Raw genomic sequence first — 57671 nt, forward strand, 5'->3', positions numbered from 1 at the left:
GGAATCGGAGTTCTTATAATGTTTGCTCTCAAAAGTTTGAATTTTTCGGATTTAAAATCGGTTAATTTACACCTTCTTTTATTTTTAATAACCGTTTTCAATATAGGCAAGGTATTAACTCAAGCGGGAGTTACGTCCGTAATTTTTACGAGCCTGCAAACCCTTATACCCGATGTTAACTCTTCCTTATATTTACTTATAATTGCAGCGGTTACAATGATAATGCATATCTGCATAGGCTCTTCCGTAGCTACTATGTCAGTGGTTTTACCCATAATACTTCCCCTTACCGTAAGTCTTGGATATAATCCCGCAATAATTACTCTTATAAGCTACATCGTAGTCAATATTCATTTTTTACTGCCGTTTCATCATGTTATAGCTATGATAGGAACCGCAAAAGAATATTATTCCGATAAACATATGCTGCGATTCGGAATTGTTATGACGATTATAACCTTAGTTTTATTATGGGCCGTTTATATTCCGTGGTGGAAATTTTTAAGGGTGCTGAGCCTATGACAAAGTTTTCCCGATAATCTTAAATAAAGCCGATATCAGCCGTTTTTCCATTATGTTGACATAAAAGGATTATTATATTATCTTTAAAAATAAGGAGTAGTATATGAGATATGAAAATTTATCGCGGCATGCCTCGCTTTTTTCAGAGTATACCGAATTGCGAGTTCAGGAAAACACGGCTGCAAGCGCAACATCCGTAAACGGCGATATTGTAAACAATGTGCAAACCAAAACCTCGGGAGTTTCGGCGAGGGCTTTTAAAGACGGCGTTTGGGGCTTTGCTTCTTCGCCCGTACGGACGGAACAGTCAATAGCTTCTTCCGTAAAAAGAGCAACGGAAAATGTAAAATTTCTTGCAAAAAAGCGGGAACAAACCAAAAAGAGCTGCCCGCTTTTACCGGCCGTGGACAGCACGGTAAACACGAACCTTCAAAAGATGCTTCTCAAAAAGAGATAATAGATTTTATTAAAGATTTGGAAAACTATACCAAAAAAAAATATCCCGAACTGCAATCGAGAACATTCCGTCTTTCCACAAACGGTACCGAACGCTCTCTTGTAACCTCGGATAAGGCGGACGCTTACAGTTTTGTCCCAAGGGCAAACCTTATAATACAGCTGAAACTTATTGCAAACGGAGAACCTGTAGATTTATATGATGTCTTCGGAGGGCTCGGCCAATTTAAAGACTTATTTAATAAACCTTCGGAATATTACGCAAAAATAGATACGGTTGTAGAAGATTTAAAGAAAAAGGCCGAAGGCATTTACGCAAAGCCGGGCATTCACGATGTGGTTTTGGGCCCGGACCTTGCAGGAATTTTAGCACACGAAGCTATAGGGCACACAACGGAAGCGGACTTTGTAATGTCGGGTTCCATTGCAGCCGACTTTATGAATAAACCCGTTGCAACTCCTCTCGTTACTCTTGTAGATTTCGCTTACGAATACAACGGAAAACTCTGCCCTGTCCCTATATGGATTGATGATGAAGGCGTTGCGGCAAAGGACGCCGTAATCATAAAAGACGGTATTTTAAATTCTTATATGCACAATAAACAGTCGGCAGCTATTTTTAAAGTAAACCCGACAGGCAATGCCCGTGCAAATGAATTCTCGGATGAACCCTTAGTACGTATGCGCAATACCGCAATTCTTCCCGGAAAAGATAAACTTGCCGATATGATTTCAAGTATAGAAAACGGCTATTACTTTATCCGCTCCTCAAACGGTCAGGCGGACTCTACAAGCGAATTTATGTTCGGAGTTGTTTTAGGCTACGAAATTAAAAACGGAAAATTAGGAAAGGCTTTACGCGACTGCACAATTGCAGGCGTTGCCTTCGATATGCTTAAAACCGTAACTATGATCAGCGACGATATGAGCTGGAGTAACTCCGGCTGGTGCGGAAAAAAACAGCTTATCAACGTAGGTATGGGAGGCCCGGCAATTAAATGCAAAATAGGAGTAGGAGGACGCGAATAATGAGCAAGTTTGACGGAATGAAAAATGTCGAGTTTATTTTGGAACAATTAAAAAAAGAAGGCGCCGACAAGGCTGCCTGTTCCGTAAATAAAAGCATAAAAAGCGAAATGAACATAGACTCGGGGAATTTAAGTCTTTATAGAACTACGGAAAACGTTTCCGTTGTAATAAAATCCCTTATCGATACAAGAAAAGGTGTTATAACCGGAAACGATTTAAGCGATTCGGCAATTAAAGAAAATGCCTGTAAGGCCGTCGAGCTTTCCCGCTCTTCGGAAAAAGATGACGGTAACGATATTTCACCTATGCAGCCTGCGGAAGAACTTTCCGTCGGAGACATTGAACCCGATAATGAAAAAATGTATGAGCGCTTAAAAGAATTTTTGGATTATACGAAATCCGAATACCCTACTCTTCAATTAAACCAATGCATTTTGGACTTTACAAGAGATGAAAAAAATTATGCCAATTCCAACGGTGTACGCTTTAAAGAAACTCAAGGCGTTTACTCTTTCGGTGCAATGTTTTTCGCAAAAGATTCAAAAGGCACAAGCAGTTTTAATTACAGCGGAGCCTCTCATCTTAATTTAAATACACCATTAAAAGACTGGGGCAATATAGATGAAATAATGAAACAAAACTGCGAACAAACGGACACAAAAACATTTGAAGGAGCCTTTACGGGGGACATTATAATTACTCCCGCAAGCGTTATGGATTTTATAAATACCGCAGTTTCTCTTTTTATGAGCGATATGCCCCTTATTACAGGCACTTCAATTTGGAAAGATAAATTGGGAGAAAAAGTTATTTCTTCTTTATTTACGCTCCGCTCAAATCCCAGAAAACCGGGCATTGAACTTGAAAACCTTTACACAAACGACGGGTTTAAGACACAAAACACAACACTAATCGAAAAGGGAATTTTAAAAAATTTCGCTTTGAGTTTATACGGAGCAAAAAAAACCGGTAAAGCCAGATGCGTTTCAGGCGGAGAAAGTTTAATCATAGAATGCGGAAATGAATCGAAAGACTCTATGATTAAAAACGTAAAACGCGGTATACTTTTAGGACGTTTTTCTGGAGGCTCGCCCGCATCAAACGGAGACTTTTCAGGTATTGCAAAAAACTCGTATTTAATCGAAAACGGCAAAATAACAATGCCCTTATCCGAAACGATGATTGCAGGAAACCTTGTAAAAATGCTTTCGGAAATAATTACAGTGTCAAAAGAAAGAATAGATTACGGAAATACGATTCTTCCGTGGATTCACTCTACGGGAATAACCATTTCCGGAAATTAAATTTTTATTGGAGTAACTATGCAAGTAAAACGGGAAGCGGTTTCCGGGACGCTTCAATCCAACGATTGTTTTGTCCGCGTGGAACCTGCACAGGAACTGGAGCTTAATTTAAAAAGCTCCGTAATGAGCGAATTCGGTGCCCAAATTAAAAGCGCCGTACAAGAAGTTTTGGATAAGTTTGAAATTAAAGCTTGCAAACTTTTCTTAGAAGACAAGGGAGCCTTGGATTGCACAATTAAGGCCCGTGTGGAAACGGCTTTGAGGCGCTCGGATGAAAAATAGAAGAAGTATGCTTTTTATGCCGGGTAACAACCCCGGAATGCTCGTTTCGGCGGACATACTCGGAGCCGATTCCGTTATTTACGATTTGGAAGACGCCGTAGCTCTGGATGAAAAAGATTCGGCAAGAATACTTGTACGGAACGCCCTTTCTTTTTTGGAGTTTACCCATTCGGAAATTACAGTACGCATAAATCCCATCGATTCCCCCTATTGGGAAAAAGACTTGGAAGCCGTAATTCCCGTTTTGCCCGACGGCATAGTTATCCCTAAGGCTTCGGTAGATGCGGTTCATTCTATCGAACAAAAAATAAACGAAATAAAAAAAACTCATAAAATAACAAAGGACTTCCGCCTCCTTATGCTTGTAGAATCCGCACGCGGAATAATGGACATAAATTCCATTGCAAAGGCCTCGCCCTTAATTGAAGCCCTTCTTTTAGGCGGAGAAGATTATTCCGTGGATATGGGAATTCCGAGGACACGCCTTTCCAAAGAGCTTGAATATGCAAGGTTTTCACTTACAACTGCGGCACACGCTTATGCTCTTGATTCCCTTGATACGCCCTTTACCGATGTAGATGACTTTGAGGGCTTAAGGCTTGATACCGCCTTCAGTAAAAGCATAGGTTTTTCGGGAAGACTTGTAATTAACCCGCGTCAAGTTGAAGAAATACATAAAGTCTTTTCTCCCTCAAATACTGAAATTGAAAGAGCTCTTGCAATTTTACAGGCGGCGGAAGAAGCTGCAAAAAAAGGCTTAGGAGTATTCAGCTTTAAGGGAAAAATGGTAGATTTACCCGTAATAAAAAGAGCGGAAGCCCTAGTTAATTCCGCCCGCTCTTGGGGCTTAATAAAATAAAACGGAGACAATATGAAAAACATACTTGGAAGAGAAGGGCTTGATAATCCCTTTAAGGGAGCCTTTGCAAATAAAAAGAACAATAAATATAATATCACGAAAAACGTAACACCGGTTTTCGGAAAAACCTTAGCCGAAGTCTTGGACGAAATCAATCCTCATGACGGAATGACCGTAAGTTTTCATCACCATTTAAGAAACGGGGACTATGTTCTCGATATGGTAATGCGGGAATTTCAAAAACGCGGAATAAAAGACATAACCGTAATGGCATCTTCCATTTTTCCCTGCCATGAAATTCTTGTCGATTTAATGAAAGACGGAACCGTTACCGGGCTTATTACTTCTTATATGTCAGGCCCTGTTGCAAAAGCCGTAAGCAGGGGCGAATGTAAAAACCCCGTAATTATGACAACACACGGCGGAAGACCGAGAATGATTTTGGAAAAAGAAGTCTGTATAGATGCAGCTTTTTTAGCGGCGCCAGCAGTAGACGATGAAGGAAACATTTCAGGCTCGGAAGGAAAATCTTTTTGCGGCTCTTTAGGCTATGCCGTTGCCGACGCTCAATGCGCAAAACATACTGTAGCCATTACAGATTACCGCACAAAAAAAGTAAAAAACGCCGACATTAAAGGCTGTTTTGTAAATACCGTTGTAGAAGTCGAGCGTATAGGAGACCCTACAGGCATTGTAAGCGGAACTACTCAAATTACAAAAGACCCGATAGGATTAAAAATTGCCCGCAACTGTAGAACTTTAATAGAACATTCGGGGCTCTTTAAAAACGGATTCAGTATGCAAACGGGGGCAGGCGGTATTTCACTTGCAGTTGCAAACGAAATGTACGGTGCAATGAAAGAAAAAAATATAAAAGGCAGCTTTGCTTCAGGCGGAATCACCGGCTATTTTGTTAAAATGCTTGAAGAAGGTTTATTTGAAAACCTTTACGATGTTCAGTGTTTCGATTTGGCCGCCGTAGATTCAACCGAAAAAAATGCAGGATCCCATCATAAAATTTCGGCGGATATGTATGCAAACCCCAATAATCCCGAACACGTAGCGGGTAAACTGGACGTTGTTATTTTAGGGGCAAGTGAAATTGATTTGGATTTTAACGTAAATGTAACTACGGGCTCCGACGGAATTATCTTAGGCGGCTCCGGCGGACACGCCGACACCGCAGCGGGGGCAAAACTTTCGATTATAGTTTCAAAATTGTTTAATGCAAGAGTTTCGTGCTTAGTCGAAAAAGTGCGCACGGTAACAACCCCCGGCGAAACGATAGATGCCTTTGTTACAGAACGGGGAATTGCAATTAACCCTAAACATTCCGACCTTATTAAAAAATTAAAAGAAGAAACCGATTTGGAAATTAAAACAATGGAAGAACTGAAAGAAATTGTAGAGAAATTTACAGGCAAACCTAAGGTCCTTCCTCGGTCGGAAGAAATTATCGGAATAAGCACTTACCGCGACGGAACGGTTTTAGATGTAATAAATAAGGTTTAAAAAACGAAAAATCGCGATTTATAAAAATAAATTTTGTTTTAAGGAAAAATAATGGCATATATTTTGGGTACAGCAGGGCACGTGGATCATGGAAAAACCGCATTGGTAAAAAAACTTACCGGTATTGACACCAGCCATTTACCTGAAGAAAAAAAACGAGGAATGACAATAGAATTGGGTTTTGCTTCTTTACAGGACCCGGTACACGGTACTGTAGGCATAGTAGATGTTCCGGGGCACGAGCGGTTTATACGGAATATGGTAGCGGGTACTTGGGGTTTGGACGCCGCTCTTTTAATAGTTGCGGCGGACGACGGGTGGATGCAAATGTCTTCCGACCACTTGAGGGTATTAAAAGCAATGCAAGTAAATTCGGTTCTGCTTGTAATAACAAAATCCGATTTGGTTGAACGGGAAATGCTTGAACTTTTAATTGAAGATGCCGCCGTACATTGCGAACGAATTATCGGAAAAAGACTGCCGTCCGTTGCCGTTTCTTCCCTTACGGGAAGCGGCATGGAAACCTTAAAATCCGAAATAACGAAACTTTTATCATCGTCGAAAAAACGGAGTTATGATACGCCTTTTTTATATGTCGATAGGGTCTTTGTTTTAAAAGGCATAGGCACTACAATTACAGGAACCTTACGCGGCAAAAAATTAAAAGTAGGAGACAGCCTAACCGTTTATCCTTCTTCGGAAGAATGCAGAATTAAATCTATACAAAATCATCATAATGATGTAGAAGAAATAGAACAAGGCTCCCGTACGGCATTAAATTTAAAAATAGGAGAAAAAACCGAAATAGAGCGCGGAATGCTCCTTGCGGATAAAAATACCGTTTCAATTTTAAACGGAAAAGAATTACTTATCCGAGTTGATGAAGTATTTTTTAAAAACGGAGTAAAAAACCATTCGGAGCTTGAAATAGCATTGGGAAGCGCTCATGCAATAGGTACCGTACATTTTAACCGATTCGACAAAACACTTGCCCGGCTTTCTCTTGAAAAACCTCTGGCATGCTCGTGGAATCAAACGGCCGTTTTGATAAGACACGGAGGAAGCGAAATATTGGCTTCATGCAGAGTACTTGCGGCCTTTGAAAGCTATAAACGCATACAGTTTAAAGAAGCCTTTGAAGTTTATAACGGAAAAGAACTTCCTTCGGTTTTCAGTTATAAATTTAACGCCGAAGGTTTTTTGGAAAATACCTCCGTTAAAAGCGAAGAGCTGTGTACCGATAAAAACGAAATTACGGAATATTCCGGAATCCGATTTTTAAAGAAAAAACTTATCGGCTGGGAAGAGTTGATTTTAAAAACCGCAAACGGGAGTCAGGCGGGCTTTACAATTGATGAAGCGGCTCTTCCTCTTCCGCCTAAGGTAAAAACCGCCGTTTTTAAAAAACTTTGCAGTGAAAACAAACTTGAAAACGACGGTTATATTTTTAAACTGAAAGGACGCACGGAAGAAGATATTTCCAAAAATGCGAAACTTCTTTTAGAACTTGCATTTAAAGCGGGTTTTAACGGCATAGAAACCGATAAGATAAATATTCCGCAAGCAAGAAAAGAAGCAAGAGATTTAATTAAACTCGGTAAGCTCATTTGTCTTGAAAATTTTTTACATTATCATAAAGATTTTTATGAAAAGGCGGTAAAAAATATTTTCGATAAATTTAAAACAGGAGGCAAATTTACAATTGCGGAGGCAAGGGACGCTACAGGGCTTTCACGCAAATACATACTTCCTATTTTAAATTTACTTGAAAAAGAAGGCAAATTAAAACGCGACGGAAACGACAGGATTGTTTTATAATAATGCCCGATTTTATCTCCTTTATCTACTTAAAATAACCCGTAAAAATTTGCAGGTTCCTTTCGGAACCCGCAAATTTTTATTTACGAACCTTTTTCTCGTCCTTACTTTGACAGGCTATACACTTTAAAGCATAAGGCAAAGCCTTAAGCCGCGCTTCCGGAATCATGGCATTACAGCGTATGCACTTTCCGTATTTTCCCGCATGTATCCTATCCAATGCGGAATCTATTTTTTGAAGTTTTTTTACATTCGACTCGCCTATAAACTCAAGCATAGCTCTGTCCGTACTGTACGAAGCTAAATCCGCAAAGTCCTTAGGAATCGTGTTTTCCAGCGTATCTTCATACTCCTCATTATTCTTTTTTATTGAATCAAGAATTTCATCTCTTTCATTCATCAAATATTCTTTCATTTCTTCAATAAAACTCTTTTTCATCTATCTCTCCTAGTTGACAATTTTCTAAATAGACTTTAGAATTATACGTCTGAATTTGAAAAAAAGCAAGCGTTTTAAAAAACTTTTTGTTTTTTTTTCATTTTTTTTTGGAGGTTATGTGGCTAAAGAAGAAGCAATTGAAGTTGAAGGTACGGTAAAAGAATCTTTACCGAATACAATGTTTAGAGTAGAGTTAAAAAACGGGCATATTATATTAGCCCACTTATCGGGAAAAATGCGCAAGCACTACATTAAAATCGTCCCCGGCGATACGGTAAAAGTAGCCCTATCGCCTTACGATCTGACCCGCGGAAGAATAGTCTTTAGAGAACGCTAGTTAACCGCCTTATTTAAAAGACAGACTTTATATCGCGGATTCCTTTTACAATAAGCGAAAACGATAAAATAAGACCGAATATACCGAAAAACACCGCAGTTCGAATCAATAAAATTCCGAATATTATTGAAGCGGCACCGTGAATAAAAGTGCGTAAACCGCTGCGGTTATTTTCGTTTTGCCCTTTTTGCCTCTTTCCGGTTTGTTGTTCAGTCCATGCTTTAAACCAATCAAACTCAAAAGAATCTTCATAATCGGATTGTCCGTATCGGTCAAACGGATTTTCTCCGAAAGGGTTACCGTTTTTTCTTGAATTACCGAAAGGATTTCCCGTTCCGTTTGAAGCGTAATTTCCGCGGCCGTAAACCGAAGAAAACCTTCCCGAATCGTAGCTTCTCCTTTTTTCCGTATCGGATAAAACCGCATAAGCTTCATTTATCTTTTTAAAACGCTCTTCAGCCGTCCTATCTCCGGGATTTTTATCAGGGTGATATTTCATTGCAAGAATACGGAAAGCCTTTTTTATTTCTTCCCCGTCGGCATTTTCAGGCACATTTAAAATATCGTAATATGTTTCCACTATCCTATTACCGTCCCGTTAAAAGGTTTATCATTAAGAATATTTTCAAGGTTTTCTATATCTTTCCCCGAAGCGCAAATAACTTTTATTCCCGCTTTTTGTGCGCGTAAACTTGCTACAGGGTCAAAAGGGCTGTTTTTTCCGGGTACCCATTCGGTTCCGACAATTTTTATAAAATCGGCCCACGAAATGGAGTCTATCGGGCTTGCTTCAGGATTGGTTTTAGGGTCGTCCGTATACACCTTTGCAATATTCGAAAGATTAACTACGGTTTTTCCCGAAAACCTTTCCGCCAAAAGAACGGCATCATTATCGGTGGAAAAACCCGGCTTCCAGCCGGCTGCAATAAGCACTTGCCCTGCAAACACCTCCACCGCCGTGGGGTCATAAACTACAGGATTGGGACAAAGGTCGGAAAAAACGGCTTTAACCAATTGGGCATTTAAACGGGTTGCGCTTATGCCTATCCAATCTGCTTCATCGTTTGACACATTTCCGCCGCTTAAAGCTGCAATCTCGTTATAAGCATTTTGGTAAACTCGTGCAGGGCCTCCCCCGCCTATTACCATTATCAATTTCCTTGATGAATCCTTTGCAAGCCAATTTCTTATAGACTTTGCAAATTTATTTAAAAAGTCGGTGTCCGGCTTATCGGGAGCGACAATAGAGCCTCCTACGGATAAAACTGTTACCATAAACTTCCTCCGTAAAATAATATAAGATATTTTTAAGTTAAATTCAAGAATAAAACGAATCGGGATAATTTTTGATACAGGGATTATCCGATAAATTTCTTCTTTACTTTCCTTCAATTACTACAATTGCGGCCGCCGTATTTTTTTCATGACTTAAAGAAAGATGAATTTTTTCGGCACCGCTTTTTTCAAAGATTGTAAGAGCCGAACCGAAAAGAGTCAGCTCAGGTTTACCGCTGTCCGTATTTATAACCGAAATATCTTTTAATTTCATACCTTTTAAACCGGTACCCATAGCCTTCCCGAAAGCTTCCTTTGCCGCAAACCTTGCGGCAAGCGAAAGAGCTTGCCCCTCACCTCTTTTAAAAGAAGTTTCCAGCTCACTTGAGTTAAAAAACCTTTCCGGAAGCCCTTTTACGGTAAGCCAGCTTTTTATGCGGTCAACATTTACAATATCTATTCCTACACCCAAAATCATTATGGTTTAATTGTTTGAACCGGAAGATTCCCGCTCTCTTACTTCAATCTGAATATTTTTAGGATTCGCATCTACCAATTCAAGCTTGCCCGGGATTACGGCCTGTACCGGCAAACTGTAAATACCCGGTTTTACAATATTCCCGCAAGACACTCTTAAAGTATTTATAGACGGTTTCCATGCCGATACTGCCGTTTTTGCACCTTTTATAGTTACGTTTCCTAAAGGAACCTGTGCGGCAATTTCAAATTTATCCGCCAAGCCGTCAAAATAAAGATTTATATCCATAAAAGTTTTTATTTCCAGCATTTCCCTGATTTTAACCGAATACGAAATTCTGCTGTTTCCCGCAATTAAAATTATAGGGTCAGGATTTAAAAGGTCCGTCGTACCGGAAAATCCCGTTCTTTTGTTTTCAATTTGAATAGAGTTGGTAAAAATATCTTCCATTTTTGAAACTATGGATTCAGGCCCCGTAACTTCAATACTCGGAGGGTCTATTACCGTTTCATATACCTCATAATTTTGTTCGGGGAAGCCCTTAAAAGTCAGTTTAACATTTAACCTTTTAGAAACGCTTTTTTCCAAATTAAGCTTAATTTCCGACGGTTCAACGGTTATTTCCAAGGGGCTTATATCCAAAGCAAGCCCCTGTCTGCGCGTCCGAATCGGTATTTCATGTTCGCCTTCCGAAGGAATTGAAGAAAAGTCCAAATATGCTACAATATCATCTTCACGGATAGTGGAAATACCGGCAGCCTCTCCCCAAATAGATACTTTCACCATACGCGGTATAGCGGCGGAAGGAACCAAATCTCCCGAATTTTCTATTATTAGAGGAACCGAAAAATATCTTTTCTCCAACAAACTGTTTTTATAGAACTGAACCAAAACAAGAGCGAAAACAAAGCTTAATACCTTTGCAGGCCAATTTTCCAAAAGCTTTTCAATATTCTTAGATATTTTCATTTTGCAACATCTCCGCAGAATCCGAATTATCCTCTCTCGTCAAATCCGTTTTTATTTCCAAAAGCTGTTCCAACTGTCTTATAATTTCTTCCGAAGTTAAATTGTAATACAAGCGGGAATCGTAAGCAAGACTTAATGCTCCGCTTTCTTCCGAAACTACCAAAACAACAGCGTCCGTTTCCTCGGAAACTCCTATTGCAGCCCTATGCCTTGTTCCGAAACTCTTACGTATATCCTGTTGTTCCGAAAGAGGCAAGAAACAGCCTGCAGAAACAACTTTTCCGTTTTGTACTATAGAAGCTCCGTCGTGCATAGGCGTATCATGACCGAAAATCGTAACAAGTAAACTTGAAGAAAGCTCTGCATTTAATCTCGTACCCGTTTCGATTATATCTTTAAGATTATTCCGCCTCATAAAAACCACAAGCATTCCCCTCCTTTTATCGGAAAGAATTTCGGCTGCAGTAAGAACGGAATCAATATGTCTGTGACTGGAATGTTTTCCGGCTCTGAGCCAATCAGTTTGCCCTATTTTTAAAAATATTTTACGTAACTCAGGCTGAAAAACTATAGCGACACCGATTACGATACTGGGCGCAATAGCATTTAAAAGCCAAAGTAAAGTACTCAAGTTAAAGATAAAAGCCGCCGCATAAACCACTAAAATCGAAAGAGCGCCTTTTACCAGCTGTACGGCCTGAGTTTTAAGTAAAATTTGATAAGCCTTATAAATCAAAAATGCAAGCAATAAAATATCGAGTACGGGTTTTAAATAAGAAGAGTAAAAAGCGGCTATATTTCTTATTATTTCCATTTTCAGCTTCCTTTAAAAATTACGGTTTTTCAAGATGATTTTCATCTATAAAAACGGAATTGCGTATATTTTCATTTGTAAAATTTTTAGTCAATAATTTTTCGGCTCTTTGAACTATATGTTCCGCTGAAAGTCCTGCCGCTGCAAAAATCTCGGAGCGGGTACCGTGCGGAAAAAACATATCCGAAAACGCCATTATTTCCGTTTGAGGTCTTTGTAAAATACAATTCGTTAAAATCAAGCCGTTAAGATAAGCCGATATTCCTCCTATTTCGCAGCCGTCTTCCACGAAAAGTATATAAGGATATTTTTCGGCAAGACCTAAAAAATAAGGTTCATCTACCGGCTTTGCAAAGCGGAGATTGTAAATATCCGTAGGAATGCCCTTATGAGCAAGCATATTCGAAGCTTCTTTTACTTCCGAATATATGCCTCCGGTAAATACAATCAAAATATTATTTTTATCGGAATTTTTTATAAGAACCCCTCGTCCCGTCTCTATAGGAAGCGAAAATTCAATAATTTCGCGAGGACATGATGTTTTAGGATAGCGTATTGTACAAGGCTGGTCCTGTCTGAAAGCCCATTCAAGCATTAAATCCGTTTCTTTTTCCGAAGCGGGACATAAAATCGACATATTGGGTACAGGACGAAGTAAAGAAATATCAAAAAGCCCCTGATGAGTTTCCCCGTCTCCCGGGACTGCCCCCGCCCTGTCCAATGCAAAAACGACGGGCAAATTCTGCAATGCCGTATCGTGAATAATCTGGTCTATCGCCCTTTGAATAAAGGTACTGTAAATAGCCGCCGCAGGCCTAAGCCCCGCAGCTGCAAGCCCCGCCGCAAATGTAACGGCATGACCTTCCGCAATACCGACATCAAAAAACCTGTCTTTAAATTTACGGTGAAACCGAGAAAGCCCCGTGCCTTCTTCCATAGCGGCGGTTATAGCCGCAATTTTATCGTTTTTTTCCGCAAGACGCACAAGCGAATTACTGAAAGCTTGCGTAAAAGTAACGGCATCGCTTTTTTCGATTTTTCCGTCGGCAGTATTAAAGGGCCCTATTCCGTGAAAAGCCGAAGGATTAATTTCGGCAAAAGGATAACCGCGTCCCTTAACCGTTTCTACAAGCATAACTACCGGTGTTTTAAGCTTTTTTACATTTTTTAAAACTTTTTCAAGCTCTTTTATATTATGCCCGTTTAAGGGTCCTACATATTCAAAACCCAAATCCACAAAAATATTATTTTTATAAAAGATACCTTTCATACCGCGTTTTATGCGCCAAATAAAGGCATTTAATTTTGTACCGATAAAAGGAATTGAACCTACAGCCGTGTCGAAAAGATATTTAAAACGCTGATAGCCTGCGTGCATGGTAAAGCGGCTTAAGTACTCGGAAAAAGCTCCCGTACTCTTTCCTATCGACATTTTATTATCATTAAGAATTACGATTAAATCTTTTTTTAACTCGCCGGCATTGTTTAGGGCTTCAAAAGCCATTCCTCCCGTCAAAGCGCCGTCCCCTATAACGGCTATAACCTTACCGTTATCGCCTGAAAGACGCTTCCCTTCAAGAATTCCTAGGGCCGCCGAAATTGAAGTCGAAGCATGTCCGGTATTAAAAACATCGTGGGGGCTTTCTTCCCTCTTCGGGAAGCCTGAAAGTCCGTCTTTTTGACGTAAAGTGGAAAAGCGGGAATATCTTCCCGTTATAATCTTATGGGCATAAGACTGATGTCCTACGTCCCAAACAATTGCATCATGCGGGCTGGAAAAAATACGGTGAATGGCAAGAGTAAGCTCTATTATACCCAGATTACTGGCAAGATGACCGCCGTTACGCCCTACCACGTTTAAAATCTCTTTGCGAATTTCCGAAGCGAGAATTTTAACTTCTTTATCGGAAAGAGTCTTAATATCTTCAGGACCGTTAATTTCGGATAATAGTTTTTGCTTCACTGCACACTTCCCATACTTAAAAAAAGGGGCATCAACACTTGAGCCCCGTTTTCGTATAACTTATAAAAAGTTATTTCTTGTTCTTATGCCGATTTTTTCTGAGCTTCTTCTTTCGTTTATGTGTCGACATCTTTTGTCGTTTTCGCTTTTTTCCGCAAGGCATCTAAGCACTCCTTAATAAATAGTATAAAGTACATAATAGTACAAAGTTACCCCCTTTGTCAAGGGATAAATAAGGGTTTTAATAATAATTCATCAATTGTAACTTGCTTTTACGGTCGGTGTTTTAGAATTGTAATTTTAATATCACAGTGAGGCAGAATTTATGTTTCAATTAAAGAAAAAAATTCCTACGGCTACGGCTATTTTAAGTATTTTACTTTTATCGGTTATGTTTCTTTCAGCCAGATGTTCAAGCAACCCCGATAATGCCGCCACCGTATTCGCGGATTCAGGGGCAAACAGGCAATTAAGCGCGGGAACCGTTTCCGCCTTAGAATCTTTACAAAGAGCGAACAGGGAGCTTACGGCAATGGTACTTCCTTCCGTAGTAACAATAGATGTAATTGAAATGAGAAAAACAAAAAACACCATAGACGGTTTCCCGTGGTTTTTTTTCGGGCAGCCTCAGGGTGAAAGGCAAAATGACAGCGGTCAAAACGAGTATAAGGCTGAAGGTTTAGGCTCCGGAGTTATTGTAAGAAAAACAGGTAAAACCTACTATGCAATCACAAACCAGCATGTTATAGGAAATGCAACCGAAATTTCGGTAATACTCCATAACGGCGATAAGATAAACGGAAAATTAGTCGGTGCGGATAAAAGAAAAGATGCCGCTCTCGTTTCATTCGAATACGAAAAAGAACTGCCGGTCGCAAAACTCGGAGATTCAAATACCGTTCAGGTAGGAGACCTCAGCTATGCCATAGGAGCTCCTCTGGGCTATGTTTCCACCGTAACAAGCGGAATCATAAGCGCAGTAGGAAGGTCAGGCGGCCCTAACCAAAGCAATATTAACGATTTTATTCAAACGGATGCGGCAATCAATCAAGGAAACTCAGGCGGTCCCTTAGTTAATATTTACGGAGAAGTTATAGGCATAAACACTTGGATTGTTTCTTCAAGCGGAGGCTCTCAGGGACTTGCATTTTCTATCCCTATTAACAATTTAAAAAAAGCTATCGATGATTTTATTTCTTCAGGCGCCGTAAAATACGGCTGGCTAGGCGTACAGCTTTCCGAAATAAACGAAGACTTTAAAAAACAGCTCGGATTAAAGAATTTTGACGGAGCATTTACGGCTCAAGTATTTTTAGGCTCTCCCGCCGACAAAGGCGGAATTATGCCGGGGGATTTTATAAAAGAAATAAACTCCAAAAAAGTAAAAACTACGGAAGAGCTTATAAGAATTATAGGCGATTTACAAGCAGGTGAAACCGCCGAATTTAAACTTATACGCTCCGGGAAAGAAATTTCTTTAAAAATAAAAATAGAAGAAAGAGATGAAAAAACGGTAGCCGATTCGTCAAAATTATGGCCCGGGTTCATGCCCCTGCCGATTGACGAAAAAGCGGTAAAACGCTTGGAATTAAGCAAAAATCAAAGCGGAGTAATAGTTTCATCTATATATCAAAAAAGCCCTGCCGCGGTTCTTTCATTACAGCCGGGAGACATCATAACTAAGGTAAACGGAAAGGAAATTAAAACAATTGAAGAGTTTTATACGGAGCTCGGTAAAAACCGGGGTGATATTTGGTTTGACTTTATTAGAGAAAAACACAACCTTTCAACGGCTAAAATTAAAAAATAAAGAAGTGCTTAAGCATTTCTCATAAGATAATTTACCTCCTTCTTTTGGGCAAATACGATTTTCGTGTTTGCCCTCTTTTTTTAATTTTTATAAAACGGAAATACCGGCTTTTTTAAAAATTTCATATAAATCGCAAATGGGAAGCCCCATTATTCCGCTGTAAGAACCCTCTATCTTTTTAATAAACAAAGAAGCCGCTCCTTGAATTTTATAACCTCCGGCTGCGTCCCGCCATTCATTTGTTTTTAAATAAGATGTAATTTCTTCAGGTTCAAGTTTTTTAAAAAATACCTTGCTTATGTTTACCTTTTTATATTCTTTACCGCAAAGAGAATCGATACAATAAACGGCGGTAATTACGTTATGAAATTTTCCTGAGTATGAGGTAAGCATAGACTCCGCTTCAATAAGACTTTTAGGTTTTCCGAAAACCGTTTTACCGCAGCTGCCGTTATTTTTATAAATAAGGGTATCTGCAGCAATAATAAAAGCGTCCGTACCGTTATTTTTAAGTTTTAAATATACGGTTTCGGCCTTCCCTTTGGCAATCAAAACACATCGCTTTATAGGATTTTCTTCGATTATACTTGATTCGTCAAAATCCGAAACAGATACCGAAAACTCCAAATTAAGCGATTTTAAAATTTCTTTTCTTCTTGGGGAATTTGAGGCGAGAAATAATTTCATAAAAATAAAATTACAGTGAGAATCTTAATCGAATTCCCACTGTAAGAACAGCCGCTTATTTTTTGCTTGAATTTCCGTTCGCAATTATTGAACGTAAAACTTCCACCGCTTTATTACGCACCGGAGTAATGTAATTATAATTATTTGCAATTCTCATAATATTATCAATCATTCCCTGCTTATTTTTTACGGACGGAGCAAGTTTTTCATAAGTATTAAGAACTTCAAGAGCTAAAGAGCTTGTGGGATTTACAATATCGAATTTCCTATTGATAAAGTTAACCATTTCAACAACTTCATCGTTATTGTTAAATCCTAATTCTCCCAGCGATTTAACGGCTTCCATAATAACCGCAGGTTCATTATCGGTATACATAACTTTCATTAAAGTGTCTTTTGCCTGTTCGTTTTTAACCTTACCCAAAAGGCGGCAGGCTCTCATTCTTACATCGGGATAGTTATTGGCAATACGGCCGTTTTCTCTGACAAGAGTCGTTAACCCTACCGTGGCAAGAGAATCGAGGGCTTTTTGAAGCTCCGGAGACATTTTTCCGCCTTCAACGGCTTCTTCAATAACCTGAAGCGCTACCAATTTGGAGTCTCTTCCTTCGGAAGAAATCATTTCTCTTAAAATTACGCCTTCCATAGAATTGAGGTATGCTTCCTCAACGGTCATCATCGAATCGGAATTTTCAGAATCCGAATTTTCTTCCGCAAAAGTAAAAACGGAACTCAATAACAATATCATCAGTACAAAAAATAAAGACTTTCGTCGCATTCATGACCCCCTTAATTAAGTCAATTGTCTATATTTTCAATCATTTTTGCCGTAAAGTCAAGTAGTCAATACATTTTTTTTAACTTTTTAGGCAAAATTTATTATTACGGAACCAACAGCCACTTTCCGTTTATTTTTCCCAAGTTATAAAGTATCAGTTTGCCTTGAATAACCTGCACCTTTGAAGGTGAAAGATATTTAATATCGTCTACCCGCATTTGCTGGCGTGAAGGAACGAAGACATAAGAAAAATAATCGCTCAAGTCTTTTAATACAATTCCCTTCGCAATACCGGGTAAACTCTCCGATGTCCTTTTTAAAACATCGGCTCTTGAATACTCGGTTTTATAAGCGGAAGACAAATATAAGAGCCAGCGCGAATAGTCTTTTTGAGAAGTAACGGTATTGAGTTTTTTTACAACTTCTTCAATTTCCGACTTCGCAAGTTTTTTATCTTTTCTGGTTATGGCAACACCGTTAAATTCGGCTATAACATCTTCATCGGACGGGCTTTTAGGAGCGAGGTTTTCAGAAGCCGCAGGTTGTGCAGGCTCCGCCGGCTTCACCGCTTCTTCCGTTCCGGCCTTTTTCATATTTTCCTCCGAGGAGGGCTTAAGGCCGGCGTTATTATCGGTTTTAACCTGCTGCGATACGCAGGAAGTTAAAAGCATTATTGCAAAAATAATAAAAATATAAACAAGTTTTTTCATATTCGATATAATACAACTATTTTAATTATAAGTCAATGTATATTAATAGCAATAATAAAATTTAAAATTTATTCGATTTTTTTGGCTTTTAAATAAGTTTTATACAAACGAACCGATAAAAATAAAAAAAATCGCATTTTTTTTATTTTTCTTTATTTTTACTCTAAAGTTTTAATGCAGAACAACCGATAAAGGTATTTAGAGGAACTTCTTTCCTCTTTCAAAGCAAGGACGCTTTGTAAAAACCATTATTCCAGGGAGGAATATCTATGATTATCAATCACAACATGAGTGCTATGTTCGCACAGCGAACACAGGGTGCAACCACAGTCCACATCGGAAAGGACATCGAAAAACTTTCTTCCGGTTTAAGAATTAACCGTGCGGGAGACGATGCTTCCGGTCTTGCGGTTTCCGAAAAAATGAGAAGTCAGATTCGAGGTTTGAACCAAGCTTCAGCCAACGCATCTAACGGTATCAATTTTATTCAAGTAGCGGAAGCTTACTTACAGGAAACTACGGACATTATGCAGAGAATCAGGGAGTTGGCCGTTCAAGCTTCTAACGGTATTTATTCCGCAGAAGACAGAATGCAAATTCAAGTTGAAGTTTCTCAGCTGGTTGCTGAAGTTGACCGCATTGCAAGTTCCGCACAATTTAACGGAATGAATATGCTTACGGGCCGCTTTGCACGTGAGACCGGTGAAAACGTTGTTACCGCTTCCATGTGGTTCCACATCGGTGCAAACATGGACCAAAGAATGCGCGTTTACATCGGAACAATGTCGGCTGCAGCCGTAGGAATTCGCGAAATCGGTTCGGAAAAGATTATGACAATCGAAACTGCCGATTCCGCCAATATGAGCATCGGAACGATTGATGAAGGCTTAAAGAAAATCAATAAGCAAAGAGCGGACCTCGGAGCTTACCAGAACAGAATGGAACTTACGGTTGTAGGAATTAACATTGCAGCCGAAAATCTCCAAGCTGCAGAATCACGTATCCGTGATGCAGATATGGCAAAGCAAATGGTAGAATACACCAAAAATCAAATTCTATCCAACACAGGTATTGCAATGCTTGCTCAGGCAAACAACAACAGCCAGCAGGTAATGTCTTTACTCCGATAAGTTAAAATCCAAGGATTTTTAAAAAAATCGGTTGATTTTTTTTAAAATACTCTTGTAAATTTTTCTTTATAAGAGTATAATAGAAGCAGGTAAAGGGATTTAAATCCCCTTACCTGCCTGATCTTTGAAAAGCCCTTTTCGGGCAGCCCGTTTCGGGCGGCCTTTTTTGAAGCTCGGATTATGAGCATCATTTAAGGGCGACCCTTATGAAGCCCTGTACCGCAGTGTTATTGGCAGTTTTAACAAATTGTCAATAATACTGTGTTTATAGTTTATGTAAAAGGCGCGAAAATTTTACATAAGGCTATAATTTACGGGAATAACGGCAAAGGATGCCGGATTATAGACTTCAGGGAGGGTCAATTATGATTATTAATCACAATATGAGTGCAATGTTTGCACAAAGGCAGGGAGGGGTCAACGAACTTCACCTTGCAAAGAATATCGAAAAACTTTCCAGTGCGGAAAGAATTAACCGTGCAGGCGATGACGCTTCCGGTTTGGCGGTTTCCGAAAAAATGAGAAGCCAAATCAGGGGCTTAAACCAGGCAGGTCAAAATATCCAAAACGGCGTTTCGTTCATTCAAGCAACGGAAGGCTATCTTGGTGAAACTACCGATATTGTGCAAAGATTGAGAGAGTTGGCAATTCAAGCGGCAAACGGTATTTATTCCGCAGAAGACAGAATGCAGATTCAAGTTGAAGTTTCTCAGCTTGTCGATGAAGTAGACAGAATCGCAAGTCATGCTCAGTTCAACGGAATGAATATTCTGACGGGACGCTTCGCACTGGATTCCGCTACGGGACCTATGGCGCTTCATGTCGGTGCAAATATGGATCAAAGGGAAACCATCTATATAGGCACAATGACGGCTACGGCGCTCGGTATTATCGGGGCTCAGCAGGGCGGTGAAGATGCTATGATTTCGATGTCTTCAGTAGACGGAGCAAATATGGCGTTAGGCGCTCTTGATAACGCTTTAAAGCAAATCAATAAGCAAAGAGCGGACCTCGGTGCATATCAAAACAGGTTTGAAATGGCATATAACGGAATTGCAATCGCTTCCGAAAATATGCAAGCGGCCGAATCAAGAATCCGCGATGCCGATATGGCAAAAGAAATTGTTGATTACACAAAGAACCAGATTTTAATTCAGTCTGGAACTGCAATGCTTGCACAAGCCAATACACAGCCTCAGTCTGTTATCAGGCTTCTTCAATAGCATGGCAGATTTAAAGGGACAAGAAAAATAAGAGATAACCGGATGTCATCTCTTAATATTTAGCTTGGCCTAAATACTTAGGAAGCGGAAGTTGCGCCCTTCTTCTTCCTTTTTTTTAAGAGTTGATGCTTTTAGTTTTATAACGATATACTTTTTACATAAGTAAAGTACCGATAAAACCTTTTTAAAGGCTTTTTTAAAACCTTAAAAAAACGTTTTTTCGGATTTTACATGCCGCAAGTCAAGGATGACAAGTCAAAACGGCCGGCAGTTTAACCATGGAGGTTTTTATGAGTATAGAAGTAACCGGTATAGGGCATCAAACAGCATTGCAAAACCGCCAAAAAGAGCAATCGGTAAATATAGCTCTTAAAGAAGCGGTAAGTGCGATAAAAAAAGCTGAAGAAAAAACGGATGTCCAGATAACCGACCCCAAAACAGTCTCAAAAGCGGTGGAGGAAATACAAAAACTCTGCAATATGTGCGGACGTAAATTACAGTTCAGAGTAAACACCGATACGAATCGGATTGTAGTAAAGGTAATCGATACAAGTACCGACAAGGTAATAAGAGAGATACCGTCTGAAGAAATTCAAAGATTGCAGGCTCGAATCAGAGAAACCGTAGGGCTGTTATTTGACGAAACAATCTAAGCGGAGCTTGTATTTTGGACGGTGTTTTAAATTAAGGTGTTATAATGTCCGATATAAGCATACCCGGAGTAAACGGTAATTATGAAAAGCTTGTAGAAGCTTTAATGAAAAAAGAACGCATTCCCAGAGACCGTGAAGCGGAATCTCTTGAGCGTTTAAAACTGCAAGACGAGTCTTGGAGGCAGGTTAATAAATTTTCTCTTGAAGTGCGCGATATTGCCCGCACTCTTTATTCCTTTAATAATCCATTCGCAGAAAAAATAGTTGAATCTACAAATGAACGTTCCGTAACGGCGACGGCTTCCCGCTCCGCAAAAGAGCAAACGGCAAAATTAACGGTTATTCAAACCGCAGATGCGGATAAATTTTTATCTAACGAAATCGATAAAAACTTTGAAATAAAAAAAGGTAAATATACATTTAAAATCGGAGAAAAAAGCTTTTCGGTAAACTGGAAAGGCGGAAAATATAATGGTTTTATCGAGCTTTTAAATAACCGCGGAAAAGATTTTTTTCATATAACTGAAATAAAAATTACGCCCGATAAAAAAGCTCTTTTATTTGCTTCGGAACTTACGGGCGAAAAAAACAAACTGGAATTCCAAGATGATGCCCTGGAACTTGCCTTAAACTTGGGGCTTATTAAAAAAAACGATTCTTCGGCAATAAAAGCAAACATAAATAAGGCGGAAACCGAACCGGAATCTTCTCAAAAAATTTCTTTTTCCGAAACCGTACGCGCAAAAGACCAATACTCTATGGAGCTTAAAATTTCGGTAAAATCTTCTTCAAAAAACGGAGGCGCCGATGCGGCTCAAAAAGAAGGAGGAGCGGAAGGTAATCCCGTTTACGAACAGATAGGCTCCATATCTTACAAAGGCATTATAATACAAAACGAAACTTCAAAAGACGGAATGGATATGCAAACCGACTCTTCGACTTCTTTACCTCCCCCTTCGGAAAAAACCGATATGAATGTTTTAGCATTGGAATCTTCACGAGGGGTTCTTATTCCGCTGCCTCCCTTGGCGGACACTGAAGAAGTGCAAACACTAACCGTTCCGCTTGCCGAATACGGAGATGTAAAAGGTCTTTCTGTAAGCAATAACAATAGCGGAAAAAGCATAATAATAGAAGAAATAAGAATTTATAATCCCAGAGCCGCAGGTGAATATATACCGGTAAATGCGGTTTCATCGGCTCAAGACGCTATTATAAATTTTGAAGGTATTCAAATTAAACGGGATAAAAACGATATTGACGATTTAATTCCGGGTGTAACCCTACATGCTCATGAACCTTCCGAAAAACAGGAAAAAATTACCGTAAAACCGGATATAAAAACGGCAAAAGATTCAATTATAGAATTTGTTGCAAAATACAATAGACTTTTAGCCCAAATAAATATTTTAACGCAAAATCAACCGGAAGTTATAGAGGAGCTTACTTATCTTTCCGAAGCGGAAGTCGAAGACTCCCGAAAAAAACTTGGACTCATGTACGGAGACTCTACTCTTTCAACTTTAAAAGCCAACCTGAGACAAACCGTAAGTATGCCTCATAAAAGTTCCGATGAAACCGTTCTTTTTATGTTTTCTCAAATGGGAATTTCCACAAAGTCCGAGCAATCAGGCGGTGTTGACAGAGCAAGGCTGCGCGGTTATTTGGAAATCGATGAAAAAAAACTGGATGAAGCTTTAAATAACAATATGGAGGCCGTTAAGCTCTTTTTCGGTTTCGATTCGGACGGAGATATCCTTGTCGATTCGGGGCTTGCTCATTCGGTTTATGAGCAAATAAATCCTTATACGCAGAGGGGAGGAATTTTAGGCATAAAAACCGACAGTTTAAAAGTAAAAATGGATTCTTCCAAAAAAAGAATAGAAACTTACGACAAAAAACTGGAAGAAAAAGAAGCGTCATTACGCAGAAAATACGGAATTATGGAAGGAACCTTAAAAAATTTAAATAAACAATCGCAAACTATCGATAATTTTAATAAACAAAACCAAAATAAATAAAGGAATTTAATATGAAAGTAAAACTTAACGGTAATAATTTCGATTTTAAACTTGAAGATGAAAAACACATAGGTGAAATCTTAGGAAAAATAGAAGCCGCATGTAAAGCCGAAAAAACAACTATTACAAAGGTTCTTATAGGCGGAAACACGTTAAACTCAAAGGAATTGGACGCTCTGTTTCAAAAACCGATTTCCGAAGATATTTCATTAGAGCTTTTTACCACCAGCGGTGCCGAAGTACGGGCATTTATGAATGAACTCGGTAAAAAATTTATTAAAAACTCGGAAGAAATGGAAAATGTTTCCGTAAAAATGCAAACGGGAAAAGACGGAGAGGTTATCGCCCTCGTAGAAGAATTTACTTTAAATTTGCAGGATTTTTACGGTGCCGTAAGACTTTCCGATATTACGGGGATTTCGGAAGAACAGAAATTCGGGGATAAAAGTATTTCCGAATACCATACGGAGCTTTTAGCAAAGTTAAATACTATTTTAACTGCTATAGAAAATAAAGATTCTGTAGAGATTTCCGATATTGCAGAATATGAGCTTTCTCCTCTTGCCAAAGACCTCGGAAATGGGTTATTATCTATACAAGTGTAAAATTAACCGGAGTAAATAATGATAGTTTCCGAAATAAAAAATATACAAACAATAGACAGCCACATTTATTACCGTCAAATATTCACCGCAATTGCAGTGTACACAATTTTAGGCGGAGAGCGTGAAGGAAAAATCGAATTTACCATAGAATATAAACCTACGGGAGAAACTGAAATTCAAGTTAAAATGATAGATAAGCTTGACTATCCGGTGCTTCAGGTTATGATAGAATTAAAAAATGCTGTAAGGAATTTAATAAAAAATGAACAGCTGCCCAAACCGTAAAACTATAGAGTTCATTTTAAAATCCGAAGAGGAAACGGTCAAGCTCGGTAAAAGACTTGGGAAAGCCCTTAAAAAAGGCGATGTTATTGCTCTTGACGGAACTTTAGCCGCAGGAAAAACCTATTTTACAAAAGGTATAGCGCAAGGCTTGGATATAAAAGATGAAATAACAAGCCCCACTTTTACAATAGTTTCGGAATATTCGGGCCGTCTTCATTTATACCATATAGATGTTTACAGATTGGACGGAGCAGATGATTTTTTAGACCTCGGAGCGGAAGAAATGCTTTACGGAGAAGGTATTTGCGTAATTGAATGGAGCGAAAAAGTAAAAAGCGTTTTACCGAAAAACACGATTTATGTGAAAATCTTTATAAATGAAGATTCGTCACGCAAAATAATTATTGAAGGAGATATTGTTTTTTAATCCGATTTTACCGAAATTGTAAAACGGAAAAGTTAAGATTATGAATACGGTTTTTATCGATACAAGTTCATCAAGCGCAGCGGTTACGGCCTCGGGTAATGCGGGAAGCTTTACGTGTATTTTTACACCTGCAAATAAAAGACACTCCGCCGCCCTTATTTCTTTAATCGAATCGGCGGTAAGCGCCGCAGGCTTTTCCGTTGAAGAAACGGAGGCGGTTATATGCCCGCAGGGACCGGGAAGTTTTACAGGCCTGCGATTGGCATATTCGGCTGCAAAAGCGATTTGTCTAAAAACACATGCCGAATTTTACTGTATACCCGTTCTTGATGCCTTAAATTTCCGTTACCGAAAAACTTGCGAACAGGTTCTTTCAATAATAGATGCAAAAAGAGACAGGTTTTACGTAAAATTTTTTAAAAACTCCGCAAGACTTAAGGAAGACGGCACACAGGAAATTTTTGAGCCCGCCGACATATCCGCAAAAGAAGCGGTAAAATTTTTAAACCTGAACGAACGCGCCGTAATTTGCGGGTCGGGAACCGAACAATTTAAAGAAGATATTAAAGGCGTTAATATTAATATGGAAAACTTATTTTTCATAGAAGAAAAACTTGAAAATTTATCGCAAATTATGCTTGACTGCTTTACATTAAATAAAAATATCTTTAAAGTTAGTGATTATGACGGGCCTTTGTATATAAGAAAAAGCGATGCGGAGGAATAGGCTGCAAGAGGATAAAATATGAAATCACATAAATCCAAAAGAAAAAAACGAAAAAAATCCGAAAAACACGATGCCCCGAATGCGGAAAAACTTGACAATCTTAACGGAGTTAATGAAATAGGCGAAATTGAAGAACTTGATACGGTTGAACCTGTAACGGAACTTACTCAAGCGGATTTTATACAAACTTCCGAAAAAAATCCTATTGATAAGACCGATATTCAAACTTCTTTATCGGACGAAAATTTAACTCCCGTTTTTAAAAATGCGATGGACTTACTTGCCAGTCCGATAATTAATTGTATACTCTTAGATAAAAATTTTATTATAAAACACATAAACCCGATAGTGCATGATATGTTTTATAATTACTATACGTTAAAACACGAATCTTTTTTTAATGTATTCGGTAAAACATTGGAAAAAGACGATTTGGATACATTGCTGAAAAAACTGAAAGACCCCGACAGCGGATTTTCGTGGACTGGAGTTTTAATTCACAAAACCAAATATTATAAAACTATGTATACAAAAACCCATATATTTCCTCTATTTGAAACGGGTTTATTAAGCGGTTATTGGGTAATATTTGAAAATATAACGGATGTTTATTTTGAACATTATAAAAATATGCTTAACAGTCTTTTAAACGCTTCAAAACTGAAAGACAATGACACGGGGTTTCACAACGAAAGACTTAATCATTATTCTAAAATATTAGCCGAGGCTATGTTTAAAACAAATCTTTTCCAGCAGATAGATGCCGATTTTATTGATAATATTTCGTCTTTAGCACAAATTCATGACATAGGTAAAATAGGAACTCCGGATTATATTTTACAAAAAAACGGCTCTCTTACGCCCGTAGAATGGAAAATTATGAAAGAGCATACGATAAACGGTACCCTTATTTTAGCCGCCTACCCTATTCCCATGGCAAAAGAAATAGCATTAAGCCACCATGAACGATGGAACGGAACAGGCTATCCTTACGGACTTGCAGGCGATATGATTCCGCTTTCGGCACGGATTGTCGCCGTAGCGGATGTTTACGATGCGCTAAGAATGAAGCGGTCATATAAAGAAAGTATGCCGCATACCGAAACCGTTGCCAATATTTTAAACGGTTCCGGCTCGCATTTTGACCCCAATATAATCGAAATATTCAAAACCGTTGCGGACGATTTTAACGAAATTTGGGAAACAAATAAAGACGGAAGTCAAACATAAAGCCTTTCAGGCAAAAAACAACGAGCGTTTTTTACGCAAAAAGCATTTTAAACCCGCTATAGAAAATAAGCTGAAATTATGATATACTCTTAAAGTTAAAAATCGGCCGATAAAAAGTAAGATAAATCGGCTCAGTATGAGGTGAGTTTTTATGAATTACAATGAAATTTTAAAAAGAGCGGAAAAATATATTTCCGAAGAAACGGAACAAAAATTTATTGAAGAAGTTAAAGAGCTTATTCAAAACAAAAATGAAAAAGAATTAACCGACCGTTTTTACAGGGAACTCGAATTCGGAACTGCGGGATTAAGAGGTATTATAGGCGGCGGTACAAACAGAATGAACCCCTACGTTATAAAAAAGGCAACTCAGGGACTTGCCGAGTATCTTATACAGGCAAAACCCGACAAGGCAGCCTCAGGTTCTTTAAGTGCCGTAATAGCCTTTGATTCAAGAAGATATTCCGACGTATTTGCAAAAACCGCAGCTCTTATCTTTGCCGCAAACGGAATACGATGTTATCTATTTTCCGCCCTGCGCCCTACTCCGGAACTTTCTTATGCAATACGCGAATTAGGCTGCGACACGGGTGTAGTAGTAACCGCCTCTCACAACCCGCCTGAATATAACGGCTATAAGGTATACTGGTCGGACGGCGCTCAAATTACGCCGCCTCACGATTCCGGCATTATCGAAAAAGTAGGCTCCGTTTCTTCCGTAAAATTGATGAATGAAGAAGAAGCCCTAAAATCGGGAAAACTGAAAATCATCGATAAAGAAATAGACGATAAATATTGGGCAATGCTTAAAACTAAAATTACCCGTACCGCAATTATTAAGGAAATGTCGAAATCCGTAAAAATAGTATATACTCCCCTTCACGGAACCGGGGCTATGCATGTCGAAAAAGTTTTAGGCGAAATGGGATTTACGGTAATTACAGTTCCCGAGCAAAGAGACCCGGACGGAAATTTTCCCACAGTAAGCTATCCCAATCCTGAAGACCCGAAAGCCCTAAAAATGGCTATAGAACTTGCACAAAAAGAAAATGCCGATATTTTAATGGCAACCGACCCGGACGCAGACCGCTTTGCCTGTGCGGTTAAAGACGAAAACGGAAATATGCAGCTTATAAGCGGAAATCAAATGGGAGCCTTATTTACGGATTATATTTGCTTGACCTTAAAAGAGAACGACAAAATGCCTAAAAATCCTGCCGTTGTACGCTCCATAGTAACCTCGCCCTTAAGCGATTTAATCGCAGCTTCTTACGGAGTTAAGTCGTTTGAATGCCTTACAGGTTTTAAATGGATTTGCGGTATGGCGGAAAAAATGGTTAACTCAGGCTCTCATTCTTATATTTACGGCTATGAAGAAAGTTTCGGCTATAATTTCGGCACGGAAATAAGGGATAAGGACGGAATTGCGGCTTCGGCAATTTGCTCCGAGATGGCTCTTTATTGGAAAAGCAAGGGCAAAACTCTTCTTGACAGGTTAAATGAAATTTTTACGGATTTTTCGTTTTACGGAGAAAAAACCGTTAACCTACAGTACCCCGGAGCGGAAGGTCTTACCGTAATGCAAAATATGATGAAACAGGTAAGGGAAAAAAAATTAAACGAAATCGCTTCGGTTAAAGTAAAAAAAATCAGAGATGTACAGGAAAGCTGCGAATACAATCCCGTTAATCCCCTACAAACGGAAACAATAGATTTACCTAAAAGCAATGTACTTCAATATTATCTTGAAGACGAAAGTATAATTTGCGTACGCCCCAGCGGTACGGAACCGAAAATTAAAATTTATATCATTCACCCAGAAAAGGTAACATCTTCCGTAAGCGCGGCAAAAGCATGTTCCGATAAAAAGATTGAAGAATTCGAAAAATGTTTTAAAGGAATTTTAAACGCATAATGGGCTCTTACGATTGGATTAGCGCCGTATATGATAAGGCGGTTTTTACCGCCTTCGATACGGAAACTACGGGTATAAACCCTAAAGATGAACGTGTAGTTGAAATAGGCTGTGTAAAATTCGATACTCGCGGAATTATTGCACGGTATAATGTGTTAATAAACCCGGAAAAACCTATGCCGGAAGAAGCCGGAGCGGTAAACAAAATAACCGATGAAATGCTTGCTGATAAGCCTAAATTCCCGCAAATACTTCCCGATTTTTTGGATTTTATACGGAATACGGTACTTGTAGCCCATAATGCGGGCTTTGATATAAGTTTTATAAATGCCGAGCTTGAACGGTGCGGAAAAACAAAGTTGACGAACAAGGTTTTCGATACCCTAACCTTTGCCCGCGAAGTTTATCCCGGTCTTTCAAGTTATGCGCTTCAAAACTTGGCAATGCAGTTCGGCATTCAGGCAATAAGTGCTCACCGTGCCGAAGACGATGCAAGGGTTTGTATGGAATTTTTTAAAATTGCCGCAGCTCATTTTTTTGAAAAAAACAAGGGAATGCTTGATTATTATAAAAACGGAGTTGAGACGGCGGATTATTTAACTACAAAGGACCCAGAAGTGGATTGCGAAAAACTTGAACGGAATTTGTTTTAATAATAATCAAAAAAATTGTTACCGGATATTAAAAATAAAAACCGTAGACGGTGCTGTTCGGCTTTTAAAAAAATTACAATTCCGCCGTATCTTTTGCAATTTCCGCCTCATATTCTTCCAGTTTGCGGTGCAGGGTTCTTCTTCCTATTCCCAACATATCAGCCGTTTTCGTCTTATTTCCGTTTTGACCGGCAAGCGTTTGAAGAATAACCTGTTTTTCAGCTTCTTCCATATTTACGCCCATAGGAATAACTATGGAAGAACTTTCAGCCTTTTCACGCAATGCGGCAGGTAAATCTTCAAAGTGAATCATATTATCGGAACTCATAACTACCGCACTTTGAATGCAGTTTTGCAGCTGCCGTATATTGCCCGGCCAGTCATAATTATAAATAGCGGTTCTTGCCCGCTGCTCTATTCCGTCTATTTTTTTTTCATTTTCTTTTGCAAATTCTTTTATAAATGAGGCGGCTAAAAGCGGAATATCCTCTTTTCTTTCCCTCAAAGACGGTACATGAATATGAACTACATTTAATCTAAAGTATAAGTCTTCACGGAAATTACCGTTTTTTATTTCTTCCTCCAAATTGCGGTTCGTTGCGGCGATTATTCTTACATCTACATTTAAAGTTTCGCTTCCGCCCACACGTTCAAAAGTTTTTTCCTGAAGTACGCGTAAAAGTTTTACTTGAATCATTTGATTAATTTCACCTATTTCATCAAGCATAAGAGTTCCGCCGTTCGCCGTTTCAAACCTGCCGCGTGTACGCTGTACCGCTCCCGTAAAAGCGCCCTTTTCGTGTCCGAAAAGCTCCGATTCCAAAAGAGACTCGGCAAAAGAAGCGCAATGTACTTGCACGAAGGGTTTATCTTTTCTTCCCGACAAATTATGAATTGCTCTGGCGATAAGCTCCTTGCCTACTCCGGTTTCGCCCGTAATAAGCACGCTCGCCTTTGAAGGTGCCACTTTTTTTATATCCTGAAAAACTTTTTCCATTATAGAGCTTTTTCCTATAATATTTTCAAAGCTCTGTTTTTTTTCCATTGCATGTAATAAGGCTCTGTGCTGTAAAACCAGCTCCCTGTTTTGCAATGCCCGTTTTACCAAAAGAAATAGACGTTCCAAATCCAAGGGTTTTGTTAAAAAATCGTAAGCTCCTATACGCATAGCTTCCACGGCGGTTTCAACGGTTCCGTGCCCCGTAAGAACGATTACCGGAACACCGGGTGTTTTTGTAATAACTTGACGTAAAACCTCTTCACCGCTTATTTCAGGCATTTTTAAATCGGTAATTACAAGGTCGGCTTCTTCTTTAAGAGCCTTTTCCAAGCCAGTTTTTCCGTTATCTGCGGTTACTACCTCATAACCCTCATCTTCCAAGGCCATTGCAAGCCCTTCGCGTATGTTTTTTTCGTCATCAATAACTAAAATCGTAAATTTCATCGACTTGAAGTATAGCAAAAAAGGGAGGGAAAGTACAGGGGAAGTTTTTATTGCGAAAATATAAATTCGTAAAACCTTCCCCCGCCTCTTGCATTTTTAACCGATTTGGTGTAATATTCTACAGTCGGCTTTTTTGATCCGTTAGCTCAGTAGGATAGAGCGGCTGCCTCCTAAGCAGCAGGTCGGACGTTCGAATCGTCTACGGGTCATTTTTTTAATTCATGTAAGGCATCAAACGGATAGACTTCTTTAACATTCGTCAAAACCAAATTTTCCCTGCACGAACCGAAAACTATGGGAGTGTTTTCCGCCATAAATTCCGAAATAACTTGACGGCATGCTCCGCATGGGCTTACAGGATAATCGGCATCGGGCGTTGCAATAGCCAAAGCCTTAAACCCGGTTTTACCTTCCGAAACCGCCTTAAAAATTGCGGTACGTTCCGCACAATTCGTAAGACCGTAAGAACGGTTTTCTACATTTACACCGGTTATTATAGAACCGTCTTCCAACAACAAAGCTGCTCCCACATGAAATTTTGAGTAGGGAACATACGCATTACCCGAAGTTTTTAGGGCAATATCGAATAAATCAGTCAATTCACTTGAAATTTCCATAAAAAGAGTATATCATATTTTATATGTTATTTAAAGGTAAAAACAAATTTATTTTTATATTGTCGATATTTTTTATTATTATGTATACATTTATAGCCGTACGCAATACGGGACATGAGATTCATCTTATACCGATTTGGGCGGCCGAAATAAATGAAGAGCATACTTCCGCAGGAAATGCGGACGGCGGAATTGAAGAAAAAAACTTTGAAGGAAAAAAAACATTTTTATTCACTGCGGAAAAACGTTTCGGTTTTTTTTCGGAAGACGGAACGATTTTGCGCACTGAAAATTTTAATGAAAGAATGAGCGCTTCCTCGGTTTTTTGGACAAAATATTCCAATAAACCATTATCCGCAGATATCTACTCTCCGGAAGGGAAAAAACTTTTAACCGTAAACAGTCCGGGATATGTACATCTTGATAAAGACAGAATTTATTTATTTGAGCCGGGGGGAAATTCAGTTTGCAAATATGATATACATGGAAACAAAATATGGAAATATGCTCACACAGCCGTAATTACGGCGTTTAACTGTTCTTCGGAGGGAACGGTTATAGGATATTCCGACGGAAAATTCGTTTGCTTGGATAATTCCGGCAATACCGTTTTTTCGTTTTTTCCCGGAGGAAGTAAGTACCAGATTATTTTAGGAGCTGCAATTTCCGAAGACGGAAAAAAAGCGGTCTGTATATGCGGAGCGGAAAAACAAAGACTTATTTTGATAAATATAACAGGCTCCCATTACAAAATAGTACATCATACATATTTAAAAAACAATTCATACAAACGCCTGTTTATAAATTTCGATTTAACCGGAAATTTTGCCGTTTTTGAATCAGCCGACGGAATAGGAATAGCCGATTTTAAAAAATTAAAAACGATTTTTTTAAACGAAAACGGAAATATAGCCGATATAGGTTCCAACTTGAAAACGGGTCTTTTGACGGTATTATTGCAAAATGAAAAAGAATGTACTTTAATTGCAATAAACCCTCCCGATTTTATAATCGGAAAAACAAAATTTAACTCAAAACATACATTTTTAATTCAAGATGAAGATAAAATATATTTGGGAACGGATACAAAAATTACGGCTCTCGAAATAAGAGGAATAAAATGAAAAAAAATATTTTACAAGGTTTTCTTTTTTGCATAACTTTTTTTTCCGCATATACGCTGTCTTGGCCTACCGATACCGTTAATTTTCTTACCCTCTTCGGACAGGCCGAAGAAGCGTACGGCGAATTTTCCAACGGTATTACATTTAAAGATGCCGGAACAGTCCGCATCGCAAATTACGGCAAACATTTAATAACTATGGAAGAAAAAGACGATAATCACACCTTTCCGTGTACATTGGGCAACACCGCAATCTTTATACATGATGACGAAATGCAAACGGTTTACGGAAATTTAACCGATAGACTTATTTTTACGGAAGGGGCCGTAATAGATACGGGCTCCGTAATAGGACAGACCGGAAGTTCCGCATGGAGCGAACCCAATTCTTTAATTTTTCAAGTATTGGACACTACAAATAATGCATTTATAAATCCTCTTCCTCTTTTAATTCCTTCTGCAAAAGATGAAATACCGCCGCAAATACAAAATACGGTTTTAATATCCGAAGGAAGGCAACCCGTAAATCTTTCGGTAAGCAAAAACCGTAAAAAAGGGTTCTTACGACTTATACGCATCTATAATCGACAAAACGGAAAAAAACGGCGCACCTTTGGCTCCATACCGTGTAAGTATTTTCATAAACGGAATAAATACCGAAATTATCTTTTTTGAAGTACTTTTAAGCGGTAAAGACGGCATATATCTGCAAAATACGAAGTTAACCGCAAAAGCCTTATATCAAAAAAAAGGATTTATGTACTTGGGTAAAATCAATCTTACCACCGGTAAGGTTGACCTTTCCATAAATGCAAGAGATATAATAGGCAATGAAAAAACGGAAACTTTTTCTTTTCAAGTGGAATAAATCTTTTGATAAAATTTATAAACCGCCAAAGGCCGATTTTTGCCGGTAAACTCTAAAATATCAAACCCGCCTTTCAGGCGATTGACAAGAAACGATTTTGTGTTTAAAATAGACAAAGGAGGAATTCCAATGACTTCTAAAATAGGAATAAAACTTGCAGACGGAACGTTTTTTCCGATTCTTGATGAAAATGCATCATCGGAACATGTTATCGAGCTTACTACGGTAAGGGAAAATCAAGGAAGCGTTCAAATAAATTTATTTAAAAAAAGTGAAGAGAGCGAACCTGAATACATAGGTTCCCTCATAGTCGAAGAAATTTCGGACGGCGCGGCAGGAGAGCCTACGATAAGTTTAAAAATTAAACTTGACGAAGAAAAAAATCTTTCAGCGGAAGCCGTTGATGAAGGCTCGGGTTCCAAACAATCCCTTAAAGTATCGCTTAAAACGCTTAACGAAGATACATTCGACGTGCCCGACTTCGATTTATCTTCTATGGGCGGTTCCGTAGGTGAAGACCTTAACGGAGAAGATATTATTATTCCGGAATCGGAAACCGATTATTCGGTATTTGAAGAAACGGAAAAAACGGAGGAAATAAAAGAAAAAAAGAAATTTCCGTTATGGGTAATCATACTTTTAATTATACTTTGTATCGGAGCCCTTGTTTTTGCAATTTTACTTTTAACAAAAAAAATCCCGTTTATGGACAAAAACATACTTGCTTCTTCAAATACCGTAGCGGAAAGTACCGAAACCGTAAAAAAAACCGATATGAATTCCACAACCTCCGTTCCGCCTAAAGAAGATACTTCCGAAAAAGCTGCTGCAGAAGCAAAAAGGAAGGCTGAAGAAGAAGCCGCAGCGGCCGAGGCTAAGCGTAAAGCTGAAGAAGAAGCGGCTGCTATGGAAGCGAAACGTAAAGCGGAAGAAAGTGCCGCCGCAGAAGCGAAACGGCAGGCGGAAAAAGAAGCTCAGGAAGCTGCAAAAAAACAAAAAACGCCGAAGGTTAATGCGGACGGAAGCGTAAGATATAAAATAAAATGGGGAGATACTCTTTGGGATTTATCGGAGTCATTTTATAAAACTCCGTGGCTTTATAAAAAAATTGCGAACCATAACAAAATAAAAAATCCGAATTTAATTATTTCGGGAACATACATAGATATTCCGCCTAAATAAAAAAGACGGTAAGCCCGTCCTTGCCGAATTTAAAATAAGGACGGGTTAATTTATCGGAGGACTTATAAAAAAAAACGGTTTTAAACGTACGGCTGCGTTTTTTTTATTTACCGCCTGCATAAGCTCAGTTTCATGTGCGGGGAAATATGATACGGAAAGCGAAAGCCGATTGATAGACTCACTTTTTACAGGTAATTTTTCTCAAGTTTCAGCTCCTACAAATAAATCTTTAAAAAAGCTGCAAAATACGGACGAGGGGTCTGTGTATTATACGGGACTTTATTTAAAAGACGGCGGCGATGAATACGCCCCCGTTTCAAAAACCTATTTTGAATATGCTGCGAAACATTCCCCCTACCCCTACAACGAATTAAGTCTGGATGAACTTTACCGGCTTTGTTCAAACGAAGAAAAACTAAAAATACTTGAAGAGCGCTTAAAAGATGAAAAGCCGTCAAAAGAAAAAAAAGAAAAGATTACAGCCGACAAATATAGACTCCTTATTCTCCTTAATAACTTTAAAGAAGCGGAAAAACTTTTAAATATTTCAATTGAAGATTATTTTGCCTCCGTCGGTATTGACGATGAAATGATAAAAGTTTTTAACACCCTTAAGCAAAACTACAGGGATACCAAAAATACCGGCTTTATTAAAATAACTCAAGGAAGAATCTTACTTTTTAATAAGCAGTATCAAGCCGCTTGGGAAATTTTTAAACCGCTTATCGAAAACCCGGAGCTTTTACCTTATTTAAAAAACAGAAATATTTTATCGGATGCGGGAAAAAGCGCCTTATACGGCTCGGAAGGCGCCGCCGGCTACACCGAAGCCGCCGCCCTGTTTGAAAAAAAATTACTTTCCGTTGAAACAAATGTTTTCAATAATACTCCAGAAACAAAAAATCTTTTAACCGAAAAATATATGCTTGCATTTTATGCCGCAAGATTAAATTTAAAAACAGGTAAAAAAGAATATACGGAAAAAGCCTTACAGCTTTTTAAAAAAGCGGCTGAATATGCTCCGAGCCCTTCGGATTATGATAACGCTCTTTGGTATGTTTTAGACGTATTAAAAAATAAAAACTTTTACAGTTTTTTTGAAGAGCTTTGCAGCTCCGCACCGTTATGGAAAAATGCTTATTCTTATGAAAATTTTACGGCATACGCATGTATGAAGCTTCTCGCCATGGAAGATAAAAAACGATTGATTCTCTTTGAAGAGGCTTTAAAAAAAACAAATCTTCTTGAAGCGCGGGCAAGAAACGCTTACATATCGGCCCGTTTTTTAAATATGCCTGAAGAAGAAGGTAAAAAGCTTTACACAAATATTTTGACACAACCGCATAACGGATTTTACTACAAAGCTTTAGCGGCATACCGTTTAAATTATACGCCGTCCGATTCCGAATTTCTTATAAATTCTCTTTACAACAGAAAAATTAAGCGAAATCAAAACCCGGATTTTTCTTCGGAACAGGCAATAAAGATTTTAAGAGGTCTTATAAAATATAAGCTTTACGGCAGAATTTATAAGACAATTTTACAAATTTACCCGCAAATAAAAGTAAATGAAGCGGCGGAATTTTCCGATATCTTGGCAAAAAACGGGCTTTATCCCGATTCAATGTCCGTTATAACCTTTGCCGTAAATTCGGAAGGAGAAAAATTTTCACTTGAGGACTTAAAACTTATTTACCCCAGACCTTTTTTCGAATCGGTACGAAAATATGCAACGGAATACAATATACCCGAGTATGTGCTCTTTGCCCTTTTACGCAGCGAAAGTTATTTTAAACCTCAAGTCGTTTCACATGCCGGTGCAATAGGACTTGCACAGCTTATGAAACCTACCGCAGCGGATATTGCCCGCCGCTTAAAACTTAAAAACTACGACTTAAATGAACCTGACACTAATATCCGTATGGGAGCTTTTTATTTTGCAGATATAATGCGCAGAAACGGAGGCAAAATTATGCATGCAGTTTTTGCATATAATGCGGGACCTAATGCCGTAAAACGCTGGCTGAATAAATCGGATAAACTGCCTATTGATTTATTTTTGGAAAGTTTGGAATATGCGGAAACCAGAGGATACGGAAGGAATATACTTTCGGCAAGCGTCATTTACGGACTGCTTTACTACGATAAAACTTATAATGAAATAATAAAAGAGTTGTTGGGAGAATAAAACCGGTCCTTTTTAAAACCGGTTTTATAAAAAATTTACTTTGCAAAAGCTTCTTTAATTCTTTCCGATAAATCCGAAGTTGAGGTAAACCTTTTTTTTGTCCCGTCTTCCAAGGTAACTTCCAATAAGGCGGTTTGTTCGGCAAGAGCTTCCAAAACGTTTTGTAAATTTTCTTTTTTGAGGATTGTAGAAACGCGTATATAGTTTTCATTTACATTTCTGTCGAGAGTTTTAATATTTAATAAATTAACCGTTTCGTTATTCGCAAGCAAAAAAGAAGCCTCTTTAATATATAATGACGTTTTATAGTTTAAAGTAAAATTCGTATAAGCATCTGAAACATACACATGTGTATCTTTTTGATAACTGAAATCTATATTAACAAAAGCTTTATCGATTTTAAAATCTGCGGAAAGCATTTTACCGGGTCTTATATAATACTTCATATAGGAGTTTTCCATATAAGAAGTCATTACCCTAATTCTACCGGAACCTGCCGTTGTACAGGAGGACAATAACAAAGAAATAACTGAAAAGGCAGTTAAAATAAAATACCGTTTTTTCATTTTAGTCTTAAAAAAAGTACCGCCCGAAAATATCGGGCGGTACGGCTTTAACTATTCACCGTGTACAACTGTTGTAACAACAAAATAAAAAGCCGCTAAAGCGGGGCTTGCAGGATAATCGATACGAATATCAACAGTTCCTACATTTGTAATACCTCCGTTTTTGGCGGCTTGGTAAATTCCGCCTTCACCTTTCAGAGGGAATCCAAAAACAAATTTTTGTGTAGCTTCACCTGTTTTGGAGCCGACTCGTCCTGTTGCTCCCGCTACAGGAAGAACAGTTGAGCAAGATGCGATTAGCAATGCAGCCAATCCTACAAATAAAATTTTTGCCAGGTTTTTCATTTTTTTTCTCCTTTGCTGTAAGGTAAACCTCTCCCTTGCAGACTTATTTTTTTTAAGTATAAATTAAAATATCGTTATTCCACACATGTATTTTGTATAAAATCGGTAGTCAAACTCTTTTACTCTATACTTTAAAAATATTCTATTACTCAGTTATTTTTTTGTCAAGCCCTATAAGCTGATTTTTTTTAAATTTAAGTAAAAAAATCGATAAAAAAACGGTATTTAAACATAGTTTGATATATATTTTAACAAATCGGCCGTATTACTTGATTTTTTACTTAAAACTTCTTATACTTGTAAATGAGGTTTTAAGCCTCGCTTAAAATTTTAATAACCTCAAGGAGGGCAAATGTTACCGTTTTATTTTCTTTCTATAGCAACAAATCTGATTATGGGGCTTATTCTCGCTTTTTTCGATAAGACAAAAAAAGGGGACGAACCTGCCGATAAGGAAATTCCTTTTCCGTTTATGCGCGAATCGACCTTTTTACTTTTAATAACGATTTTTTCGGGCTTTACGGCGATTTCAAAACTTTTAACCCCTGTCGGAACAAATATAATCATTTTAGGGGATTTTATTCCCGTCGTTGCGGGCTTGGCGGGCTCGGCGGTATTTTTAGGCCGCTATTTGGAATCTTTGCCCAATACCAAAACTTTGCCCGACTTTTTTAATATTTTAAAAAATTATGACGAAATAATAGCCTATGCGTGTTTATTTGCAGCCGGTTCTCACCTGCTCTTTTCAAGATTTATTTTCCTTTAAATAAAAACTGCTGACACGGCAAAATGAAAAACTTAAAAAGTCTTTTATTTATCTTATTTTTTTTATCTCTTTGTTCTTGCAGTAAAAAGGAAAGGCTGAAAGAAGTAGACCTTCCTTCCGATTCGGCTATGAACGATGCAAACCGCTTTGCCCTTATAATTGAAACTTACGTTTCCTTACGCGACAAACCGGGAGAAGACGGTATAGCTATAGCGCATGCCCGCCGTCTCGATATTTTTCCCGTCGAAGGATTGAAAATAGTAAAAAACAAAGATGAACAGGAACTTTGGATAAACCTTGGAACGGGCTGGATACAAAGAGAGAGCGTACAACTATATCCTTCAAAAGAAAAGGTTTTAAAAGCCGCCGAAAAATACCGCAATTAAGGAGCTCCCGTTTATGATGTTTGTTTTTTTGCCGATATTTATCGTATGAAGTCTTTTTCGGTTTTATGCGCATATAATATTTCGGAATATGCTCTTATAAAAAATGATGCGGGTATTACACCTTTTTTAAAGGTATGTACCGATGCGGCGGCCTTTCCGAATTGCGGAAAGTTATTGATTTTAGCCTCCCCGGATAACAAAGAAAAAATTTCTTCCTTGTTAAAACTTGTAAATTTAAATCCGGTTGAATACCGGCTTACCGTTTTAAACGATTTTAAACCTCATACCGTGTTTTCCGCAGCGGTTCGGTTTGCCGAAACCGATACGGAATTGGAACATGCATTTTTTTTATACGCCGATTTACCCTGTATTGATTTAAAATTAACCGAAAAATTGTTTGAAAACCATATTGAGTACCGTGCGGAATACAGCTTTGTAGACGGCTACCCTGAAGGCCTTGCACCTGAAATCCTTGCCTCCGGGCTTTGTAAAATTCTTGCCGAAGTATCTAAAGATAAAACATGTTCGGACTTTGATATTGAGCGGAATTTTATTTTTGAAACGATAAAAAAAGATATTAACAATTACGATATAGAAACCCTAATCGCTCCTGCGGATTTAAGACATCTCAGATTACGCTTTGCTTCGGATACAAAACGAAACTCTCTTTTATGCAGCCGTTTTTCAAAAATAAATTCCGAAAATTATTCCGATTTAATTTTACAAAATACTGAAGCCCTTTTTACCCTGCCTGCATACTATTCGCTTGAGCTTGTCCCGCAAATTGAAGCCGCTTCAATTTATAAGCCGCGTATCCCGCAAGAAAAAACTCTTATGCAAAAAGAAAAAGCCCTTTCTTTAATTGAAAAAATTGCAAACTATTCCGATGACGCCGTAATTTCGCTTTCGATTTTAGGAGAGCCTTCTTTATACCCCGGCATTGAAGAAATAATAGAAAAAATTTTATCGTATCCCAAACTTTCCGTTTTAATTGAAACAAGCGGTCTTCATTGGACCGAAGCCGTAACGAAAAAAATACAAGCTGTTGTAAGCTCTTCTTCTCCGCGTAAAAATTCTATGAAAAGTATTTATTGGATTGTGTGCATTGATGCCGTAAGCTCTTTAATGTATGCAAAAATTCATTCGCTTAAAGAAGACGAAGCTAATATAAAACTTAAACAGGCGGTAACATTTACCGACACATTAAATAAAATTTTCCCCGATTCCGTTTTTGCACAAATTGTACGTATGAACGAAAACGAAATTGAAACGGAGCCTTTTTACAGATTTTGGAAGGAATTAAACGTAAACGTAATAATTCAAAAGTTCGATACGTTTTGTAATGTTTTGGAAGATAAACGCGTTGCGGACCTTTCTCCGCTTGACAGGAATCCGTGCTGGCACATAAAACGGGATATGTATATTTTATCCGACGGCAGCGTTCCTCTTTGTAAAGAAGATATTTACCGTAAAAATATTTTAGGTAACGCTTTTACGGACAGTTTTGATTCAATTAGAGCAAACGCTTTTAAAATTTATAAAGAACATTTAACTTGCAAGTACGGAGGCTTATGCGAATTTTGCGATGAATACTATACCTACAATTTTTAACGAACATAAAATTCCGTATACTATATTGGGAAAAAACGCAGGGACAACGGAAGAAAAAATTTCCGTAGTAGTGCTTAACCGCGGTGCAAGATATTATTTAGCTTCTCTGTTTCAAAACTTAATTTCGATGGGTTTAACTTCAATTGTGTTTGTAGAAAATTCAACCCGCAGTTTTGAACTTGAAACACTTTCAACCCAATTCCCTGAGGTAAAATTTATCGTACCTTCCGAAGAAGTATCGGCAGGAGAAATGATTAACCTCGGCATTTCGGAAGTGTTTTCCGATTATGTTTTAGTTATTTGGAACGATATGGTTTTGCCCTCAGTGCTTCATTTTGAAAATTTAATTGAAAAGCTTGAAGAAAAACAAATTATATGTGCAGCTCCTTTTTTAATAAGCTCAAAAAATTCGGCTATGCCGATACAAAATGTCCCCTCTCTTATGGGAAAGGAATTCTCCACCGAACAGTTTTTATGCAAAAAAGATTTTACCAAAACAATTTATATGTCCGACTTTACGGGAATTTATAACCGCTTAAAATTTATAGAAGCCGGGGGCTTTGATTATACCATTAAAAATCCGTATTGGCAAAATTTGGATTTTTGTTTCAGGGCACATCTTTGCGGAAACGAAATTATGATTTTTAATATACTTAAAATAAAATATACTGGGGATTTTCCTATAGAAGATATTTCCGCCGATAATTCTTATATGACTTTTTATTTAAAAAATCTTGCCCCCGCTTTTGGAAAAAACGGAATGTATTTACCGGGCAAGCGTTTTTTCCATTACGCAAAACAGTCAGGATTAAATATTTTTAAGGCATATAAATATTTTAAACATGTAAGCCTGTGGGTTAACGTAAACAGATATAAATTTACGGTTTCACCTTCAGAGCTTATTTCAAATTGGGAGCCGTCAATATGATAGGATTGTACGAAGGTTCCGCCGTAATTGTTCAGGCAAGACTTAATTCCAAGCGGTTATTCCGTAAAGCCCTGCTTGATTTAGGCGGAAAACCTATTCTTTATAGAGTATTAAATGCAATGCGGGAGCTTCCGGCAGAGCATTTTATTTTGGCATGCGATGTAAATTCAAAAAAAGAATTTAAACCTATTGCCGATATTCTGGGGTATACTTGCGTTGAAGGACCTGAAGATGATGTGTTAAAACGGTTTTGCAATGCAATAGAATTTATAAATTCTTCCGCAGGAAACAAAAAAATAAAAATGGTTGTCCGCGTTACGGCAGACAATCCTTTTTTATTTGTACAGGCCGCCTCTTCTTCTATGAGGCGCTATTATGAATTGGGAGAGCCGGATTATTTTACATATACGGGCCTTCCCGTAGGTTCAGGCATAGAAATATTAAAAGCCGATACTCTTTTGCAAAGGGGAAAACTTTCCTCCGATTCTTATGAAAGAGAACATGTAGGCCCTTCAATTTATAGACATTCGGATATTTATAGATGTGTGCGTGAGGCCGCTCCTTCCAATTGGTATTTTCCAAATATACATACTACCATAGATACGGCGGACGATTACGAAAAAGCAAAACAAATGATAAAGTATCTAAAGCTTCATAAAAAAGAAGAGCCTTTTTTGCCCAATGATATTATCAATGCGGCCGACTTTGTAAACAGGCTTGTAGTCTTTTGTCCTTCGGTAATTGCAGGCAGGGGAAGCGGTCATTTACGAAGGGTTTGCGATATTATGACATCTCTTTCGGGAAAGGTAAGATGTCTGGTTTATATCCCCGAAAAAGATGCGCCAAATTTTTCCAAACAAATTTTAAGTACGATTCCTTACGATATAATAACGAGAGAAATACCTGAGCATGCGGCATTAGTAGTTTTAGACAGATTCAGAACTTCATCGGAAGAAATGACGAAATTTAGGCAATGCGGTCCCGTTACCGTCATCGATGAGGGCGGCTCCGGAAGGTCTATGGCGGATTTTATCCTGGATATACTTCCGTCATTAAATACCGGAAATCAAAATGAATGCGATGTTGAAAAGAGGGCAAATATTTTTTCTCCGGCCTTTATTCCTCTCCCTTTAAAACGAAAAAAAATTACCGTAAAAGATTTTTCTTTAATCGGGAAACGTATTCATTTAAATCCTCAAAAAACAAAGGTACTTGTCGTTTGCGGCGGAGAAAATTCTTACAGAATGGCCTTACCCTCAGCCAAAGTTTTAGCTTCGCTTAATTTCGATGTTACCGCCGTTGACATTAATTTAACTTTCGAAGATATAAAAAAATGCGAAGGGAAAATAAAAACTCATTCGCAAATAGAAAATTTACGCGAACGGTTATATGAATGGGACTTGGTAGTTACACATTACGGCTTTACCGCATTTGAAGCCCTTGCTGCCGGCTGTTATGTTCTTTTGGTTTCTCCTACGGAGTATCATTATAAGCTCGGGCTTTCGGCGGGTTTTACCACAATGCCGCCGGGAATCCCTTCGGCAAGCGGCTTTGCATCGGCTTTTTCTCGCGGTATAAAAACACCTTCTATAATAACGCCGGAATCCAAACCCAAATTCCTGCCGCAGCTTATAGAAAATCTATCTTACGGAAGAAAATATTGCTGCCCCATTTGCGGAGAGGAAGAATCGGGAAACGATTTTCCGAAAGAAACAAACAACAGCTACGAAATTACGGCACGTACTCCGGACAGAACCGTTGCCAGATGCAATAAATGCGGAATGTACTATCTTTCATTTATAATAAGTAAACCGAAAAAGTACACTAAAAGTTATTTTTTTGATGAATACAAGGCCCAGTACGGAAAAACTTATTTGGAAGATTTTGAATCCATCAGACGGCAAGGCCTACGCCGTATGGAAATAATCGATAAACTTTATATAGATATTTTTTATAAAAAACGCACTTATAATATTTTCGATAACGGAAAAAAACTTTTGGATATAGGCTGCGCTTACGGGCCCTTTATTTCAGCCGCAAAGTATTCCCTTTGGCAGGCCGTAGGTACGGATATTTCCGAAGCCGCAGTAGAATATGTAAAAAATACTTTAAAATTACCGGCCTTTGTTTCGGCATTTCCCGCCCTGCCTTCATCTTTTGAATTCTTCTATAAAAAGAGAATAACGGGCTCAGGCTATGATAGAATTTCGGTACCTATAGAAAACGGAACCTTCGCCGCCGTTACAATGTGGTTTGTTATAGAGCACTTTCAGGATTTGGATTCGGTTCTCAAAAGGGTAAATTCGCTTTTAATGCCGGGAGGAATTTTCGCATTTTCTACACCGAATCTTTCAGGCGTTACCGGGAAATTTTCTCCCGAAAAATTCTTTGCTCAAAGTCCGACGGACCATTACTCCATTTGGGATTCCGTTACCGTTAAAAGCCAGCTTGAAAGATACGGCTTTAAAATTTTAAAAACGGTTTCGATAGGGCATCATCCGGAGCGGTTTAAATTATTTTTTCCGTTAAAAAAGAACGGAATACTTTGGCGCATTGTTTCGTCAATAAGCAAAATTTTTAAACTAGGCGACAGTATGGAAATATATGCGATGAAACAGGGTACCTTGGAAGATTTATAAATAAAAAGCGGTAAAATTTATGTAATTTTTTAAAATTTTAAAAAATTCGGCAATAAAAAGTCTTTTTTTAAGAGCTTTAGAATATTTTTTGTTGCTTTTTTATATAAAGATTGTTAGTTTAGTATAAAATTTCTTATTAGGAGTAATATTTATGCTAAAAACAAAAAATCTTATTAAATTGATTGTACCTTTTTTAACGGCCGTTTTCATATCCGGATGTACGAAAATGCAGGCTGAAGAAAAAGGAAATTCGTTTTACGGAGGAATGACTATGGCAAAGAATACAAAAGAAATATACTTTGCGGGCGGCTGTTTTTGGGGAGTTGAAGGGTATTTCCGCCAAATACCCGGTGTAAAAGAAACCGACACAGGTTATGCAAACGGAAAAACCGATAATACAAGCTATAAACAAATAGCTTCAAGCGACCATGCCGAAACGGTTAAGATAGAGTATTATCCTTCCATCGTCAGTTTGCAGGAATTACTTGCCCATTATTTTAAAATCATTGACCCTACTTCCATTAACAAACAGGGTAATGATACGGGGCGGCAATACAGAACCGGTATTTATTACACGGATAACTCTATTTTACCTGAAATAAAAGATTTCGTAAAGTTTATGCAGGAAAAATATTCCAAACCGATTGCAGTTGAAGTGGAACCTTTACGCAATTTTATACTTGCCGAAGAATACCATCAGGACTATCTTGAAAAAAATCCTGGAGGTTATTGTCATATCGATTTAGGGCTTGCACTTCGACCCCTATATGATGAAAGTTCTTTTAAAACGCCTTCCAAAGAGCAGCTGAAAAAGAACCTTACAAAAACACAGTATGAAGTAACACAGGAAAAGGCTACGGAAAGACCGTTTACAAGCGAATATGACAAAATGGACGAAAAAGGAATTTATGTCGATATAGTAACCGGCAAACCTCTTTTTTCTTCTTCCGATAAGTACGATGCAGGCTGCGGCTGGCCGAGTTTTACAAAACCCATTACTACTTCCGCACTTCAATACTTGGAAGACAAAAGCCACGGTATGAACCGCACTGAAGTTGTAAGTAAAACGGGCGGAGCTCATTTAGGACATGTTTTTGAAGACGGTCCTGCGGATAAGGGCGGTTTACGCTATTGCATAAACGGAGCCTCTCTCCGCTTTATTCCTTACGAAAAAATGAAAGAAAACGGATACGGCGATTATTTACCTTATGTAAAATAAGTTACATCCACGGATTACCGTTTTCTTCCGTTTTGCCTGCTTCAGGCTCTTCTTCCGTTGAAAGTTCTTCTTCGGAATCCTCGGTATTTTCCGTATCTCCGGCTTTCTCACCGTCAGCCGGGTCGGTAAATACCGACGGGTCAATTGAAATCAGTGAAGGGTCTATATCTATTGTTTCTTCGCCGCTTTGCATTCCTCTTTCTTTAAGCCTGTCGATTCCTATATTTTTTAATCTCATACCGGCAGTATGCTCCGTACAAACTTCCGTAGGAGCCGTTCCCGAAAGAAGAGTTAAAAATACCGTTCCGTCCGAACAGTGCTCCGAAGGCAGCATACCCGATTTTTTACAGACTTCAACCGTAACAACTCCAGATTCTGGAGCGACAAAATCTTTAAAAGGTTTTCCTCTATGCACTTCTCTCATAAAATTTACGGCAACATAACCTGAAAGAACCGCCCCGGAGCTTTCCGTCCCCAGAGATAGCCCTCCCCTGTCAAAACCGTACCAAACTACCGTTGAATAGTATGGAGAATATATTATAGCCCACGAGTCGGACCAGTTTTGTGTCGTTCCGGTTTTTGCCGCCATAGGCATTTGAAAAATTTTTCCCGTTTTTGAATCTTTATATTCAAATTTTTTACCTGCCGCCGAAGCCCCGTAAAGAGTTCCGAGAGTCATAGTTTTTTTCAACATTTGAGTCATTACGTAAGCATTTTGAGGGCTTATTACCTGCATTGCGCTTCCCAGTTTTCTCTGCTCTATTCTTAAATCAAGTTCGGGGTCCAAAATCGTACTGCCTTCACGGTTTTCTACCGAACGTATTGCAATAGGTTCAACGGCTTTACCCTGATTTCCGAAAATCGCAAAGGCCCGTAATAATTGAACGGGCGTAATTGCACTTATTCCCAAAGCCATAGGATAAACCCTTTCGAAAGTTTTATTTATCTCTATAGGGTCCGCAATACCCGTAAGAGCCGAAATTCTGTTTATTGCGGCATCAAATCCTACCATTTCCAAAATTTTAATTGCCGGAATATTTAAAGAAAGCGGAAGAGCTTGGTAAACCAAAACCGTCCCCTTCCATTTACCGCTATAATTATTAGGTACATATTGTACCCCGTCGGCACTTTCAAAAACTTGGGGCGTATCGTCCATTCTTGTAGCGGGTGTTATTACCCTTGCGTCTATCGCTGCGGAATAAATAAGAGGTTTAATGGAACTTCCTACTTTCAGCTTGGATTGAGTTGCCCTTATAAGCTGATTCGCTTCATTATATTGGCTTCCGCCTATAATTGCCGTAATATAGCCCGTTTCGGTTTCCATAGACAGGAAGGTTCCTTCAACAACCTTTTCCGACAAAAGCTCTTGAGTTTTTGCGGTTACCTGCTTTGTAAGAGTCTTTAAATTATCGATACCGCACATTAAAGATAAAACATCTATAGTATTGTTTAAATTATTTCTGTAGTAAGCATTTGTTTTTACTTGAAGCTGCTTTTCTCCTAAATGCAGTTTTTCCATACCGAAACACAGCGAAAGAAGAGCGGTAATATTGCCGTACTTTTCGGTTTGGTCAAAAGAACCGGAAGAAGACCTTGAAAGACGCGTATTAACATCTTTAAGATATTTTTGAAATTCCGCTTCCGCAATTTCCTGATGCCTTAAATCGCAAGTAGTATGTACGGTATATCCGTCTTTATAAAGATTCATCGTTCCGTACATCATACTTTCAAGTTTACGCCGTACATATTCGGAAAACCATCTTGCCTTATCTTCACGAGTAAGCCAAGCCGAAAGAGCAATCCTCGTATAATCGAAATTCGACCAATACTCTTCAAAAGAATCGGTTGCTTCCTGTTTTGTAAGATACCCCAAGTCCACCATACCTTGAAGAACATTTTCCTGTCTTTCTTTTGCCCTGTTGGGATTTTCAAACGGATTATACTTAGTGGGATTTGAAAGCTGGATAACCAAAATGGCGGCTTCGGCGGGAGTAAGATTGGCTGCGGAATGTCCGAAATAAAACCTTGAGGCGGCGCTTACACCGTATGTTCCGCTTCCGAAGTAAACTTCGTTCAGGTAAAGCATCATTATTTCATCTTTAGAATACCGCCTTTCCATTTGAAGAGCCCACCATAATTCCAAAACTTTGCGTTTAATGCTTTTATTGGTTCTATCACAGTATAAAAGACCTGCAATTTGTTGGGTAATGGTACTTCCTCCTCCCAGGGAGTGACCGGTAAGCTGACCGATAACGGCCCTTATTATCGATTTAATCCTAAAGCCCCCGTGTTCGTAAAAAACCCTATCCTCACGCGCCAACAGAGCTTGTATCAACGAAGGTGAAATACCGCCGTAATTTATAAGGTCCCTTTTTTTCATCCATTGAAAATTCGGTGATAAGGTCTCCGCGTATATCCAATATACGTGAAGGCAGAGCGGGGTTAAAATCGGCGAACAGCTCGCTTTGTTTTATATTTTGTGTATATGCCAACATCTTGCCGAGAGCAAAAGAGCCTCCCGTAAGTATGATAAATATAAAAATTATATAGATATAAACCAGTTTTCCGAATCTATTCATAACCGATATAATAAACATAATTTTCATTTTTTTGCAAGTGGTAAAGACTTAAGTCCGATTTAAACTTGTGAATGCTACTTGCAGGTTACGGATATTTTCAGTATAATATAAAGACCTTAAAATTAAGCCTTTTATAAAAGGCTTAAAGCGCATATTGATTTTAGGATGGAAAATATGGAAATACAGACAAAAACTATGGGAACCGTTCAAATTACCGAAGAGCAAATTATTACTTTAGCTGAAGGTTTTTACGGTTTTGAAGAATTTCATAAATATGCCTTACTTGATTCCGAGCAGGAGCCCTTTATTTGGGTTCAATCACTTGAAGATAAAAACCTTGCCTTTATTGCAATCGACCCTTTTATATTTAGACCGGATTATGAACTTGACATAAGCGATGATATATTAAAACCGATTGAGGTTGAATCCCCCACTGATTTATTAGTCTTCGCTCTTGTAACAATTCCTCCGGGAGGAAACCCTATTACGGCAAATTTACAAGGCCCGCTTATTATAAACAAAAAAAATAAAAAGGGCTTACAAGCCGTTATGAATGACGGAAAGTGGAACACAAAGCATGATATTCTTGCAGAATTAAATGCTGCGGGGAGGAAATAATGCTTATACTTTCACGAAAAACCAATCAAAAGATTTTAATCGGCGATAATATAGAGCTTACGATTATCGAAATCAGGGGCGACCAAGTTAAAATAGGCGTAAACGCTCCGCCTTCGGTTAAGGTTTTCCGCGAGGAAATTTATCAGGAAATTCAAAATGAAAACAAGGCCGCTATGGTAAAAGATACCGCTCCCATATTGCCCGATTTACATTTACCGCCGAAAAAATAGCTTTACTTATGCAAAACGGTGTGCTTAAAAACGGACTAAACGGCTTTCAGCTTAAAATTATAGCAATTTGTGCAATGGTTATAGACCATGCGGCATGGGTATTTTTACGCCCTTATACCGAAAATTTTGCTTTATATGTACTTTACGAGATTTTACGCGGTATAGGCAGGTTTACTATGCCTATAATGTGTATGCTTTTAGTGGACGGCTTTTTTTATACCCGAAGTGTAAAAAAATATTTGATAAGACTTTTTATCTTTGCCCTTATTTCTCATGTGCCTTATTATTTTTTCGACTACGGTATTTTCTCAATAGGCTCTTTTTCGATTTATAAATTTCAAACCAGTATCATATTCAATTTATTTTTATGCCTTTGCACCCTTGTTTTATTAAAAACGGAAAAAATATGTGCGGTTTTAAAATTATTCGGATTATCTCTGCTTTTTCTCAGCTCATGGTTTTGCGATTGGCGGTTTTTGCCTATTATGCTTACGGTTTTATTTTACGCTTTTTATAAAAAACGTTTTATTGCAATCGGTTTATATTTACCTGTAGTTTTAATTTGGCTTTTTATACATCATTGGGCCGGTTATTTTATGCTTCTTTTGGAAAAAGGCAATCCTTTTATATTTGCCCTTCAAAATGCCTTGCCCTCTCTTATTGAAGACTTTCCGCAAATTCTTCCGTATAAGCTGTTTTTCATAGGTCTCTTTTTTTTGATTCCGTTTTTTTGTCTTTACAACGGCAAACCGGGTAATTTTAAAAAGGGTTCCGTAAAGGCAAAAATTTCAAAGTGGTTTTTCTATGTGTTTTATCCGCTGCACCTTTTAATTCTTGCCTTTATTAAATACGGAAATCCTTTTATTTTTACGGATTAACTTTGCCTTTTATAAGCTCGATATCGTCAAAATAATTTATACGCATAGCATTTCGTACTTCGCTTAAGGTTTCCGCGGCTTTTATTCGCGCTTTTTTTGAGCCTTCTTTTAAAATCTCGTATATCTGCGGAATGTTTCTTTGAAGTTCCGCTCTTCTTGCCCTAATCGGAGAAAGCTCTTCTTGCAAAACGCTGTTTAAAAACTTTTTTATTTTAACATCTCCCAAGCCGCCCTTTTTATAATGAGCTTTAACTTCATCAAGACAGGAATAGTCTTTCCAAAATTCTTCAAAATGCTCGTTTCGGACGAAGGCGTCAAGATAGGTGAAAACGGGATTTCCCTCCACTTTTCCGGGGTCTTCTACACGCAAGTGGTTGGGGTCGGTGAACATTCCCATAACCTTTTTTTTAATTTCTTCACAGCTGTCCGAAATATAAATACAGTTGCCCAGCGATTTACTCATTTTCGCTTTTCCGTCAGTACCCGGAAGTCTTCCGCCAGCCTTATTGGAAGATAAAAGTTCTTTAGGTTCAACCAAGGTTTCTCCGTAAAGCGAATTAAAGGAGCGTACTATTTCACGAGTTTGCTCAAGCATAGGAAGCTGGTCTTCGCCTACCGGTACGGTAGTAGCCTTAAATGCAGTTATATCCGCCGCCTGACTTATAGGGTAGGTTAAAAATCCTACGGGAATTGTATTTTGAAAGCCCCTCATTTGTATTTCAGCCTTTACGGTGGGGTTACGTTCAAGGCGGGCGAGGGTTACGAGGTTCATATAATAAAAGGTCAGCTCGCAAAGTTCCGGAATGTAGTTTTGTACAAGAACGGTAGACCTTGCGGGGTCTATCCCGCAGGAAAGGTAGTCCAATGCAACTTCAATGACATTTGTCCGGATTTTTTCAAGATTATCGGTATTGTCGGTTATGGCTTGCGCATCGGCAATCATTATATAAATTTCATCGTATTTACCCGAATTTTGCAAGGCAACCCTGTTTTTTAAGGAGCCCGCATAATGCCCGATATGAAGTTTTCCGGTAGGGCGGTCGCCGGTTAAAATAATGTTTTTCATTTTGTTATTATGCACTAGAGAAAGGAAAATATCAATTACCCCGCTTTCAGAGCGGAGAATTTTCAGATTTAAATAATGTTTAACTTAAAATTTTATACCTTCGTTTCATCGGGATGTTTCCCGGGTTCGGCATTTGCAAGAAGGAGTTTTAACCTGTTAAGCTGGTTTACCTCGCTTGCTCCGGGGTCGAAATCTATTGCCGAAATATTGGCTTGGGGATAACGCCTTCGTAATTCTTTTATCATTCCCTTTCCCGTTACATGGTTGGGAAGACAGGCAAACGGTTGAATACAGGCTATGTTAGGTACACCTGAGTGTATAAGCTCTATCATTTCGGCGGTTAAAAACCAGCCTTCGCCTGTAGTATTTCCCAATTGTAAGATGCCGTCTACGGATTCCGCAAGTTTATAAATAGTGTCTTGCGGAATAAAACGTTTGCTTTTTTTTAGAGCCTCTTTTATCGGTTTTCTATAGTTTTCGATAAGCCAAATTGCAAATCTTGAAGTAAATTGTTTGGTTTTTGAATTTTCAATATATGTGCTATTATAAATTCCGCACATTGAAGAATACAAAAAGAAATCGAGTAAATCGGGAACTACACATTCAGCTCCCTCTCGCTCGATTGTTCCTACAATATCGTTGTTTGCTTCCGGATGAAATTTTACCAATATTTCGCCTACAACTCCCACACGAGGCTTTCTTATTTTTTTTAAAGGAAGGGAATCAAAGTCTTTTACTATATCGCGGATTATCTTTTTATAAACGCTCCCTTTCATATCCTTTAAAGCTTCTTTTATTAAAACCGAATATTTTTTATGAAGTTCATTTGCGGAATCGGGAACGGCTTCGTACGGACGTGTTCTATATAATACGCGCATCAGTAAATCTCCCAAACACATTGCCCTTGCCACCCTGTGAAGTACTCCTAAAGTTAATTTAAAGCCGGGATTGGTTTCAATTGATTGGGCGCTTATTCCTATTACGGGTACAAAGCCCAGTCCCGCATCTTTTAAAGCCCTTCTTATAAAGCCTATGTAATTTGTAGCACGGCAGCCGCCGCCAGTTTGTGTAATAGCCAATGCCGTAGCCGATAAATCATAACGGCCCGATTTTAAAGCTGCAATCATCTGTCCTGCAACTATTATGGCGGGATAACAGGCATCGTTATTTACGTATTTTAAACCGTACTCGATTGCAGTTTTATCGGTTTCCGCAAGTATTTCAAAATTATAACCCGAATGCGAAATTGCCGCTCCTACCAAATCGAAATGAATAGGCGACATTTGCGGTGCTAAGATAGTGTATCGTTTTTTCATTTCTTTTGAAAAAACGATACGGCGATATGCCGAGCTTTTTTTCTCAACAAGGGTATTGCCGCGTTTTCTTTCTTTAACCGCCGCTAAAAGACTTCTTACCCTTATTCTTACCGCTCCCAAATTTGACCCCTCGTCTATTTTAATTAAGGTATACATTTTACCCTTAGATTCTATTATTTCCTGCACTTGGTCCGCGGTTACGGCGTCCAAACCGCAGCCGAAACTCGTAAGCTGAATAAACTCCAAATTGTCTTTTTCCGAAGCGAATTTGCCTGCCCGGTATAGGCGGTTATGGTACGACCATTGGTCCACTACACGTAAGGGTCTCTCTATTTGTCCCAAGTGGGCTACGGAATCTTCCGTTAAAACCGCAAGACCGAGACCTTGAAGCATTTCAGGAATTCCGTGATTTATTTCCGGGTCCAGATGATAGGGGCGTCCTGCAAGGACTACGCCGCTTATACCTTCTTTTTCCATTATGCGTAAAACTTCTTCACCCTTAGCTTCGGTTTCAGCCTTATAATTTTCCCGCTCCGTCCAAGCCTTTTCGACGGCGGTTTTTATTTCTTCATAAGTTAAATTGAAAACACTTCTCAATTCTTCAAAGAGCCTTTCGGTAAGCCGTTTTTTATCGTAATAAGGTAAAAAGGGATTAAGATAGATAATTGAGCCGTCCCGCCGTAAAACGTCTATATTGTTTTTGAGAACTTCGGGGTAGCTTGTAACAATGGGGCAGTTATAGTGATTTCCGGCCCCGGGATCTTCTTTTTTTTCATAGGGAATACAGGGATAAAAAATATTTTTTATCCCCGCCTTTAAAAGCATTTCGAGGTGGCCGTGTGCAATTTTTGCAGGATAACAAACCGATTCCGAGGGAATGGATTCCAAACCCGCTTCATAAACTTTTCTTCCGGAACGCGGGGAAAGTTTTACCGAAAAGCCCAAGGCCGTAAAAAAAGTAAACCAAAAAGGATAATTTTCGTAAATATTTAATACGCGCGGGATTCCTATTTCTCCGCGCGGAGCTTCGTTTTTTTGAAGAGGCTTGTATGAAAAAAGCCTTTTATATTTCCAATCAAAAAGATTGGGAATATTTTTTTCCTCAGTTTTTTCTTTTTTTTCGGTATATTCTTCATACTCCTTGCCGAGCTCCGCCCCGCGCTCGCAGCGGTTACCGGTAATGAAGGAGCGTTTGTTTCCGTTTATGTTAAATACATTTACAGTTAAAAGGCAGTTGTTTGCACACTTGCCGCACCTTAAAAGTTTAAGGTCTATTTTTAAATTTTCAAGCTCTTCCGCACAGGCAATACCCGATTTGGTTTTTTTGCCGTCCAAAATTTCTTTTTTTTCTTCGCTTAAATCGAACCATTGGTCTTTTGCGATTAGGGCGGCTCCGTATGCTCCCATAAGACCCGCCACATCGGGGCGTACAGCCTGTTTTCCCGAAACAAGTTCAAAGGCGCGCAAAACCGCATCGTTATTAAATGTTCCGCCCTGTACTATTATTTTTCCGCCTATTTCGGAGGCGTCGCGTAATTTTATAACTTTAAATAAGGCGTTTTTTATAACCGAGTACGAAAGACCTGCGGAAATATCTCCTACCGAAGCGCCTTCTTTTTGTGCCTGTTTAACACGGCTATTCATAAAAACCGTACATCGGCTGCCCAAATCCACAGGCTTGGGAGCTAAAAGAGCCTTATTTGCAAATTCTTTTACGGACATTCCCAGAGAGCGGGCAAAGTTATCCAAAAAACTTCCGCAGCCTGAAGAACAGGCTTCGTTTAATTGAATTGAAGTTATTGCTCCGTTTTTCATTCTGAGGCACTTCATATCCTGCCCGCCTATGTCTAAAAGAAAGTCTACTCCCGGAAGAAAAAACTCCGCAGCACGGTAGTGGGCTATGGTTTCAACTTCTCCGGAATCTACTCCCAAAGCTGCCTGAAAAAGACCCTCGCCGTACCCGGTCGAAACGGAGCGGGCAATAAAAGCATCTTCAGGAAGCATTGTATACAGCTCTTTCAGCATTTTTATTGCAAGTTCTACGGGATTACCCGCATTTACATCGTAAAACCTCCAAAGGATTTTACCGTTTTTATCGATTAAAACCGCCTTCGTAGTGGTTGAACCCGCGTCCATTCCTAAAAATACTTCACCTGATACAGTAAAAATATCTGCGGAAGGAGCCATTTCCCGTGCATGGCGTATTCTGAAATTTTTAAGTTCGTCTTCGTTTTTAAAAAGAGGGGCAAGCCTTTGAACCTCAGTCATTTCGGAGTCGGCAATCTTATATAAGTCTTTTTTAAAAAGACTTAAATTTATAGAGTGTATTTTTTGTTCGAAAGAGCCGTCAAAAAAAGCTCCGTTTTTTAAGTCCGTCTTTTTTGTTTCCGTTTCTTTAACCAAAGAAAAACCCTTATGAGGTTTTACGTTTTTTAAGTCCGCCTTTACAGGTGTATTTTTAAAAATACTTTCCGCGGCACCTAAGGCGACAAAAAGTTCCGAATTTTCAGGAATTATAATATCTTCGTCTTTTAATGCCAATGTAACGATAAATCTATGTCTAAGCTCATCTAAAAAATGAAGAGGGCCGCCCAAAAACGCTACCTTTCCACGGATAGGTTTTCCGCAGGCAAGACCTGAAATCGTTTGGCTTACTACGGCTTGAAAAATACTTGCGGCAATATCTTCCCGCCTTGCACCCTCGTTGATAAGGGGCTGAATATCCGTTTTAGCAAAAACACCGCAGCGTGCCGCAATCGGATATATGGTGGAAGCGTTTTTTGCAAGCTCATTTAAACCCGATGCGTCGGTTTCCAAAAGAGCCGCCATTTGGTCAATAAAGGCTCCCGTTCCGCCCGCACAAGTTCCGTTCATTCTTTGCTCTATATTGGAGCTTTCAAAATACGTAATTTTTGCATCTTCACCGCCCAACTCTATTACCACATCGGTTCGGGGAATAGTTTTACGGACGGCGGCGGTAGAAGCTGCAACTTCCTGCACAAACGGAATGTTAAGCCAATGCGATACCGATAAACCGCCCGAACCGGTAACCATTACGGAAACATCAATATTTTCTCCGTAAGTCTTTTCCATTTCGGCAACGGCTTTTTCGCATACGGAAATTATAGTAGAACGTATATCCGCCCTGTGTCTTTCATACTTACTGAATATAATTTTTCCGCTTCCGTCCAAAACGACAACCTTAACCGTTGTAGAGCCGACATCTATTCCGAAGCGCAATAACGATTGTCTGTGCATACCGTTTTAATATACTATTTTGCAGGAAAAAAACAAGAGAATTGTTAATCACATATTGCAATTCCCTATAAACCGTCAATCGGACAGCTTAAAAGGTTGACAATTATAAAAATATATAATATTCTACCCGAAGGCTGTATAATTTATACGCAAAAATCTATTAAGCAGAATTTAAAACCTGCAAATCGGAGACTATATGAAAAAATACTCATTATATACCGCACCGGTATTATTTTTAATTATTGCCGTAATTGCAATTTTCTTTGCCGCAAAAAGCGGCTATAGGGCGGAACCCGCCGACGGAGAGTGGGAGGGAACAGGCAAGGGCTTTAACGGTCCCATTACGGTTTCCATAACCGTTAAAGACGGAAAAATTACCGCCTGTAAGGTTATTTCCGAATCCGAAAGCCACTTTGCAAAACCTGCAATGAACGAAATCATTGCCAAGGTGCTGGAAAAAGGCAATGTGAACAATATCGATGCCGTATCCGGGGCAACGTATGTATCAAACGGGGTAATTGAAGCGGTAAAACACGCCTTAGCTCTTGCAAGCGGCAAAGCCTCATCGTCCTTATCAAAAAAAACTTATACCGATGCGTCTTGCGACATCGTAGTTGCCGGAGCAGGCGGAGCCGGTCTTTCCGCAGCGGTTCAAGCGGCAAGTAAGGGCCTCAGCGTAATAGTTTTGGAAAAACGCGGACTTGCAGGCGGAAATACGAACTTTGCAACGGGAGGCTTAAACGCCTCCGAAACCTCGGTACAAAAGGCGCTGGGAATTGCAGATTCAAATGCTCAATATTATGAAGACACAATGAAAGGCGGAAAGAATTTAAACGATGCGGAGCTTGTAAAAAATATGGCGGAACATTCCGCCGAAACCGTAGATTGGCTTATAAGCCTCGGAGCCGATTTATCGGACGTAGGAAAAATGGCGGGCTCTACAAATAAACGTACTCACCGCCCTAAAGGAGGTGCCGCCGTAGGAGACCATCTTATTTCCGTGCTTCAAAAAGCGGCGGAATCGAAGGGCGTTGAAATCCGCTTTGAAAGCACCGTTACCGACATTATCGTAAAAGACGGAAAAGTTTCAGGTCTTAAAGTTTCTTCCGAAAACGGAGATTACACGGTAAACGCAAAAGCCGTAATAATTGCAACGGGAGGTTTCGGAGCGAACGGCAAGATGGTTTCAAAATATCGGCCCGAATTTGAAGGTTTCGGAACAACAAACCACGAAGGGGCAACGGGAGATGCTTTTGAATGGGGAAAAGAGCTGAAAATAGCCTTAACTCAAATGGAGCAAATTCAAACTCACCCGACCGTAGTTCCATTAAACGGTATTATGATAACCGAAGCGGTTCGCGGAAACGGAGCTATTATGATTAACCGTGAAGGTAAACGCTTTAACAATGAAATGGCTACACGGGACCTTATGTCCAAAGCGATATTAAAGCAAACAGGTAAGACCGCTTACCTTTTATTCGACCGAGGAGTGCGGGAATCCTTAAAAGCGATAGAAGGTTATGCAAAAAAAGGCTTGCTTACGGAAGGAGCCGGGCTTTCGGAATTGGCGGCAAAACTGAATATTCCGGTTGAAGAGCTTGAAAAAACCGTAAAAAACTATAATTCCTATCAGGCGTCAGGAAAAGATGAAGAATTCGGAAGGGCTCAAGGCGATATGGTAAGAGCTCTTTCCTCTCCTCCGTACTATGCCGTTGAAGTAGCTCCCGCAGTTCATCACACTATGGGCGGAATCAAAATAAATGTAAAGGCGGAAGTTTTAAACACGGATGGAAAGGTCATTCAGGCACTTTATGCCGCGGGAGAAGTTACCGGAGGAATCCACGGAGCAAACCGTTTGGGCGGTAATGCCGTAGCGGATATCTGTATTTACGGTAAAACCGCAGCGGATTCGGCTATAGAATTTATTAAAAACTTTTAATACCGGCTGACCTGCCGTTTAAAACGGAATAAGGTGTAAGTCTTTTAATTGCGGCAAGGAGATAAACCTGTAAAACACGGTTTTAAGTTTCTTTCTTGCCGTAATTACTGACCGCCTGTACACTGAATATAATATTCAGTTAAATTACTATCCTCAAAACCCTCGCCTGAGGCTTCTACGGAAATTTTATAATAAGACCCTTGTTCGGCGGTAAAATTGATATTGGCCGAAGTTTCCTTTTCGGTTTTACTTCTGTAGTGTATCTCATACTCGGAGCTTCCGGCAGCTTTTTTATAAATCGTAGCCCTTATTTCCTTAATATTAACAATATTCGCTTCGGTTTTGGCATAGACCGTTATACCTCCCGAAGACGAGGCTATTTTAGTCGGATTACTCTCATCTTGTGAAATTGCCGCAGTATACCCATCATCGGTATATAATTTTACCGGAGGAAGAGCGTTTTTCTTTGTATGTGCAATATACTCAGGCGAAGTTAAACCTTTTTCATCGGAAAACCGTACCTTATACCTTTTCATAGCGCCTCCCATACCGGAGCCGTTATGAGCTTTTACGTTTGTTTTATAATAAAGACGCCAAGCGGCACCGTTCGGAGGAAGTTTATCGGGCTCGGGGCAAGACGGAGACTTCACTACCTCTTCAATCTCATTTTCGGTAAGAAAATCCGCGCTATCCGGTTTATTAAAACCTATCATACCGGAATTTAAGCTTAAATTATATTCCGTGCCGTTTATATAAATGCTTTTTATATCTCCGTGAACGGGAGCGGAAGAACCGCCTCCTGAAACGGCGTTCATAAACGATAAGTTTAACCCCAGTACATAATACTTATCGCCTGAGCTCTTAGTTTGATAGACGGATACATCACCTTCCTTAAGCCCGGGAGGAGCGGTGTTGCTTCTAAGTTTAAAAGTATAAGTTTCCTGAAATTTCCGTCCCGAATCCGCATCGTAAAGGGTAATGACAGGATTTAAAT

General features: G+C 38.9%; 55 protein-coding genes and 1 tRNA gene (2 of these 56 running past the window's edge). 37 read left to right on the plus strand and 19 right to left on the minus strand.

Translation table 11 applies throughout. The features are described from left to right. The 8 genes from DYQ05_RS10385 to selB all read left to right on the plus strand — a co-directional run. A protein-coding gene (locus DYQ05_RS10385; protein WP_206183391.1) for an SLC13 family permease crosses the window boundary here: on the plus strand, positions 1-522 show its end. 873 nt of this gene lie to the left of the window's left edge; 522 of the gene's 1395 nt are visible here — the last part of the coding sequence; its start codon lies beyond the left edge, outside the window; its stop codon occupies positions 520-522. A gap of 103 nt (positions 523-625) precedes the next feature. Next, the gene (locus DYQ05_RS14100) at positions 626-979 is read left to right on the plus strand and encodes a PmbA/TldA family metallopeptidase (protein WP_252723352.1); all 354 of its coding nucleotides are present in this window, start codon (positions 626-628) and stop codon (positions 977-979) included. A 17-nt stretch (positions 980-996) separates the two neighbouring features. Further along, a complete protein-coding gene (locus DYQ05_RS10390) occupies positions 997-2007 on the plus strand; it encodes a TldD/PmbA family protein (protein WP_252723353.1) in 1011 nt (336 codons plus the stop codon). Beyond that, complete coding sequence (locus tag DYQ05_RS10395) at positions 2007-3311, plus strand: TldD/PmbA family protein (protein ID WP_024466960.1); 1305 nt, start codon at positions 2007-2009, stop codon at positions 3309-3311. The genes DYQ05_RS10390 and DYQ05_RS10395 overlap by 1 nt, the downstream gene beginning before the upstream one ends. Before the next feature lie 18 nt (positions 3312-3329). Further along, a complete protein-coding gene (gene citD, locus DYQ05_RS10400) occupies positions 3330-3593 on the plus strand; it encodes a citrate lyase acyl carrier protein (protein WP_020965959.1) in 264 nt (87 codons plus the stop codon). Further along, positions 3583-4452 (plus strand): HpcH/HpaI aldolase/citrate lyase family protein, encoded by an 870-nt coding sequence (locus tag DYQ05_RS10405; RefSeq protein WP_024468815.1) that lies wholly within the window; start codon positions 3583-3585, stop codon positions 4450-4452. The genes citD and DYQ05_RS10405 overlap by 11 nt, the downstream gene beginning before the upstream one ends. 12 nt (positions 4453-4464) lie before the next feature. Next, positions 4465-5964, plus strand: a complete 1500-nt coding sequence (gene citF / locus DYQ05_RS10410; protein ID WP_206183392.1) for a citrate lyase subunit alpha — start codon at positions 4465-4467, stop codon at positions 5962-5964. A 51-nt stretch (positions 5965-6015) separates the two neighbouring features. Further along, entirely contained in the window at positions 6016-7782 is a 1767-nt protein-coding gene (selB, locus tag DYQ05_RS10415) for a selenocysteine-specific translation elongation factor (RefSeq protein ID WP_206183393.1), read from the plus strand. 79 nt (positions 7783-7861) lie between these two features. Here selB and DYQ05_RS10420 read toward each other — a convergent pair whose 3' ends face one another. Further along, complete coding sequence (locus DYQ05_RS10420; protein WP_020965963.1) at positions 7862-8221, minus strand: TraR/DksA family transcriptional regulator; 360 nt, start codon at positions 8219-8221, stop codon at positions 7862-7864. Between the two features lie 118 nt (positions 8222-8339). On the opposite strand from DYQ05_RS10420, the gene infA reads away from it, so the two are divergent. Beyond that, on the plus strand, positions 8340-8558 hold the full coding sequence (infA, locus tag DYQ05_RS10425) for a translation initiation factor IF-1 (protein ID WP_024465459.1): 219 nt from the start codon (positions 8340-8342) through the stop codon (positions 8556-8558). A gap of 13 nt (positions 8559-8571) precedes the next feature. Here the strand turns inward: infA and DYQ05_RS14385 are convergent, their stop codons facing one another. The 6 genes from DYQ05_RS14385 to dxs form a co-directional block, all read right to left on the minus strand. Next, a complete protein-coding gene (locus DYQ05_RS14385; protein ID WP_206183394.1) occupies positions 8572-9138 on the minus strand; it encodes a J domain-containing protein in 567 nt (188 codons plus the stop codon). Continuing rightward, the gene (gene pyrH / locus DYQ05_RS10435; protein ID WP_020965966.1) at positions 9138-9833 is read right to left on the minus strand and encodes a UMP kinase; all 696 of its coding nucleotides are present in this window, start codon (positions 9831-9833) and stop codon (positions 9138-9140) included. Before pyrH ends, DYQ05_RS14385 begins: the two co-directional genes overlap by 1 nt. A 103-nt stretch (positions 9834-9936) precedes the next feature. Then, positions 9937-10311, minus strand: coding sequence for a holo-ACP synthase (locus tag DYQ05_RS10440; RefSeq protein ID WP_024468818.1), 375 nt, complete (start codon positions 10309-10311; stop codon positions 9937-9939). Positions 10312-10317: 6 nt separating this feature from the next. Further along, entirely contained in the window at positions 10318-11280 is a 963-nt protein-coding gene (locus tag DYQ05_RS10445; protein ID WP_020965968.1) for a CdaR family protein, read from the minus strand. Next, positions 11267-12094, minus strand: coding sequence for a diadenylate cyclase CdaA (cdaA, locus tag DYQ05_RS10450; protein ID WP_020965969.1), 828 nt, complete (start codon positions 12092-12094; stop codon positions 11267-11269). The genes DYQ05_RS10445 and cdaA overlap by 14 nt, the downstream gene beginning before the upstream one ends. A gap of 19 nt (positions 12095-12113) precedes the next feature. Continuing rightward, positions 12114-14057 carry a 1-deoxy-D-xylulose-5-phosphate synthase gene (gene dxs, locus DYQ05_RS10455; RefSeq protein ID WP_206183395.1) on the minus strand — a complete coding sequence of 648 codons (1944 nt, stop codon included), beginning with the start codon at positions 14055-14057 and terminating at the stop codon, positions 12114-12116. A gap of 325 nt (positions 14058-14382) precedes the next feature. Between dxs and DYQ05_RS10460 the strand changes: the two genes are divergently transcribed. Then, positions 14383-15867: a Do family serine endopeptidase gene (locus tag DYQ05_RS10460; RefSeq protein WP_024466953.1), complete on the plus strand. Its 1485-nt coding sequence runs from the start codon at positions 14383-14385 to the stop codon at positions 15865-15867. 87 nt (positions 15868-15954) lie between these two features. Here DYQ05_RS10460 and DYQ05_RS10465 read toward each other — a convergent pair whose 3' ends face one another. The 3 genes from DYQ05_RS10465 to DYQ05_RS10475 form a co-directional block, all read right to left on the minus strand. Then, positions 15955-16554: a Maf family protein gene (locus tag DYQ05_RS10465; protein WP_038099547.1), complete on the minus strand. Its 600-nt coding sequence runs from the start codon at positions 16552-16554 to the stop codon at positions 15955-15957. 55 nt (positions 16555-16609) lie between these two features. After that, on the minus strand, positions 16610-17332 hold the full coding sequence (locus DYQ05_RS10470; protein WP_024465457.1) for a HEAT repeat domain-containing protein: 723 nt from the start codon (positions 17330-17332) through the stop codon (positions 16610-16612). Between the two features lie 104 nt (positions 17333-17436). Then, the gene (locus DYQ05_RS10475; RefSeq protein ID WP_152513042.1) at positions 17437-17925 is read right to left on the minus strand and encodes a hypothetical protein; all 489 of its coding nucleotides are present in this window, start codon (positions 17923-17925) and stop codon (positions 17437-17439) included. Between the two features lie 386 nt (positions 17926-18311). Here DYQ05_RS10475 and DYQ05_RS10480 point away from each other — a divergent pair, with 386 nt between their 5' ends. The 11 genes from DYQ05_RS10480 (at position 18312) to DYQ05_RS10530 (ending at position 28911) form a co-directional block, all read left to right on the plus strand. Continuing rightward, on the plus strand, positions 18312-19172 hold the full coding sequence (locus DYQ05_RS10480) for a flagellin N-terminal helical domain-containing protein (RefSeq protein ID WP_024465456.1): 861 nt from the start codon (positions 18312-18314) through the stop codon (positions 19170-19172). Between the two features lie 365 nt (positions 19173-19537). Next, on the plus strand, positions 19538-20395 hold the full coding sequence (locus tag DYQ05_RS10485; protein ID WP_024466950.1) for a flagellin N-terminal helical domain-containing protein: 858 nt from the start codon (positions 19538-19540) through the stop codon (positions 20393-20395). Positions 20396-20685: 290 nt separating this feature from the next. Continuing rightward, positions 20686-21048, plus strand: a complete 363-nt coding sequence (locus DYQ05_RS10490; RefSeq protein ID WP_024465204.1) for a flagellar protein FlaG — start codon at positions 20686-20688, stop codon at positions 21046-21048. 44 nt (positions 21049-21092) lie between these two features. After that, positions 21093-23069: a flagellar filament capping protein FliD gene (fliD, locus tag DYQ05_RS10495; RefSeq protein WP_206183396.1), complete on the plus strand. Its 1977-nt coding sequence runs from the start codon at positions 21093-21095 to the stop codon at positions 23067-23069. An 11-nt stretch (positions 23070-23080) separates the two neighbouring features. After that, positions 23081-23674: a DUF8042 domain-containing protein gene (locus DYQ05_RS10500; protein WP_020965979.1), complete on the plus strand. Its 594-nt coding sequence runs from the start codon at positions 23081-23083 to the stop codon at positions 23672-23674. Between the two features lie 18 nt (positions 23675-23692). Then, positions 23693-23959, plus strand: coding sequence for a hypothetical protein (locus tag DYQ05_RS10505; RefSeq protein ID WP_020965980.1), 267 nt, complete (start codon positions 23693-23695; stop codon positions 23957-23959). Positions 23960-23963: 4 nt separating this feature from the next. Then, positions 23964-24386, plus strand: coding sequence for a tRNA (adenosine(37)-N6)-threonylcarbamoyltransferase complex ATPase subunit type 1 TsaE (gene tsaE, locus DYQ05_RS10510; protein ID WP_024465202.1), 423 nt, complete (start codon positions 23964-23966; stop codon positions 24384-24386). Between the two features lie 40 nt (positions 24387-24426). Then, complete coding sequence (gene tsaB / locus DYQ05_RS10515) at positions 24427-25113, plus strand: tRNA (adenosine(37)-N6)-threonylcarbamoyltransferase complex dimerization subunit type 1 TsaB (RefSeq protein WP_206183397.1); 687 nt, start codon at positions 24427-24429, stop codon at positions 25111-25113. 18 nt (positions 25114-25131) lie between these two features. After that, positions 25132-26343: an HD-GYP domain-containing protein gene (locus DYQ05_RS10520; RefSeq protein WP_029409741.1), complete on the plus strand. Its 1212-nt coding sequence runs from the start codon at positions 25132-25134 to the stop codon at positions 26341-26343. Positions 26344-26494: 151 nt separating this feature from the next. Further along, complete coding sequence (locus DYQ05_RS10525; RefSeq protein WP_024466944.1) at positions 26495-28258, plus strand: phospho-sugar mutase; 1764 nt, start codon at positions 26495-26497, stop codon at positions 28256-28258. Beyond that, positions 28258-28911 carry a 3'-5' exonuclease gene (locus DYQ05_RS10530; RefSeq protein WP_020965985.1) on the plus strand — a complete coding sequence of 218 codons (654 nt, stop codon included), beginning with the start codon at positions 28258-28260 and terminating at the stop codon, positions 28909-28911. The genes DYQ05_RS10525 and DYQ05_RS10530 overlap by 1 nt, the downstream gene beginning before the upstream one ends. Positions 28912-28984: 73 nt before the next feature. On the opposite strand, the gene DYQ05_RS10535 is transcribed toward DYQ05_RS10530, so the two are convergent. Next, positions 28985-30355 (minus strand): sigma-54-dependent transcriptional regulator, encoded by a 1371-nt coding sequence (locus DYQ05_RS10535; RefSeq protein ID WP_024466943.1) that lies wholly within the window; start codon positions 30353-30355, stop codon positions 28985-28987. Between the two features lie 135 nt (positions 30356-30490). On the opposite strand from DYQ05_RS10535, the gene DYQ05_RS10540 reads away from it, so the two are divergent. Beyond that, positions 30491-30564, plus strand: a tRNA-Arg gene (locus DYQ05_RS10540). Here DYQ05_RS10540 and DYQ05_RS10545 read toward each other — a convergent pair. Beyond that, positions 30562-30972: a cytidine deaminase gene (locus tag DYQ05_RS10545; RefSeq protein WP_020965988.1), complete on the minus strand. Its 411-nt coding sequence runs from the start codon at positions 30970-30972 to the stop codon at positions 30562-30564. The genes DYQ05_RS10540 and DYQ05_RS10545 overlap by 3 nt on opposite strands. 80 nt (positions 30973-31052) lie before the next feature. On the opposite strand from DYQ05_RS10545, the gene DYQ05_RS10550 reads away from it, so the two are divergent. From DYQ05_RS10550 to DYQ05_RS10570, 5 genes are all read left to right on the plus strand, one after another. Continuing rightward, positions 31053-32096: a hypothetical protein gene (locus DYQ05_RS10550; protein WP_252723354.1), complete on the plus strand. Its 1044-nt coding sequence runs from the start codon at positions 31053-31055 to the stop codon at positions 32094-32096. Then, positions 32093-32770: a M23 family metallopeptidase gene (locus DYQ05_RS10555; protein ID WP_206183398.1), complete on the plus strand. Its 678-nt coding sequence runs from the start codon at positions 32093-32095 to the stop codon at positions 32768-32770. Before DYQ05_RS10550 ends, DYQ05_RS10555 begins: the two co-directional genes overlap by 4 nt. Continuing rightward, complete coding sequence (locus DYQ05_RS10560) at positions 32679-32963, plus strand: hypothetical protein (protein ID WP_493666650.1); 285 nt, start codon at positions 32679-32681, stop codon at positions 32961-32963. The genes DYQ05_RS10555 and DYQ05_RS10560 overlap by 92 nt, the downstream gene beginning before the upstream one ends. Positions 32964-33092: 129 nt before the next feature. Continuing rightward, positions 33093-34145 carry a LysM peptidoglycan-binding domain-containing protein gene (locus tag DYQ05_RS10565; RefSeq protein ID WP_206183400.1) on the plus strand — a complete coding sequence of 351 codons (1053 nt, stop codon included), beginning with the start codon at positions 33093-33095 and terminating at the stop codon, positions 34143-34145. 64 nt (positions 34146-34209) lie between these two features. Continuing rightward, positions 34210-36333, plus strand: coding sequence for a flagellar assembly lytic transglycosylase (locus DYQ05_RS10570; RefSeq protein WP_206184140.1), 2124 nt, complete (start codon positions 34210-34212; stop codon positions 36331-36333). 35 nt (positions 36334-36368) lie between these two features. Here DYQ05_RS10570 and DYQ05_RS10575 read toward each other — a convergent pair whose 3' ends face one another. Further along, complete coding sequence (locus tag DYQ05_RS10575) at positions 36369-36779, minus strand: hypothetical protein (protein WP_152513041.1); 411 nt, start codon at positions 36777-36779, stop codon at positions 36369-36371. A 171-nt stretch (positions 36780-36950) separates the two neighbouring features. Continuing rightward, positions 36951-37244, minus strand: a complete 294-nt coding sequence (locus DYQ05_RS10580) for a TRL domain-containing protein (RefSeq protein ID WP_020965994.1) — start codon at positions 37242-37244, stop codon at positions 36951-36953. A 352-nt stretch (positions 37245-37596) separates the two neighbouring features. Between DYQ05_RS10580 and DYQ05_RS10585 the strand changes: the two genes are divergently transcribed. The 6 genes from DYQ05_RS10585 to msrB all read left to right on the plus strand — a co-directional run bounded on the left by DYQ05_RS10585 (position 37597) and on the right by msrB (position 44793). Further along, positions 37597-38010, plus strand: coding sequence for a hypothetical protein (locus tag DYQ05_RS10585; protein ID WP_194075631.1), 414 nt, complete (start codon positions 37597-37599; stop codon positions 38008-38010). Positions 38011-38033: 23 nt separating this feature from the next. Further along, entirely contained in the window at positions 38034-38396 is a 363-nt protein-coding gene (locus DYQ05_RS10590; RefSeq protein WP_024468566.1) for a hypothetical protein, read from the plus strand. Between the two features lie 45 nt (positions 38397-38441). After that, on the plus strand, positions 38442-40007 hold the full coding sequence (locus DYQ05_RS10595) for a spiro-SPASM protein (RefSeq protein ID WP_206183401.1): 1566 nt from the start codon (positions 38442-38444) through the stop codon (positions 40005-40007). Beyond that, on the plus strand, positions 39982-40935 hold the full coding sequence (locus DYQ05_RS10600) for a glycosyltransferase family protein (RefSeq protein WP_020965998.1): 954 nt from the start codon (positions 39982-39984) through the stop codon (positions 40933-40935). Before DYQ05_RS10595 ends, DYQ05_RS10600 begins: the two co-directional genes overlap by 26 nt. Further along, the gene (locus DYQ05_RS10605) at positions 40932-43574 is read left to right on the plus strand and encodes a bifunctional glycosyltransferase/class I SAM-dependent methyltransferase (protein WP_206183402.1); all 2643 of its coding nucleotides are present in this window, start codon (positions 40932-40934) and stop codon (positions 43572-43574) included. Before DYQ05_RS10600 ends, DYQ05_RS10605 begins: the two co-directional genes overlap by 4 nt. A gap of 151 nt (positions 43575-43725) precedes the next feature. Then, positions 43726-44793, plus strand: coding sequence for a peptide-methionine (R)-S-oxide reductase MsrB (gene msrB, locus DYQ05_RS10610; RefSeq protein WP_020966000.1), 1068 nt, complete (start codon positions 43726-43728; stop codon positions 44791-44793). Position 44794: 1 nt separating this feature from the next. Here msrB and DYQ05_RS10615 read toward each other — a convergent pair whose 3' ends face one another. Continuing rightward, a complete protein-coding gene (locus DYQ05_RS10615) occupies positions 44795-47128 on the minus strand; it encodes a penicillin-binding protein 1A (RefSeq protein WP_252723356.1) in 2334 nt (777 codons plus the stop codon). Then, positions 47103-47399 carry a hypothetical protein gene (locus tag DYQ05_RS14110; protein ID WP_252723357.1) on the minus strand — a complete coding sequence of 99 codons (297 nt, stop codon included), beginning with the start codon at positions 47397-47399 and terminating at the stop codon, positions 47103-47105. The genes DYQ05_RS10615 and DYQ05_RS14110 overlap by 26 nt, the downstream gene beginning before the upstream one ends. A 147-nt stretch (positions 47400-47546) precedes the next feature. Between DYQ05_RS14110 and fliW the strand changes: the two genes are divergently transcribed. The 3 genes from fliW to DYQ05_RS10630 are packed head-to-tail and all read left to right on the plus strand — an operon-like array spanning position 47547 to position 49098. Then, the gene (fliW, locus tag DYQ05_RS10620) at positions 47547-47990 is read left to right on the plus strand and encodes a flagellar assembly protein FliW (protein ID WP_024465199.1); all 444 of its coding nucleotides are present in this window, start codon (positions 47547-47549) and stop codon (positions 47988-47990) included. Further along, positions 47990-48220 carry a carbon storage regulator CsrA gene (gene csrA / locus DYQ05_RS10625; RefSeq protein ID WP_020966003.1) on the plus strand — a complete coding sequence of 77 codons (231 nt, stop codon included), beginning with the start codon at positions 47990-47992 and terminating at the stop codon, positions 48218-48220. The genes fliW and csrA overlap by 1 nt, the downstream gene beginning before the upstream one ends. Positions 48221-48228: 8 nt before the next feature. After that, entirely contained in the window at positions 48229-49098 is an 870-nt protein-coding gene (locus tag DYQ05_RS10630) for a TraX family protein (RefSeq protein ID WP_206183403.1), read from the plus strand. On the opposite strand, the gene trpS is transcribed toward DYQ05_RS10630, so the two are convergent. Continuing rightward, positions 49088-50164 (minus strand): tryptophan--tRNA ligase, encoded by a 1077-nt coding sequence (gene trpS, locus DYQ05_RS10635; RefSeq protein ID WP_206183404.1) that lies wholly within the window; start codon positions 50162-50164, stop codon positions 49088-49090. The genes DYQ05_RS10630 and trpS overlap by 11 nt on opposite strands. 92 nt (positions 50165-50256) lie before the next feature. Further along, positions 50257-54738 (minus strand): 2-hydroxyacyl-CoA dehydratase, encoded by a 4482-nt coding sequence (locus DYQ05_RS10640; RefSeq protein WP_206183405.1) that lies wholly within the window; start codon positions 54736-54738, stop codon positions 50257-50259. A 196-nt stretch (positions 54739-54934) separates the two neighbouring features. Here DYQ05_RS10640 and DYQ05_RS10645 point away from each other — a divergent pair, with 196 nt between their 5' ends. Beyond that, entirely contained in the window at positions 54935-56677 is a 1743-nt protein-coding gene (locus tag DYQ05_RS10645; protein ID WP_206183406.1) for a flavocytochrome c, read from the plus strand. 104 nt (positions 56678-56781) lie between these two features. Here the strand turns inward: DYQ05_RS10645 and DYQ05_RS10650 are convergent, their stop codons facing one another. Continuing rightward, on the minus strand, positions 56782-57671 hold the 3' portion of the coding sequence (locus DYQ05_RS10650; RefSeq protein WP_206183407.1) for a hypothetical protein. Its footprint extends 376 nt past the window's final position; the window shows 890 of its 1266 coding nt (coding positions 377-1266); the start codon falls outside the window, past its right edge — the gene reads right to left on this strand; it ends in the stop codon at positions 56782-56784.

The sequence above is a fragment of the Treponema pedis genome (assembly GCF_017161325.1).
GTDB lineage: Bacteria > Spirochaetota > Spirochaetia > Treponematales > Treponemataceae > Treponema_B > Treponema_B pedis.

What these genes read in the sequence shown, in the direction of transcription:
- DYQ05_RS10630 (WP_206183403.1), top strand. Translation starts at nt 48,229, where the DNA reads ATGCAAAACGGTGTGCTTAAAAACGGACTAAACGGCTTTCAGCTTAAA.
- DYQ05_RS14110 (WP_252723357.1), bottom strand. Translation starts at nt 47,399, where the DNA reads ATGAAAATTATGTTTATTATATCGGTTATGAATAGATTCGGAAAACTG.
- DYQ05_RS10440 (WP_024468818.1), bottom strand. Translation starts at nt 10,311, where the DNA reads ATGATTTTGGGTGTAGGAATAGATATTGTAAATGTTGACCGCATAAAA.
- DYQ05_RS10575 (WP_152513041.1), bottom strand. Translation starts at nt 36,779, where the DNA reads ATGAAGTATTATATAAGACCCGGTAAAATGCTTTCCGCAGATTTTAAA.
- trpS (WP_206183404.1), bottom strand. Translation starts at nt 50,164, where the DNA reads ATGAAAAACATTATTTTAACCGGCGACCGCCCTACCGGAAAACTTCAT.
- DYQ05_RS10465 (WP_038099547.1), bottom strand. Translation starts at nt 16,554, where the DNA reads ATGAAATTATTTCTCGCCTCAAATTCCCCAAGAAGAAAAGAAATTTTA.
- DYQ05_RS10595 (WP_206183401.1), top strand. Translation starts at nt 38,442, where the DNA reads ATGAAGTCTTTTTCGGTTTTATGCGCATATAATATTTCGGAATATGCT.
- DYQ05_RS10460 (WP_024466953.1), top strand. Translation starts at nt 14,383, where the DNA reads ATGTTTCAATTAAAGAAAAAAATTCCTACGGCTACGGCTATTTTAAGT.
- csrA (WP_020966003.1), top strand. Translation starts at nt 47,990, where the DNA reads ATGCTTATACTTTCACGAAAAACCAATCAAAAGATTTTAATCGGCGAT.
- DYQ05_RS10480 (WP_024465456.1), top strand. Translation starts at nt 18,312, where the DNA reads ATGATTATCAATCACAACATGAGTGCTATGTTCGCACAGCGAACACAG.
- DYQ05_RS10605 (WP_206183402.1), top strand. Translation starts at nt 40,932, where the DNA reads ATGATAGGATTGTACGAAGGTTCCGCCGTAATTGTTCAGGCAAGACTT.
- fliD (WP_206183396.1), top strand. Translation starts at nt 21,093, where the DNA reads ATGTCCGATATAAGCATACCCGGAGTAAACGGTAATTATGAAAAGCTT.
- DYQ05_RS10485 (WP_024466950.1), top strand. Translation starts at nt 19,538, where the DNA reads ATGATTATTAATCACAATATGAGTGCAATGTTTGCACAAAGGCAGGGA.
- DYQ05_RS10580 (WP_020965994.1), bottom strand. Translation starts at nt 37,244, where the DNA reads ATGAAAAACCTGGCAAAAATTTTATTTGTAGGATTGGCTGCATTGCTA.
- citF (WP_206183392.1), top strand. Translation starts at nt 4,465, where the DNA reads ATGAAAAACATACTTGGAAGAGAAGGGCTTGATAATCCCTTTAAGGGA.
- selB (WP_206183393.1), top strand. Translation starts at nt 6,016, where the DNA reads ATGGCATATATTTTGGGTACAGCAGGGCACGTGGATCATGGAAAAACC.
- DYQ05_RS10470 (WP_024465457.1), bottom strand. Translation starts at nt 17,332, where the DNA reads ATGCGACGAAAGTCTTTATTTTTTGTACTGATGATATTGTTATTGAGT.
- fliW (WP_024465199.1), top strand. Translation starts at nt 47,547, where the DNA reads ATGGAAATACAGACAAAAACTATGGGAACCGTTCAAATTACCGAAGAG.
- pyrH (WP_020965966.1), bottom strand. Translation starts at nt 9,833, where the DNA reads ATGGTAACAGTTTTATCCGTAGGAGGCTCTATTGTCGCTCCCGATAAG.
- DYQ05_RS10505 (WP_020965980.1), top strand. Translation starts at nt 23,693, where the DNA reads ATGATAGTTTCCGAAATAAAAAATATACAAACAATAGACAGCCACATT.
- DYQ05_RS14100 (WP_252723352.1), top strand. Translation starts at nt 626, where the DNA reads ATGAGATATGAAAATTTATCGCGGCATGCCTCGCTTTTTTCAGAGTAT.
- tsaB (WP_206183397.1), top strand. Translation starts at nt 24,427, where the DNA reads ATGAATACGGTTTTTATCGATACAAGTTCATCAAGCGCAGCGGTTACG.
- citD (WP_020965959.1), top strand. Translation starts at nt 3,330, where the DNA reads ATGCAAGTAAAACGGGAAGCGGTTTCCGGGACGCTTCAATCCAACGAT.
- DYQ05_RS10525 (WP_024466944.1), top strand. Translation starts at nt 26,495, where the DNA reads ATGAATTACAATGAAATTTTAAAAAGAGCGGAAAAATATATTTCCGAA.
- DYQ05_RS10475 (WP_152513042.1), bottom strand. Translation starts at nt 17,925, where the DNA reads ATGAAAAAGGCCGGAACGGAAGAAGCGGTGAAGCCGGCGGAGCCTGCA.
- DYQ05_RS10555 (WP_206183398.1), top strand. Translation starts at nt 32,093, where the DNA reads ATGAAAAAAAATATTTTACAAGGTTTTCTTTTTTGCATAACTTTTTTT.
- DYQ05_RS10535 (WP_024466943.1), bottom strand. Translation starts at nt 30,355, where the DNA reads ATGAAATTTACGATTTTAGTTATTGATGACGAAAAAAACATACGCGAA.
- DYQ05_RS10550 (WP_252723354.1), top strand. Translation starts at nt 31,053, where the DNA reads ATGTATACATTTATAGCCGTACGCAATACGGGACATGAGATTCATCTT.
- DYQ05_RS10640 (WP_206183405.1), bottom strand. Translation starts at nt 54,738, where the DNA reads ATGCACAGACAATCGTTATTGCGCTTCGGAATAGATGTCGGCTCTACA.
- DYQ05_RS10545 (WP_020965988.1), bottom strand. Translation starts at nt 30,972, where the DNA reads ATGGAAATTTCAAGTGAATTGACTGATTTATTCGATATTGCCCTAAAA.
- DYQ05_RS10590 (WP_024468566.1), top strand. Translation starts at nt 38,034, where the DNA reads ATGAAAAACTTAAAAAGTCTTTTATTTATCTTATTTTTTTTATCTCTT.
- DYQ05_RS10395 (WP_024466960.1), top strand. Translation starts at nt 2,007, where the DNA reads ATGAGCAAGTTTGACGGAATGAAAAATGTCGAGTTTATTTTGGAACAA.
- DYQ05_RS10565 (WP_206183400.1), top strand. Translation starts at nt 33,093, where the DNA reads ATGACTTCTAAAATAGGAATAAAACTTGCAGACGGAACGTTTTTTCCG.
- DYQ05_RS10600 (WP_020965998.1), top strand. Translation starts at nt 39,982, where the DNA reads ATGAATACTATACCTACAATTTTTAACGAACATAAAATTCCGTATACT.
- DYQ05_RS10585 (WP_194075631.1), top strand. Translation starts at nt 37,597, where the DNA reads ATGTTACCGTTTTATTTTCTTTCTATAGCAACAAATCTGATTATGGGG.
- DYQ05_RS10530 (WP_020965985.1), top strand. Translation starts at nt 28,258, where the DNA reads ATGGGCTCTTACGATTGGATTAGCGCCGTATATGATAAGGCGGTTTTT.
- DYQ05_RS10520 (WP_029409741.1), top strand. Translation starts at nt 25,132, where the DNA reads ATGAAATCACATAAATCCAAAAGAAAAAAACGAAAAAAATCCGAAAAA.
- DYQ05_RS10445 (WP_020965968.1), bottom strand. Translation starts at nt 11,280, where the DNA reads ATGAAAATATCTAAGAATATTGAAAAGCTTTTGGAAAATTGGCCTGCA.
- DYQ05_RS10405 (WP_024468815.1), top strand. Translation starts at nt 3,583, where the DNA reads ATGAAAAATAGAAGAAGTATGCTTTTTATGCCGGGTAACAACCCCGGA.
- cdaA (WP_020965969.1), bottom strand. Translation starts at nt 12,094, where the DNA reads ATGGAAATAATAAGAAATATAGCCGCTTTTTACTCTTCTTATTTAAAA.
- DYQ05_RS10645 (WP_206183406.1), top strand. Translation starts at nt 54,935, where the DNA reads ATGAAAAAATACTCATTATATACCGCACCGGTATTATTTTTAATTATT.
- DYQ05_RS10490 (WP_024465204.1), top strand. Translation starts at nt 20,686, where the DNA reads ATGAGTATAGAAGTAACCGGTATAGGGCATCAAACAGCATTGCAAAAC.
- msrB (WP_020966000.1), top strand. Translation starts at nt 43,726, where the DNA reads ATGCTAAAAACAAAAAATCTTATTAAATTGATTGTACCTTTTTTAACG.
- DYQ05_RS10500 (WP_020965979.1), top strand. Translation starts at nt 23,081, where the DNA reads ATGAAAGTAAAACTTAACGGTAATAATTTCGATTTTAAACTTGAAGAT.
- DYQ05_RS10420 (WP_020965963.1), bottom strand. Translation starts at nt 8,221, where the DNA reads ATGAAAAAGAGTTTTATTGAAGAAATGAAAGAATATTTGATGAATGAA.